49 protein-coding genes (2 of these 49 cut by a window edge) are annotated in these 57,671 nt (G+C 68.0%); 24 read left to right on the top strand and 25 right to left on the bottom strand.

The window, feature by feature from the left end:
• A protein-coding gene (gene manA, locus ACLBWJ_RS14300) for a mannose-6-phosphate isomerase, class I (RefSeq protein WP_447660585.1) crosses the window boundary here: on the bottom strand, positions 1–659 show its 5' portion. 511 nt of this gene lie to the left of the window's left edge; 659 of the gene's 1,170 nt are visible here — the first part of the coding sequence; its start codon is at positions 657–659; the stop codon falls past the left edge of the window.
• 71 nt (positions 660–730) lie between these two features.
• Here manA and ACLBWJ_RS14305 point away from each other — a divergent pair, with 71 nt between their 5' ends.
• From ACLBWJ_RS14305 to ACLBWJ_RS14325, 5 genes are read left to right on the top strand one after another with little or no spacing between them, the layout of a single operon-like run.
• A complete protein-coding gene (locus ACLBWJ_RS14305) occupies positions 731–2,155 on the top strand; it encodes an O-antigen ligase family protein (protein WP_447660586.1) in 1,425 nt (474 codons plus the stop codon).
• A 35-nt stretch (positions 2,156–2,190) separates the two neighbouring features.
• Positions 2,191–3,639: an O-antigen ligase family protein gene (locus tag ACLBWJ_RS14310; protein WP_114588529.1), complete on the top strand. Its 1,449-nt coding sequence runs from the start codon at positions 2,191–2,193 to the stop codon at positions 3,637–3,639.
• A complete protein-coding gene (locus ACLBWJ_RS14315) occupies positions 3,636–4,982 on the top strand; it encodes an O-antigen ligase family protein (RefSeq protein ID WP_447660587.1) in 1,347 nt (448 codons plus the stop codon). The genes ACLBWJ_RS14310 and ACLBWJ_RS14315 overlap by 4 nt, the downstream gene beginning before the upstream one ends.
• 10 nt (positions 4,983–4,992) lie before the next feature.
• A complete protein-coding gene (locus ACLBWJ_RS14320; RefSeq protein ID WP_274178874.1) occupies positions 4,993–5,964 on the top strand; it encodes a glycosyltransferase in 972 nt (323 codons plus the stop codon).
• Between the two features lie 13 nt (positions 5,965–5,977).
• Complete coding sequence (locus tag ACLBWJ_RS14325) at positions 5,978–7,891, top strand: glycosyltransferase (protein WP_447660588.1); 1,914 nt, start codon at positions 5,978–5,980, stop codon at positions 7,889–7,891.
• Between the two features lie 3 nt (positions 7,892–7,894).
• Here ACLBWJ_RS14325 and ACLBWJ_RS14330 read toward each other — a convergent pair whose 3' ends face one another.
• The 7 genes from ACLBWJ_RS14330 to glf form a co-directional block, all read right to left on the bottom strand.
• On the bottom strand, positions 7,895–8,638 hold the full coding sequence (locus ACLBWJ_RS14330; RefSeq protein ID WP_447660589.1) for an ABC transporter ATP-binding protein: 744 nt from the start codon (positions 8,636–8,638) through the stop codon (positions 7,895–7,897).
• The gene (locus tag ACLBWJ_RS14335) at positions 8,638–9,429 is read right to left on the bottom strand and encodes an ABC transporter permease (RefSeq protein ID WP_447660590.1); all 792 of its coding nucleotides are present in this window, start codon (positions 9,427–9,429) and stop codon (positions 8,638–8,640) included. Before ACLBWJ_RS14335 ends, ACLBWJ_RS14330 begins: the two co-directional genes overlap by 1 nt.
• A gap of 31 nt (positions 9,430–9,460) precedes the next feature.
• Positions 9,461–10,507 carry a glycosyltransferase domain-containing protein gene (locus ACLBWJ_RS14340; RefSeq protein WP_447660591.1) on the bottom strand — a complete coding sequence of 349 codons (1,047 nt, stop codon included), beginning with the start codon at positions 10,505–10,507 and terminating at the stop codon, positions 9,461–9,463.
• A gap of 41 nt (positions 10,508–10,548) precedes the next feature.
• The gene (locus tag ACLBWJ_RS14345; protein ID WP_447660592.1) at positions 10,549–11,778 is read right to left on the bottom strand and encodes an ABC transporter ATP-binding protein; all 1,230 of its coding nucleotides are present in this window, start codon (positions 11,776–11,778) and stop codon (positions 10,549–10,551) included.
• Positions 11,778–12,683 (bottom strand): ABC transporter permease, encoded by a 906-nt coding sequence (locus tag ACLBWJ_RS14350; RefSeq protein WP_447660593.1) that lies wholly within the window; start codon positions 12,681–12,683, stop codon positions 11,778–11,780. Before ACLBWJ_RS14350 ends, ACLBWJ_RS14345 begins: the two co-directional genes overlap by 1 nt.
• Before the next feature lie 82 nt (positions 12,684–12,765).
• Positions 12,766–14,793: an acyltransferase family protein gene (locus tag ACLBWJ_RS14355; protein WP_447660594.1), complete on the bottom strand. Its 2,028-nt coding sequence runs from the start codon at positions 14,791–14,793 to the stop codon at positions 12,766–12,768.
• A 17-nt stretch (positions 14,794–14,810) separates the two neighbouring features.
• Complete coding sequence (glf, locus tag ACLBWJ_RS14360; RefSeq protein WP_447660595.1) at positions 14,811–15,947, bottom strand: UDP-galactopyranose mutase; 1,137 nt, start codon at positions 15,945–15,947, stop codon at positions 14,811–14,813.
• A gap of 168 nt (positions 15,948–16,115) precedes the next feature.
• Here glf and ACLBWJ_RS14365 point away from each other — a divergent pair, with 168 nt between their 5' ends.
• The 8 genes from ACLBWJ_RS14365 to ACLBWJ_RS14400 are packed head-to-tail and all read left to right on the top strand — an operon-like array spanning position 16,116 to position 26,824.
• Positions 16,116–18,032, top strand: coding sequence for a DUF6541 family protein (locus tag ACLBWJ_RS14365; protein ID WP_447660596.1), 1,917 nt, complete (start codon positions 16,116–16,118; stop codon positions 18,030–18,032).
• 2 nt (positions 18,033–18,034) lie between these two features.
• The gene (locus ACLBWJ_RS14370; RefSeq protein ID WP_447660597.1) at positions 18,035–19,231 is read left to right on the top strand and encodes a glycosyltransferase family 4 protein; all 1,197 of its coding nucleotides are present in this window, start codon (positions 18,035–18,037) and stop codon (positions 19,229–19,231) included.
• A complete protein-coding gene (locus ACLBWJ_RS14375) occupies positions 19,228–20,427 on the top strand; it encodes a glycosyltransferase family 2 protein (RefSeq protein ID WP_269267845.1) in 1,200 nt (399 codons plus the stop codon). Before ACLBWJ_RS14370 ends, ACLBWJ_RS14375 begins: the two co-directional genes overlap by 4 nt.
• Positions 20,428–20,433: 6 nt before the next feature.
• Positions 20,434–21,567 (top strand): glycosyltransferase family 4 protein, encoded by a 1,134-nt coding sequence (locus ACLBWJ_RS14380; RefSeq protein ID WP_447660598.1) that lies wholly within the window; start codon positions 20,434–20,436, stop codon positions 21,565–21,567.
• Positions 21,560–22,798 carry a lipopolysaccharide biosynthesis protein gene (locus tag ACLBWJ_RS14385; RefSeq protein ID WP_274178887.1) on the top strand — a complete coding sequence of 413 codons (1,239 nt, stop codon included), beginning with the start codon at positions 21,560–21,562 and terminating at the stop codon, positions 22,796–22,798. The genes ACLBWJ_RS14380 and ACLBWJ_RS14385 overlap by 8 nt, the downstream gene beginning before the upstream one ends.
• Complete coding sequence (locus ACLBWJ_RS14390) at positions 22,795–23,694, top strand: glycosyltransferase family 2 protein (RefSeq protein WP_447660599.1); 900 nt, start codon at positions 22,795–22,797, stop codon at positions 23,692–23,694. Before ACLBWJ_RS14385 ends, ACLBWJ_RS14390 begins: the two co-directional genes overlap by 4 nt.
• Before the next feature lie 32 nt (positions 23,695–23,726).
• Complete coding sequence (rfbA, locus tag ACLBWJ_RS14395) at positions 23,727–24,596, top strand: glucose-1-phosphate thymidylyltransferase RfbA (protein WP_447660600.1); 870 nt, start codon at positions 23,727–23,729, stop codon at positions 24,594–24,596.
• Positions 24,593–26,824 (top strand): glycosyltransferase family protein, encoded by a 2,232-nt coding sequence (locus tag ACLBWJ_RS14400; protein ID WP_447660601.1) that lies wholly within the window; start codon positions 24,593–24,595, stop codon positions 26,822–26,824. The genes rfbA and ACLBWJ_RS14400 overlap by 4 nt, the downstream gene beginning before the upstream one ends.
• Here ACLBWJ_RS14400 and ACLBWJ_RS14405 read toward each other — a convergent pair.
• Together ACLBWJ_RS14405 and ACLBWJ_RS14410 are read right to left on the bottom strand one after the other, a co-directional pair.
• Positions 26,821–28,755, bottom strand: coding sequence for a rhamnan synthesis F family protein (locus ACLBWJ_RS14405; protein ID WP_447660602.1), 1,935 nt, complete (start codon positions 28,753–28,755; stop codon positions 26,821–26,823). The two genes, ACLBWJ_RS14400 and ACLBWJ_RS14405, sit on opposite strands and share 4 nt — an antisense overlap.
• On the bottom strand, positions 28,752–30,653 hold the full coding sequence (locus ACLBWJ_RS14410) for a rhamnan synthesis F family protein (RefSeq protein ID WP_447660603.1): 1,902 nt from the start codon (positions 30,651–30,653) through the stop codon (positions 28,752–28,754). The genes ACLBWJ_RS14405 and ACLBWJ_RS14410 overlap by 4 nt, the downstream gene beginning before the upstream one ends.
• Positions 30,654–30,770: 117 nt before the next feature.
• Between ACLBWJ_RS14410 and rfbB the strand changes: the two genes are divergently transcribed.
• From rfbB to ACLBWJ_RS14425, 3 genes are read left to right on the top strand one after another with little or no spacing between them, the layout of a single operon-like run.
• The gene (gene rfbB / locus ACLBWJ_RS14415; RefSeq protein WP_447660604.1) at positions 30,771–31,769 is read left to right on the top strand and encodes a dTDP-glucose 4,6-dehydratase; all 999 of its coding nucleotides are present in this window, start codon (positions 30,771–30,773) and stop codon (positions 31,767–31,769) included.
• Between the two features lie 3 nt (positions 31,770–31,772).
• A complete protein-coding gene (locus ACLBWJ_RS14420; protein WP_447660605.1) occupies positions 31,773–33,191 on the top strand; it encodes a sugar nucleotide-binding protein in 1,419 nt (472 codons plus the stop codon).
• Positions 33,192–33,246: 55 nt separating this feature from the next.
• On the top strand, positions 33,247–33,669 hold the full coding sequence (locus ACLBWJ_RS14425; protein ID WP_447660606.1) for a GtrA family protein: 423 nt from the start codon (positions 33,247–33,249) through the stop codon (positions 33,667–33,669).
• Between the two features lie 13 nt (positions 33,670–33,682).
• Here ACLBWJ_RS14425 and ACLBWJ_RS14430 read toward each other — a convergent pair whose 3' ends face one another.
• Entirely contained in the window at positions 33,683–34,087 is a 405-nt protein-coding gene (locus ACLBWJ_RS14430; RefSeq protein WP_447660607.1) for a DUF2304 domain-containing protein, read from the bottom strand.
• Complete coding sequence (locus ACLBWJ_RS14435; RefSeq protein ID WP_447660608.1) at positions 34,084–34,785, bottom strand: glycosyltransferase family 2 protein; 702 nt, start codon at positions 34,783–34,785, stop codon at positions 34,084–34,086. Before ACLBWJ_RS14435 ends, ACLBWJ_RS14430 begins: the two co-directional genes overlap by 4 nt.
• A gap of 147 nt (positions 34,786–34,932) precedes the next feature.
• Between ACLBWJ_RS14435 and ACLBWJ_RS14440 the strand changes: the two genes are divergently transcribed.
• The 3 genes from ACLBWJ_RS14440 to ACLBWJ_RS14450 all read left to right on the top strand — a co-directional run bounded on the left by ACLBWJ_RS14440 (position 34,933) and on the right by ACLBWJ_RS14450 (position 39,147).
• Positions 34,933–36,480: a DUF2142 domain-containing protein gene (locus ACLBWJ_RS14440; RefSeq protein WP_447660609.1), complete on the top strand. Its 1,548-nt coding sequence runs from the start codon at positions 34,933–34,935 to the stop codon at positions 36,478–36,480.
• Positions 36,481–36,635: 155 nt separating this feature from the next.
• Positions 36,636–37,898 (top strand): hypothetical protein, encoded by a 1,263-nt coding sequence (locus ACLBWJ_RS14445; protein WP_447660610.1) that lies wholly within the window; start codon positions 36,636–36,638, stop codon positions 37,896–37,898.
• A 103-nt stretch (positions 37,899–38,001) separates the two neighbouring features.
• Entirely contained in the window at positions 38,002–39,147 is a 1,146-nt protein-coding gene (locus ACLBWJ_RS14450) for a glycosyltransferase (RefSeq protein WP_447660611.1), read from the top strand.
• A 45-nt stretch (positions 39,148–39,192) separates the two neighbouring features.
• On the opposite strand, the gene ACLBWJ_RS14455 is transcribed toward ACLBWJ_RS14450, so the two are convergent.
• The 9 genes from ACLBWJ_RS14455 to ACLBWJ_RS14495 all read right to left on the bottom strand — a co-directional run bounded on the left by ACLBWJ_RS14455 (position 39,193) and on the right by ACLBWJ_RS14495 (position 48,589).
• Positions 39,193–41,304: a hypothetical protein gene (locus tag ACLBWJ_RS14455; protein ID WP_447660612.1), complete on the bottom strand. Its 2,112-nt coding sequence runs from the start codon at positions 41,302–41,304 to the stop codon at positions 39,193–39,195.
• Positions 41,301–41,705 (bottom strand): hypothetical protein, encoded by a 405-nt coding sequence (locus ACLBWJ_RS14460; protein WP_447660613.1) that lies wholly within the window; start codon positions 41,703–41,705, stop codon positions 41,301–41,303. Before ACLBWJ_RS14460 ends, ACLBWJ_RS14455 begins: the two co-directional genes overlap by 4 nt.
• Positions 41,706–41,902: 197 nt before the next feature.
• Complete coding sequence (locus ACLBWJ_RS14465; RefSeq protein WP_447660614.1) at positions 41,903–42,835, bottom strand: glycosyltransferase family 2 protein; 933 nt, start codon at positions 42,833–42,835, stop codon at positions 41,903–41,905.
• A gap of 37 nt (positions 42,836–42,872) precedes the next feature.
• Entirely contained in the window at positions 42,873–43,958 is a 1,086-nt protein-coding gene (locus ACLBWJ_RS14470) for a glycosyltransferase (RefSeq protein ID WP_447660615.1), read from the bottom strand.
• Positions 43,959–43,961: 3 nt separating this feature from the next.
• Positions 43,962–45,404: an LCP family protein gene (locus ACLBWJ_RS14475; protein ID WP_447660616.1), complete on the bottom strand. Its 1,443-nt coding sequence runs from the start codon at positions 45,402–45,404 to the stop codon at positions 43,962–43,964.
• Positions 45,401–45,868 carry a 5-(carboxyamino)imidazole ribonucleotide mutase gene (purE, locus tag ACLBWJ_RS14480; protein ID WP_323987766.1) on the bottom strand — a complete coding sequence of 156 codons (468 nt, stop codon included), beginning with the start codon at positions 45,866–45,868 and terminating at the stop codon, positions 45,401–45,403. Before purE ends, ACLBWJ_RS14475 begins: the two co-directional genes overlap by 4 nt.
• A 111-nt stretch (positions 45,869–45,979) precedes the next feature.
• Positions 45,980–47,107 carry a 5-(carboxyamino)imidazole ribonucleotide synthase gene (locus ACLBWJ_RS14485; RefSeq protein ID WP_447660617.1) on the bottom strand — a complete coding sequence of 376 codons (1,128 nt, stop codon included), beginning with the start codon at positions 47,105–47,107 and terminating at the stop codon, positions 45,980–45,982.
• A gap of 76 nt (positions 47,108–47,183) precedes the next feature.
• Positions 47,184–47,738, bottom strand: a complete 555-nt coding sequence (locus tag ACLBWJ_RS14490; RefSeq protein ID WP_447660618.1) for a PH domain-containing protein — start codon at positions 47,736–47,738, stop codon at positions 47,184–47,186.
• A 62-nt stretch (positions 47,739–47,800) separates the two neighbouring features.
• Complete coding sequence (locus ACLBWJ_RS14495; protein WP_447660619.1) at positions 47,801–48,589, bottom strand: biotin--[acetyl-CoA-carboxylase] ligase; 789 nt, start codon at positions 48,587–48,589, stop codon at positions 47,801–47,803.
• Positions 48,590–48,718: 129 nt separating this feature from the next.
• Here ACLBWJ_RS14495 and ACLBWJ_RS14500 point away from each other — a divergent pair, with 129 nt between their 5' ends.
• Both ACLBWJ_RS14500 and ACLBWJ_RS14505 read left to right on the top strand, forming a co-directional pair.
• A complete protein-coding gene (locus tag ACLBWJ_RS14500; RefSeq protein ID WP_181574233.1) occupies positions 48,719–50,308 on the top strand; it encodes an acyl-CoA carboxylase subunit beta in 1,590 nt (529 codons plus the stop codon).
• Positions 50,305–50,556 (top strand): acyl-CoA carboxylase subunit epsilon, encoded by a 252-nt coding sequence (locus ACLBWJ_RS14505; protein ID WP_181574234.1) that lies wholly within the window; start codon positions 50,305–50,307, stop codon positions 50,554–50,556. Before ACLBWJ_RS14500 ends, ACLBWJ_RS14505 begins: the two co-directional genes overlap by 4 nt.
• Before the next feature lie 201 nt (positions 50,557–50,757).
• Here the strand turns inward: ACLBWJ_RS14505 and ACLBWJ_RS14510 are convergent, their stop codons facing one another.
• The 4 genes from ACLBWJ_RS14510 to ACLBWJ_RS14525 are packed head-to-tail and all read right to left on the bottom strand — an operon-like array spanning position 50,758 to position 55,017.
• Positions 50,758–51,834 (bottom strand): hypothetical protein, encoded by a 1,077-nt coding sequence (locus ACLBWJ_RS14510; protein WP_112617392.1) that lies wholly within the window; start codon positions 51,832–51,834, stop codon positions 50,758–50,760.
• Positions 51,831–53,069: a sensor histidine kinase gene (locus ACLBWJ_RS14515; RefSeq protein WP_274178905.1), complete on the bottom strand. Its 1,239-nt coding sequence runs from the start codon at positions 53,067–53,069 to the stop codon at positions 51,831–51,833. The genes ACLBWJ_RS14510 and ACLBWJ_RS14515 overlap by 4 nt, the downstream gene beginning before the upstream one ends.
• Entirely contained in the window at positions 53,059–53,715 is a 657-nt protein-coding gene (locus tag ACLBWJ_RS14520; protein ID WP_114588562.1) for a response regulator transcription factor, read from the bottom strand. The genes ACLBWJ_RS14515 and ACLBWJ_RS14520 overlap by 11 nt, the downstream gene beginning before the upstream one ends.
• Positions 53,716–53,724: 9 nt before the next feature.
• Entirely contained in the window at positions 53,725–55,017 is a 1,293-nt protein-coding gene (locus tag ACLBWJ_RS14525) for a class I SAM-dependent RNA methyltransferase (RefSeq protein WP_112617394.1), read from the bottom strand.
• Between the two features lie 44 nt (positions 55,018–55,061).
• Here ACLBWJ_RS14525 and ACLBWJ_RS14530 point away from each other — a divergent pair, with 44 nt between their 5' ends.
• From ACLBWJ_RS14530 to ACLBWJ_RS14540, 3 genes are all read left to right on the top strand, one after another.
• The gene (locus ACLBWJ_RS14530) at positions 55,062–55,718 is read left to right on the top strand and encodes a Maf family protein (protein ID WP_274178907.1); all 657 of its coding nucleotides are present in this window, start codon (positions 55,062–55,064) and stop codon (positions 55,716–55,718) included.
• A gap of 98 nt (positions 55,719–55,816) precedes the next feature.
• Positions 55,817–57,583 (top strand): acetyl/propionyl/methylcrotonyl-CoA carboxylase subunit alpha, encoded by a 1,767-nt coding sequence (locus ACLBWJ_RS14535; RefSeq protein ID WP_447660620.1) that lies wholly within the window; start codon positions 55,817–55,819, stop codon positions 57,581–57,583.
• 16 nt (positions 57,584–57,599) lie between these two features.
• Positions 57,600–57,671, top strand: partial view of a hypothetical protein gene (locus ACLBWJ_RS14540; protein WP_447660621.1) — the beginning only. 381 nt of this gene lie beyond the right edge of the window; the window shows 72 of its 453 coding nt (coding positions 1–72); the start codon lies at positions 57,600–57,602; its stop codon lies beyond the right edge, outside the window.

Below are 57,671 nucleotides of genomic sequence, written 5' to 3' on the forward strand. Positions count from 1 at the left end.
ATCTCGCTGAGCACGGCCGTCTCGGCGGCGAAGTCCGAGTCCGAGCGGCCCGCCCCCACGGATCGATCGAGCGCAGCGGCGAGGTCGGTCACGACATCCGATGCCTCGCCGGAGAGCGCCCATCCGATGACGCGGCGGAGCGCCGCAGACTCGTCCTCGGCGTCGGTCGGCGTGAGCGCAGCGGCCAACGCGACGACGCCCGCACCTTCACCCAGAGCGGCGAGCAGGCGCTGGGTGTCGGCGATCGGCCGCAATCCGACCAGCGCGCGGAACGATTCCGAGAGGGCGACGATGATCTCGGGCTTGTGATTCTCGTCGCGGTAGAGGCGGTCCCCGGCATCGCGCGGGATGCCCGCCGCCTCTTCGCGCGCGAATCCCGCGGCTGCCTGCTCCCGGGAAGGGTGCGCTTGGATCGACAGCGACGTCGCCGCCGCGAGGATCTTCAGCAGGTAGGGAAGCGGCTCGATCCCGGCCTCGGACAGGGCGAGGTCGAGCGGGCGTCTCGTGCCGTCGTCGACGCGCGACGGGCTGCCCGGATGATCACCGAACCAGATCTCCGCTTCGGGCTCCCCCGACGGCTCGCGACCCTGCAGCTCGGCGATGAGCGTCTGGGAGCCCCATGCGTAGTCTCTGGCGATGTTCGAGATCGGAATCAGCACGAGCCCAGCCTAGAGCGCGGGCACTGTCGGATCGGGTGCCGGACGCGCCGCCGCGATAGCCTGTCTGCACCATGGCCGTCTACTCACGCCACCCCGTCTCGGCGCCTCCCGCGGCGCCCGCGCGAGAGACCACCGGGCATCTCCTCCTGCGGGCGTGGTGCGTCTTCGTCATCGCCGCGTCGATGGCCGGCACGAGCTGGCTGATGGCGTTCGGCCCGGCGGTCGCAGGCGTCGTCGTCGTCGCGACCGGACTCGTGTCGACGGTCCTCTGGGTCTCTCTGCGGCCGCGGGTGCAGTGGCGCCGCCTGCCGTGGTTCGCGCTGGCCTACGTCGCGTGGGCCGTGATGTCGATGCTGTGGTCCGCGTGGCTGGGTGCCACCGAGCTCACGCTGCTGCTGCTCGTATCGACGACCGTGCAGGCGATGTTCGTCGGCGCGGTGCTGACCTGGCGCGAGATCCTGCGCGCGGTCGCGGCGGCGCTGAAGTGGATGCTGGCACTGTCCATCCTGTTCGAACTGTGGGTCGCCCTCATCTGGCGCGGTGACATCCTCCCGGGCTTCGTCCGACCGGATGCCGACTACGCCGGCCACCCCATCACCCTCTGGTCACGCGACAACCTCTTCAACGGCGGCCGCCTGCAGGGGATCTTCGGCAACGCCAACCCCCTCGCCTACATCGCCCTCCTGGCGATCATCGTCTTCGTCGTGCGGATCGCATCGGGCGCGCCGCGCAGGTTCCTGCTCGGGCTCTGGACGGCGCTCGCTGTCTTCCTCTTCTGGCGGGCGGCCTCGGCCACCGCGCTCCTGTGCGCCATCGCTGTGGCGGTCGTGCTCGTGACGATCCTGCTGATGCGCACCGCGCGCCGCCCCGGCGAGCGCACGCGTTTCTATGTCATGTACCTCGTCGTCGCCGGCCTCGGCGGCGCCGTCGTGTGGCTCGCGCGCGACACGGTGTTCGATCTGCTCGGCCGCTCGTCCGATCTGACGGGGCGTCAGCGGATCTGGGACGCCGTCGGCGAGCGCATCGCCGAGCGGCCGCTGATCGGGTGGGGCTACTCGACCCCCTGGGTTCCGTCGGACCCGGCGTTCGACGGCTGGATCGTCGACCACGGCGTCAGCGTCATGCAGGCGCACAACATGTGGCTCGACGTCGCGCTCCAGCTCGGCTTCATCGGCGTCGCTCTCATCGCGCTCGCCCTGCTGGCGTTCGTCTGGCGGTCCTGGTTCTTCGCCGTCGATCGGCCCCGGTGGGACCTCGTGGCCGATCGCCCCTATACAGCTCTGACGCTCGTTCCCTCCCTCGTCGCGACCATCCTGCTCGTCCAGGGGCTCGCCGAGTCGGCACCGCTGCTGAACTGGGGATGGTTCCTCATCATCCTGTTCGCGTTCAAGATCAAGCAGGCCCCGCTCGTCGGGCGCGGTCCGGCCGAGCAACGTCTCGACGCGGAGCAGGGCGACCGCCTTCCCGAGCAGCCGGAGGCGCTCCGGGGTACGTGATGGCTCTCAGCCCCTGCGGCTAATCTGAGAGCATCATGGCCAGTCATACGCGCGGGGAATCCGGAACGGATGCGGCGACGACCTCATCGCCGCGGCGCCTCCCGCTCCGGCTCGTGCGAGCCTGGTGCACCCTGATCATCGCCTCGTCGATGGCGGGCACGGCCTGGCTCATGGCGATCGGGGTCGGCGGCTCGGCCGTCGTGGTCGCCGTCACGACCACCGTGTCAGCGGCGATCTGGCTGATTCAGCGACCCCGCCGCCGCTGGCGCCGACTGCCGTGGTTCGCCCTGGCCTACGTCGGGTGGGCGGTGCTCTCGCTGCTGTGGACGGAATGGCCGCGCGCGACCGCCATGACGCTGGCGCTGCTGCTCGCGACCACCGCGCAGGCCATCTTCGTCGCGTCCGTCCTCACGGGACGTCAGATCATCGAGGCGATCGCCGCGGCGGTGAAGTGGATGCTGGCGCTCTCCCTGGCCTTCGAGCTGTGGGTCTCGCTCATCTGGCGCGGGCCGATCCTCCCGGGCTTCGTCCGCCCGGGGCCCGATTTCACGGGCGACCCGATCATGTTCTGGTCTCGCGACAAGCTCTTCACGGATGACCGCATCCAGGGGATCTTCGGCAACGCGAACTCGCTCGCCTACATCGCGCTGCTCGGACTCGTCGTCTTCGGGTTGCAGATCAACACCCGCGCCGGCCGCCGGGGCCCGCTGGTGGTGTGGACGCTGCTGGCGGCCTTCTGCTTCTGGCGCGGCTCGTCGGCCACTGCCGCGATGTGCGCGATCGCCATCGCGATCGTCATCGTGGTCGTCCTGCTCATGCGACGCGCGCGCACAGCGCGCACCCGCCGCATCCTCTACATCGTCTTCACCGTCACGGGCGTCGCCCTCATCACGACCCTGTGGCTCGTCCGCGAAGCTCTGTTCGAGATGCTCGGACGCTCCTCCGACCTCAGCGGTCGGAAGGAGATCTGGGCGACGGTGGGCGAGCGATTCGCCGAGAGCCCGATCATCGGCTGGGGCTACTCGGTGCCGTGGGTGCCCACGGATCCCTTCTTCGACGGCTGGATCGTCGACCGCGGCGTCACGGTGATGCAAGCGCACAGCACCTGGTTCGACGTCGCCATGCAGCTCGGGGTGGTGGGCGTGGTGCTGTTCGCCGTCGCCCTCGGCGCCTTCACCTGGCGCGCATGGTTCCTGGCGCTCGGCCGCATCCCCCGCCCCGGCGCCCAGCGGGAACCGCGGTCGCGCCTCCTGCTGATCCCCGCGCTCGTGGCGACGATCCTTCTCGTCCAGAGCATCACCGAGTCGTCGCCTCTGCTGAACTGGGGATGGTTCCTGCTCGTGATGCTCGCCTTCGCCATCAAGCAGGCCCCCGCCTCCGTTCGCGGCACACCCGTCCGGCGTCGCTCGACACTCGCTGCCGCGTGGCCCCTCGAGGGCGGTGCTCCGATCGAGCGCGGCACGCCCGTCGAAGGCGTGGCGTGACGACTCCGCCCGGACTGTCCGCCTCCTGGGTCGTCCGCACCCTCGACTCCGCGGCGTTCGCGCAGGCGTTCGCACACACGGCGATCGCCGCGGTGTTCGCTCAGCACCTCGTCGACCGCACCGCGGGCCGGGTCACCTGGTTCACCGTGATCGCGGGGTTGTGCGCGGTCGGCGCGGCCGTGCTGCTGGTCCGCCGTCGCGAGTTCACCCTCGTGCGCCTCATCCCGTCGACCCTCGTGCTGTTCCTCGGCTGGGCCCTCGCGAGTGTCACGTGGACGACGGACACCTCCGGGACCGTCAGCGGCTGGCTCGCCCTCGCGGCGATCGCGTTCCTCGCCGTCGTCATCGCGAACACGCGCGACACCCTGCAGACGGTCCGCGCGCTGGCCGACGTCTTCCGGGTGCTGCTGATGCTGTCGCTCCTGCTCGAGCTGCTCTCGGGTGTGTTCTTCGACATGCCGTTCACCTTCCTCGGCATCGAAGGGGACATCGCCGCTCTCGGCCCGGTTCAGGGCATCTTCGGCACCCGCAACTCCCTCGGCTTCATCGCGGTCCTGGCACTGATCACGTTCTACATCGAGTGGCGCACGGTGTCGGTGCGGACCGGTGTCTCGCTGTTCTCGGCCGTGCTGGCCGCGCTCCTCGCCGCCCTCTCCGACTCCCCCACCGTCCTCGTCCTCGCCGTCGCCACGGCCGTCGCGACGGCGGCCCTCGGCCTCGTGCGACGCACCCGACACGCACTCCGACGCACCGTACAGTCCGTGCTCGGTGCCACCGTGATCGTCAGCGCGATGGTCGGCTATCTGCTGCGCGAGCGCATCATCGCGTGGATCGGAGCCGGGACGGACTTCTCGATCCGGGCCGAGCTGTGGGACCAGGTCGCCTCGTTCGTCCGCGTTGAGCCGGTGCGCGGATGGGGCTGGTTCGGGCCATGGTCGCGCACCGACTTCCCTTTCAACGCGATCAACTTCGCGCTCGGGGACCGCCACAACTCGGCGCTGAACGCGTACGTCGACGTCGTGCTCCAGCTCGGGTGGGTCGGTCTCCTCATCTTCATCACCTTCGCCGGACTGGCACTGGGACGCGCGTGGCTCGTCGCGAGCGAACGCCGGTCGATCCTCTACGCCTGGACTCCCCTCATCCTCGTGACGGTCCTCGTCGACGCCCTGTTCGAGAGCTTCCCGCTGCACGGGTACGGCTGGCTGATGCTCGTCCTCTGCGCGCTGCGAGCCGGGCAGTCGAAGTCGTGGCGCGAGAACATCCGCGACGGCGCGCGGCCGGGATCGCCCGCCCCCGCGCTGCCCGACGACACCTCGACGGGAACGCACGGCATCGCACGGTAGGATCGGGCCGGTGAGCGCGCAGGTTTTCGACCCGACATCGGCGACCATCGCCGTCGTCACTTTCAACCGCTCCGCGCTTCTGTCGCGGCTGCTCGAGAGCGTCGTCCGGATGGACCCGAAGCCCGGGCGCGTGGTGATCATCGACAACGCCTCGACAGACGACACGACCGCGGTCGTCGAGTCGTTCCGGGATCGACTGGGCACAGAGCTCGTGTACCGGCGCCTCGAGACGAACACCGGCGGATCCGGCGGATTCAGCGAAGGCGTGCGCGTGGCCTATGAGTTGGGGTCCGAGTGGATCTGGCTCATGGACGACGACGTCGAGGTGCTGCCCGACGGGCTCGCCAAGATGGGACGCTGGGCGCCGCGGTTCCGCAGCATCCAGGGTCGCCGGTACGACTACGACGGCAGCGAGTTCTACTGGCAGTACCGCATCGCCGAACGCATGGGCATCCCCATCCCCTTCGCGCCCGCCGGTTTCGGCGAGTCCGGGTACAAGGAGATGAACTCCGGCTGCTTCGAGGGCATGTTCATCCACCGCGACATCGTCGCCCGCATCGGACTGCCCGACCCGCGCTTCTTCATCTACTGGGACGACCAGCTCTACGGCTGGCTCGCCTCGCGAATCACGACGTCGGTCATCGTCGACGAATTCGTCCTGCGCCGCACGCGTGAGATCCGCCAGTGGGACATGGGCATCCGCCACATGAACGCCTCGAGCGACGCCTACCGGTACTACATCATGCGCAACCGGGCGCACATCAAGCAGTACTACCGGACGAAGGGCGTCTACAACCCGGTGCTGTTCGGCCTCGGGACGACGCTGACTTTCGGCAAGGAGCTCATCCGGCTCTTCCTCGTCGAGCGCACCGTGCGAGGCACCTCGAATCTCTTCCGCGGCCTCCGCGACGGCCGGCGTATCGCCCGTGACCGCACGTGGCAGCCGATGCAGCCGCTGGTTGATCAGCCGGCCCGTCCCTGACGAAAGACAGACCATGCCTCACCTGCTGCAGCGCGCCGTCCTCCCGCTCGAGCACGACCCCGACCTCCTCCCGCTCTACGTCGATCCCGAGACGTGGACCGAGATCGACGAGGAGCCCGTGCGCGTGTCGTCGCGGGCTCAGCTGTCGAACATCCTCGGCCGCTCGGAGGCGCGCATCGTGGGCGGGCGGCGGGTGTCGTTCGGCACCTACTTCAACGCCTTCCCGGCCTCGTACTGGCAGCACTGGACCCCGGTCCGCGACGTGACCCTCACGGTGCGAACCGAGGGCCCGGCCACCGTCCTCGTCTACCGCTCCAACGGCGGCGGCACCCGCCAGCGACTGGAGACTCGCGAGGTCAACGGCCAGGCGACGAGCACGTTCGACCTCAGCCTCAATCAGTACAGCGACGGCGGATGGATCTGGTTCGACATCGCAGCCGACCGCGAGGACGCCCGGTTCCTGGGCGCGGAATGGACGACCGAGCAGGAGCCGGCCCGCTCGGGCAAGGCCTCGCTCGGCATCACGACCTACAACAAGCCCGACTACTGCGTCGCGACCCTCCGCGCCCTCGATGCGGCGCCCGACGTGCTCGAACTGGTCGATCGCATCTTCCTTATCGACCAGGGAACGGACCGCGTCGACGCTCAGCACGACTTCTCCGACGTCGCCGACAGTCTCGGCGACACGCTTCAGATCATCACGCAGCCAAACCTCGGCGGCTCGGGCGGCTTTGCTCGCGCAATGCACGAGACCCTGCAGCGGCCGGACAGCGACTTCGTCCAGCTGCTCGACGACGACGTCCGCATCGAGCCCGAGTCGCTCCGCCGGTCGATCGTTTTCGGCCGGTACGCGACGACGCCGACGATCGTCGGCGCCCACATGTTCGACCTGCTCGATCGCCCGAAGCTCCACGCCTGGGCCGAGGTCGTCGATGACGAGCCGTTCATGTGGCGCACGCTGCAGCAGGAGAAGATGCCGCACGACTTCTCCGTGGCGAACCTGCGCCAGTCACCCGAGCTGCACATGCGGCTCGACGCCGACTACAACGGCTGGTGGATGTGCCTCATCCCGGTCGAGATCATCCGCCAGGTCGGGCTGTCTCTGCCCGCCTTCATCAAGTGGGACGATGCCGAGTACTGCCTGCGAGCCCGCGACGCCGGGTTCCCGACCGTCTCGATGCCCGGGGTCGCGCTCTGGCACGTGTCGTGGGTCGGCAAGGACGACTCGATCGACTGGCAGGCCTACTTCCACGCGCGCAACCGGATCGTCGCGGCACTGCTGCACTCGAACAGCCCGCGGGGCGGGACGCTCCTGCGACACAGCCGCCGGCTCGACCTCAAGCACCTCATGATGATGCAGTACTACCCCGTCGAGCTGCGTCATCGCGCACTGCGCGACATCCTTTCGGGGCCCGAGCACATGGCGGCGGGGATCGCGACGGCCATGCCCGCCGCGCGGGCTCTCCAGAAAGAGTTCCCCGAGACGGTCATCCATCGGGACACCGGCGTCCCGCTCCGCTCGCGCAAGGGCCGCCAGGTCTTCAAGCGTCTGCCCCGCCACACATTCGACAGCCCGACGGGCCTCAAGCTGCGCTGGTTCACGCTGTCCACTCTCGCGTCGCATTGGCTGCACGCCCCTCGCCCTGAGAACGTCGCTCAGCCCGAGGTGGAGTTCGGCAAGGGCGACGCGCAGTGGTGGCGTCTTCCCCGCTATGACAGCGCCCTGGTGAGCGCGGCCGACGGGTCGGGCAAGAACATCTACACCCGCGACCGGGCGGCCTTCCGGCGGATGCTGCGCGAGAGCCTGCGACTGCACGCGCAGCTCGAGCGCGACTGGCCGAAGCTGTCACGGCGCTACCGTCGCGCGATGGAGCAGCTGACGTCCCCCGAGTCGTGGAAGCGCATCTTCGACCCGGCCGAGCGCTGAGCCTCAGGCTCCGCCGTTGTGGTCCTGGTTGTACCGGTCGAGCACGTCGCCGATCGGACCATCGAGGACCAGTGAGCCCTTGTCGAGGTAGAGACCCCGCGTGCAGAAGCGACGCAGGTCCTTCTCGTTGTGGCTGACGAAGAACAGCGTCCGCCCCTCGGCGAGCAGCTCATCGATGCGCTTGTAGCACTTCGCGCGGAACGCACGGTCGCCGACGGCGAGCACCTCGTCGACGAGCAGGATCGGCTCGTCGAGTTGCGACACCACCGAGAACGCGAGGCGGACCTTCATGCCGTTCGACAGGTGCTTGTAGGGCGTGTCGACGAAGTCGGAGATTTCCGCGAAGTCGATGATGTCGTCGAAACGGCGGTTGACCTCGGCCTTCGACATCCCGTGCAGGCCTGCTGTGAGGCGCACGTTCTCGCGCACGGTGAGGTCTCCCACGAATCCGCCCGTGATCTCGATGAGCGGTGCAACGCCGCCGTGCACCTCCACACGACCCTCATCCGGCAGCAGGACGCCGGCGACGAGCTTGAGGAGCGTCGACTTGCCCTGCCCGTTGCGCCCGACGACGCCGATCGACTCGCCCGGTTCAACCAAGAACGAGACGCCCCGGAGGGCCCAGAACTCGCCCGGGCGACTGCGACGGGAGGCACCGCCGAACAGGTCCTTCAGATTGCGTCTGCCGCGTCGATTGCGGCGGAATCGGACGCCGAGGTCGCGTACCTCGATCGCGAGTCCGGACATCACAGCTCCTTCAGCACCGGGCGCTCGAGACGTGAGAAGACGAGAAGACCGAGGCCGAAGACCAGGATGCTGGTGACGGCCCCGACGATCACCGACAGCGTGTCCCACTGGTCGGGGAAGAAGCCGACGCGGTAGAGCGTGAAGATGCCGGCCAGCGGGTTCAATGCGCCTATCTCCTTGAAAACGCCCGGGAGGTCGGCGACGCCGTAGATGATCGGCGACGCGTAGAAGAGGGCACGCAGAACGAGCCGCGTGGTGCGCTCCAGATCGCCCCAGAGGACGCAGAGCGGGGCGACGATGAGCCCGAGCCCGAGCAGCAGGATCACCTGCAGCAGGACGGCCACCGGGAAGAGCAGGAGCGCCACGTTGACCGTGGCACCTCCGAAGATCGCGAACATCGCGAGCACCGGGAGTGAGAAGAGGAACTCGATGCCCTTGCTCAAGACGATGCGTCCCACCCAGATCGAGCGAGGGATGGAAGTCGACCGCACCAGCCGCGCGTCCTTATTGAAGGCGCGCGTGAAATCGGTGACCGCCGAGTTGAACCACACCCAGGGCAGCAGCGCGGTGATGAGGAAGACGATGTACGGGTTCTCACCGACGTCCCGATGGAAGACCTGCGTGAAGACGAACCAGTAGATCCCGCTCATCACGAGCGGGTCGAGCACTGACCACAGGTAGCCGAGCGCACTCGTGGAGTACCGCACCCGCAGGTCGCGCGCCGACAGCAGCCACAGAGAGTGGAGGTAGCGCCGCGGCGATCCGGGGGCGCCGACGACGGCGGGACTCACCCGACGAGTTTACGTGCTGACGGGTCGGGACTCATCGCCGGTACCGAAGTGGCACAAGGCGGCGTAATAGCCGCCCAGGCGTTCCCTGGCGCTCTTCGAGTTCACGCACCCGCTCCGACGCGAGGACCGCCTCTCGCGTCTTATTGTCCAGTCGCAGCTCGATCCGCGCGCGTTCCTGGGTCCCTTGTTCGATCTGCAGCTTGAGGTCCTCGATCTGCAGGTTGAGCTCTTCGATCTGACCCGCCGCACGGTCGAGACCTTCTCCGCCGGCTTCGATCAGACGGGACTCGAGCTCGGCGATACGGCGCACCGCGCGACGCAGGTCCGCAGCGAGCGGTCCGGCAGGAAGCGCAGGCGCCTTGCCCTGCTGCACGCGACGTCCTTCTATGATCGGCCACTGATGGAACCGGGAATCGAAATTGTCGATAGCAACACCGCGATAGTCGATGTCACCGTCGAGGGCGACCATGACCGACAGCTGGTCCCGGCGCGAGTATCGCAGGACGTGGTCGGCCCAGACGCGCATGGCAGCGGCGACTCGCTCGTTGCGCCGACGTATGAGGAGCGCTGTCCAGTGGGGTCGCGCATCGAGAACGTCGGGAAGGGTCCTGGCATAATCCGAAAGCTGCTCGTAAACCCGAGCGCGATCGTCGTAGTTGAGGCGGATCACTTCGTCGAACTCGTCGATGAGGTTGTCGCGATAGCTGTGCGTCGGCAGCGCCATGTCGGCATCGTCTGGGAGCCACGCCGCAACGAGTTCCTCCGGCGTCACCTTTAGACGGACGGACGCGTCGATGTAGAGGCTCACGTCATATTCGAGGTCGTTCCCGGGACCGAGGATCTTGTGCAGACGCGCGCTTCGGACCGGATCGGCCGCGAACGCCGGCTGCACGACACGAATCTCCCACGTGTCGCTCGTCAGGTCGGGATCGTCGGTGAAACAGACGAACCGAGCCTGGCTGTCCGAGGCCACCGGCTGATCGAGGAGTGAGTCGTAGCGGCCGAACAGTGAGGTGAAGACGACGAGGCTCGACGTATGGAACGCTGGCTCCGTCTGCGGAGTGCTAGGTGAGGTCACACGTTCACCGTAGCTGAGCCTTCCTTGTTCCCTCGGGTGACTCAGGATACCGAGATATCAGCCTGAGCAAGCACTGTACCCGTTTGCCTGAACTCCAACGGCACGAAGAATGTCGCGCCCTGCCACATCACGTCGACAGGGGAACCGGCGCCATCAGCAACCTCCGCGTTGACGAAGTACTGTCCGCCAGCGAACGCGGGCGAGCGTAGCCGATACGACACGACGCATTCACCTGGTCCAGTCGGCATGTGCGGTGCTTCGTTGCGCCTCGTGCCCGTTCCGAACACCTGTTGCCCCTGCGGGGTGTCGACGCTCACGCTGGTATGCCAGCGGTCAACGGCGACCGTGTGCTGGAGTCTGACGTTGATCAGGAGGTCATCACCCCGAGGCGCCTCACGCACCGGGCGGCCCTCAGAGTCGGTCACCGTTACCTCGAGGATACGAGACGACGCCGGCGCGTCGCCTTCTGCATTACCCTCGTCGTCCTCGGCCGCGCTCTTGCGCTTGCCTTCCAGCACTTCACGGTGGATCTTCGTGGCCTCAGCTGCGGTACCAGCGAACACGAGCTCGCCGTTGTGGAGGACGACGCCGCGATCGCACACCTCCATGACCTGCGAGGCCGAATGCGACACGAGGATGATGGTGCGGCCCTCGTCCTGGAACTGCCGGATCTTGTCCATGCACTTGCGCTGAAACGCTTCGTCCCCGACCGCAAGCACTTCGTCGACGAGGAGGAGGTCAGGATCGGTATGGATAGCCACCGCGAAAGCCAGACGTACGTACATGCCGGACGAGTAGAACTTCACCTGCGTATCGATGAAATCGCCGATCTCAGCGAATGCGACGATGCTGTCGAACTGCGCATCGGTCTCCGCCCGTGAGAGTCCGAGGATCGATGCGTTGAGATAGACATTGTCCCGCCCGGAGAGATCGGGGTGGAAGCCGGCGCCGAGCTCGAGGAGGGCAGCCATCCGCCCGCGTCGCTGTACCGAACCGGATGAGGGGTCGATGATGCCGCCGATGATCTTCAGCAGCGTGCTCTTTCCGGACCCGTTGGGGCCCATGAGACCGATCGACGTACCGGCGGGGATGGAGAACGACACATTCTTCAGAGAGTCGAACTTCTCGCGGTGCACGCGGCCCTGACGCCCGAAGGTCACCACGCGTTCCTTCAACGAGTTGTCCCGACGGATTACGAAGTGCTTGGAGACGTCATCCACGACGACGATCTCGGGATGACCCGTGCCGGGTTCGATGTCAACGACGTCCATTACAGCTCCTGTGCGAAGTTGCCCTGCAGACGCGCGAACACGCGCTGACACAGCCAGAGAAGGATGAGACCGACAACGAATGCGACGAGCATCCGCAGCGCGAGATGAGGTGGATAGTCCGCCGGGGTCCCGGACACCCAGAACGCCCGGTGGAAGCCGAGGACGGCCAGGGTGAGCGGACTGTTCGTGTAGACCTCGAGCAGCCATCCGGGGAACCGGAACTGCTGGAACACGGAATTGACCATGGTCCACGCGTACACGATCGGAGAGGCCCACATGGCGAGCATGAGCACGACCTGAGTGAGGTACTGCACGTCGCGCAGGTACACGTTCAAGGCCGACAACAGCAGACCGATCGCGAGCCCGTAGACGATGATGAGTGCTACCGCGGGCAGGAAGTACACGATGCCGCCGGAGATCGGCGGCGCACCCAGGATCAGGCAGGCGGCGATCAGAACGAGCAGCTGCACGCAGAACGTGAACATCGCCGAGCCCGCGCTCGCGAGCGGGAAGATCTCGCGCGGCACATACACCTTCTTCACCAGCCCGGAATTGGCGACGATCGATCCGGTCGACCCGGAGAGCATCTCCGAGAAGAACGCGTAGACCGTTAGGCCCGAGAAGATGTAGATCGCGAAGTCGGGGATGCCGCGAGCCGCGCCGAGAAACTGGCCCATGACGACGTAGTAGACCGTGAGCTGGACGATCGGGTTGATGAGAACCCAGAGCAGGCCCAGCACGCTGTCCTTATAACGCGCCTTGATGTCGCGGCGGACGAGGAGACCGAGGAGTTGCCGGTGCGCAACGACCGCGCGTGCCGAGGACCAGAAGCCCGAGCTGGCCGCGATCGGGGCCAGCGGCAGCGAAGATAGTCGCGCGTAGCGTGTATCAGCGGTTTCAGTCACGAGGGTTGTTCCATTCTGTACGCCAGGCACACCGGGAAAGAATACAGCCGCGCTTCTGTGAACCACCCGCGGAGGGACGGACTCACCAGCCCTCCCCCAGCTGGGTCTCCAGCACCGGCGCGAGGGTCCGCGCATAGGAGCTGGAGAGGTGGTTGTCATCTCGATACACGGCGACATTGCCGACGACGGCGGGACAAACGTCATCCGGGCAGATCCACTCCGTCAGGTCGACATGCGTGATGCTCTCGCGCTGCAGGATGCGCGCCGGATTGGCGACCGCCAGCGAGCTACCGCGCGGCATGGAGCACCCCTCCGGGTCGTCAGATTCGATGACGCACCCGAACATGTCGTAACCGAACCGCGGGTTGTCGCGCACCGCGATGATCGGGACATCGGCTGCGTCCATCCGGTCGATGAAGCGCTCGATGCCCGGCCGGAGGCGCTCGTCCTCGTCGCTCGCATCAGCGGCGGTGACGATGGTCATGACCGCCGACGGTTTGATCGCCTCCACGTGGCGGATCGCCGCTTCGCGCCACTGCGGGCAGAACTCGGGATCGAAGCCGGGGTCATCGAGGCCCATGGCGCAGCCACCACGCACGAGAGTGATGACGCCCCAGCCGCGCTGCTCCGCGATCGGCACGAGCGCCGCGGTCATCTGCTGCGCGTGCGAGTCGCCGATCACCGCGATCAGCTCGCTCGCTCGCTGAGTGCCCGGCATCTCGAAGCAGGAGCCGTGCAGGATGTCGTCGGTGATTGCGCGCACCCCGCTGCACTCCAGTTCGAGCTGCACCCATTCGTCCTCGATCGCCGTCGCTAGCGGGATCATCGGCAGCTCCGGGTCAGGTTCGGAGACCTCATCGTCGAAGAGCACGTGCGCCCCGGGGTTCGCGCTCAGCTGCTGCTCCGCGATCCGCTGCTCTCGGTACGCGGTCAAACCCTGCCATGTGCCGACGGGGACCAGGACGACCAAAGCGGCGACCGCGACGACCGCGACGGAGGGCATGACGCCGCGTTCCGAGCGTCGCCACTGTCGTACGGGGTGATCCACCGCGAACGTCAGCAATCGCGCGCCTACCAGGGAAGCCAAGACGATCGCCACGCCACCCAACGCTCCGACCTCCGTGCGCTCGCGCACGACGAGCCACGTGACGAGGATCGGCCAGTGCACGAGGTAGAGGCCGTAAGCGTCGCGACCGGCGAGTCGAAGCGGTCGCGACGCGAGGAATCGGGCGGGGCCGCGCCCCGCGTCACCGGTTCCCGAGATCACGATCATCGCGGCGCAGACGACGGGCCAGAGGGCGAGGTACCCGGGGAACCCACCCTCGACGTCGAGCAGCACGCCGCAGGCGAGGAGTCCACCAATACCAACCCACCCGAGGACGGCGCTCACCGTAGGCCCGGGCCGCAGGTACGGGAGCGCGACGACCAGCAACGATCCCGCAGCGAACTCCCACAGGCGAGCGCCCGTGTCGAAGTACGCCAGCTGCTGAGCGGCATCCGTACGCACGACGGAGTATCCCAACGAGATCACGAAGACCGCGCCGAAGACCACTGCGACGACCGCGTCCGGAGACCGCCGGAAGCGCCGCATGACCAGGAGGCAGAGGGCGAAGAGCACCGCCCAGAGCACGAATGCCTGACCCTGCACGGAGAGCGACCAGAAGTGCTGGAGCGGGCTGGGTGCCTCGCCACGGTTGTAGTAGTCCACCGCGTCTGCGGCCAGGACCCAGTTCTGGACGTAGAGCAGGGACGCCCACGTCTGCTCCCAGAGCGACCGCCACATCGTGGCGGGATAGAGCACGCGTGCCAGCAGAAGGACGAACAGGAGCGTCACGGCAGCAGCGGGAAGGAGCCGCCGGAACGTCCCGACGAGCCTGCGCGCGATGTCCGGTGACGCGCCGGTATGGATGCGGTGCAGGAACGTCCGCGTGAGGAAGAAGGCGGACAGCATCAGGAAGACGTCGACCCCGCCCGAAACGCGCCCGAGCCACACGTGGTAGGTCACGACCAGCACGATGGCGACGGCGCGGAGGCCGTCGATGTCGGCGCGGTATCCCCAGCGATCCGCGTCCGCGGCGGGGCTGGGCGCGTCGCGCAGACGGGTCGTCAACGAACCCCTCGACGACCTCACGCGAGGTGGTTGTTCCACATCGACAGCGCAGAGCCGATGGCCATGTGCATGTCGAGGTACTGGTAGGTGCCCAGGCGTCCGCCGAAGTGCACCTCCTGCTCACCCTTCGCGAGATCGCGGTACGCCAGCAGTCCGGCGCGATCGTCGGCGGTGTTCACGGGGTAGTACGGCTCATCGGCCCGGGTCGCGAAGCGGGAGTACTCCCGCACGACGACGGTCTTGTCGGTCGGATAGCGGTCGGCACGCTCCGGGTGGAAGTGCTTGAACTCGTGGATGCGGGTGTACGGCGCATCGGCGTCGGCGTAGTTCATGACGCTCGTGCCCTGGAAGTCCGGAATGTCGAGGACCTCCTGCTCGAAATCGAGCGTGCGCCACGACAGCTCGCCCTCGGTGTAGTCGAAGTACCGGTCGACGGGACCGGTGTAGACGATCGGCACCTGGCCGACGGTCGCCTTCTTGTTCAGCAGCTGCGACTCGTCGAAGAAGTCGGTGCTCAGCTTCACCTCGATGTTCGGGTGGTCGGCCATGCGCTCGAGCCAGGCTGTGTAGCCGTCGACCGGGAGGCCTTCCCAGGTGTCGTTGAAGTAGCGGTTGTCGTAGGTGTAGCGGACCGGCAGCCGCGAGATGATCTCGGCCGGCAGCTCCTTCGGGTCGGTCTGCCACTGCTTCGCGGTGTAGTCCCGGATGAACGCCTCGTACAGCGGACGGCCGATCAGACCGATGGCGCGCTCCTCGAGGTTGTTCGCCTGCTTCGGGTCGAACTCGCCCGCGAGCTCCTGGATCAGGTCACGGGCCTCACCGGGCGTGTACGCCGCCTGGAAGAACTGGTTGATCGTGCCGAGGTTGATCGGCAGGGGGTACACGACACCCTTGTGGGTCGTGTAGACGCGGTGAACGTAGTTCGTGAACTGCGTGAAGCGGTTGACGTACTCCCACACCGTCGCGTTCGAGGTGTGGAACAGGTGAGCGCCGTACTTGTGCACCTCGATGCCGGTGGTCGGCTCGTTCTCGGTGTAGGCGTTGCCGCCGATGTGGTGGCGGCGGTCGATGACCGTCACCTTGCGACCGGATGCCGCGGCACGCTCGGCGATGGTGAGGCCGAAGAAGCCGGAGCCGACGATGAGGAGGTCCATGGGGCGAACGCTTTCGTTTCGGGGCAAGCGAATGGGCGCCCCCGGGGGCGGGGCGTCATCGATCCTACGCGACGCATTCCGCGGGCCTGAGGAAAGCGTGGGAAAGCCCGTTGAAGGCGTCGGCTACGATGGCATGTCGAATTGTCGCAGTGACGGAGTCGGGATCGAATGGACAGCTGGATCAGCATATTTCCGTCGATCCTCGTCGCCGCGCTCCTCCTGATCGTCCCGGGCGGCATCGTGATGGCGGCCGGCTGGGGCGTGCGCAACCCTTCGCGCTGGCTCCTCGCTCCGGCTGTCTCGGTCACGATTGCCGCCGTCGCCGCGACGGTCGCCCCGCTCGTCGGTCTGCGCTGGGGTCTGATCCCCCTCGCGATCGTCACCGTCGTCGTCGCGGCCATCGGTCTCGTGCTGCGCCGTTTCGCGGGAAGCGACGACGCGCCCTCGTCCCGGGGCACGCTGCTCACCGCAGCCGGCGCACTGGCGGCGGCGGCCGCGGGACTCGGCATCCTGTTCGCACGCGCCTTCGGCGGCCCGGAGAACATCGCCCAGCGGTTCGACAACATCGTGCATCTCAACGCCATCGCCCTCGCCGTGAAGAACGGCAGTGCGTCGCCGTTCCAGATCGGCGCCACCTCGGACATCGGCGGCTACCCCAACGCATGGCATGCCATCACGACGCTCGTGGTCGAGCTCAACGGCGTCACCGTTCCGGAGGGCATCAACGCCGCGAACCTCGGGTTTGTCGCAATCCTGTGGCCCGCCTCGATCATGGCCCTCGTCGGCGCGATGTTCCACCGTCGCCGAGCCGCCTACGTCACCGCCGCGGCCTTGTCGACAGGCTTCGGCGCGTTCCCCGCACTCTTCCTCAACTGGGGCGTCCTGTACCCCAATCTCGTCGGTTACGCCATGGCGCCCGCCGGGCTCGCCGCCGTGGTCCTCGCGCTCGGCGAGCGCAAGACCGCTGGGGTCGTTCGGGCGGTGCTCCTCGTGGCTCTCCTCGCCGGTGGCGTCTTTCTCGGACACCCGAACGCCTTCCTGGCCCTCCTCGCCTTCTCCGCCGCGACGGTCCTGAGCACCCTCCTGGCACGCGCGATCACGGCACGGTCACGGCGCGGGTGGTGGACGCTCGCGGCAAGCACGGTGGGCTTCGCGCTGGTCTGCGTCGCGACGTGGTCGGTCTTCCGCACCTCTGCTGAGCACTCGGGATGGAAGCCCTGGCAGAACCTCGCGCAGGCGTTCGGTGAGGCAGCGCTGGCCTCACCTCGGGGATACACGCCGACCATCGTGATCGCCGTTCTCCTCGTGACCGGAGCGGTCGTGGCGGCGCGACGGCCGATGTCGCTCCCTCTGCTCGCGCCCTTCGCGGTGGCCGTGCTGTTGTTCGCCGTCGCCTCGGGTCTGCGCATCGACCACCCGCTCCGCGAGTTCCTCACCAATCCCTGGTACAACGACTCGAACCGTCTCGCGGCTCTGCTGCCGATGGCCGCCATCCCGGTCGCCGTCCTCGGCGCACTCGGGATCTACGACGCGGGGCGCCGAGCCCTCGCGCGGCTCTCCGCGCCGAGCTGGGCACGCGTCCTCGCCCTCGTCGTCGCGGTGATCGCGGTTTTCTCGGTGGCCGTCGGCCCCAACACCCGCATCGCGCTCTCGCAGGTTCGTGAGGCCTACGCCTACACAGACGACTCCGTCCTTCTCACCTCGGACGAACGAGCTCTGCTCGATCGGGTCCCGGAGGAGACCAGCGAGGACGCGCTCATCATCGGAAGCCCGCGGACGGGCGCGTCGCTCGCGCTCGCACTGTCCGATCGCGAAGTGACCCAGCGGCACATCTTCGGATCTCCCTCCCCCGAACTCGTCTACCTCAACTCGCACCTGCGGAACATCGACACCGACCCGGCCGTCTGCTCAACGATCGACGACCTCGGAATCGACTATGTCCTGGACTTCGGACGTCAGGACGTCATGGACCAGTCGCAGGCCGTGATCTACGACGGCATCCAGGACCTCGCACCGGGTCGTCACCTTGTGCTCGTGGATTCGGAAGGTCCCGAAGCACGCCTGTTCCGCATCGAAGGCTGCTGATCGTGGCGTCGCGTCGTCGTCTCGCGGTCGCCTACGACTGCCTCTTCCCCTTCACCACCGGTGGCGGGGAGCGGCAATACCGCGCCTTCGCGGACGAGCTGGCGACCCTCGGGGACGAGGTCGACTACCTCACGTCGCGGCAGTGGGAAGATGATGCAGAGCTGCCCGAAGCTTTCACCGTTGTTCCTATCACCGGCCGCCTCTCTCTGTATTCCGGCGATGGGGTCCGACGCATCCCTGCGGCACTGCGATTCGCCGCCGGCCTGTTCGTGGCCCTCGTGCGTCGGCGTCGTCGATACAGCGCGGTCATCGTGAGCGGACTGCCGATCTTCAACGTGTTCGCCGCCCGCCTCGCTCTGCTCGGATCGCGCACCCGCCTGGTCGTCGACTACCTCGAGGTCTGGCCGCGGCACCAATGGCTCGAATACTCCGGCACGGTCACCGGCACCATCGCCTGGGTGCTGCAGCGTGCCGCCATTGCGATCACCCCGCTCGCGACCTGCCACTCGCGACTCAGCGCAACACGGCTACGAAACGAAGGAGTGCGATCGGCTCCGATCATCAGCCCAGGACTCATCGACGCCACGGTGGAAGCGGGCCCGGTCACCCCGGCATCCGAGCCGCCGTACGTCCTCTACGTGGGACGCCACATCCCCGACAAGCGGGTCGAAACGCTCCCCGCTGCCGTGGCCGCGGCACGCCGGCAGATTCCCGGCCTGCGCCTCGTCGTGCTCGGGCGCGGACCGAGCGGCGACGCCGTGCGCGCCGCAGTAGCGGAGTCCGGTGGCGAGGAGTGGACCGAGTTCCCTGGATTCGTCGACGAGGAGCGACTCGCCCAGCTGATGCACGGGGCCCTCTGCGTCATCAATCCGTCTCGCCGCGAGGGCTACGGCCTCGTGGTGGTCGAGGCGAACGCGCACGGCACGCCCGTCGTCCTCGTCGCCGACCCCGGCAATGCCGCCACCGAGCTGGTCGAGACGGGAATCAACGGCACCGTCGCCGAATCGGCGTCGGCTGACGACCTGGCGGCCGCGATCAGCGCCGTCGCCGACGGCGGCGACGCTCTTCGTCGCACCGCGCGCGCCTGGTACGACTCCGCCATCGAGACCCGCACAATCCGCCGTACCGTCGAGGGAATCCTCGAAGCCCTCGAACCACCGCGGCGCATCGCCCGGAACACGAAAGAAGACACTCTGTGACTGCTGCATCCCCGTCCACCGAGGTCGAACTGACGATTCTCATGCCGTGCCTCAACGAGGCCGAGACGCTCGAAGTCTGCATCCGCAAGGCGCAGGGTTTCCTCGCCCGCACCGGAATCTCAGGTGAAGTCCTCATCTCCGACAACGGCAGCACGGACGGCTCGCAGGAGATCGCGCTCCGCCTGGGCGCACGCGTAGCCGCGGCCAGCCGCCGCGGCTACGGCGCTGCACTGATCAACGGCATCGACAACGCCCGCGGCCGCTACATCATCATGGGCGACGCCGATGACAGCTACGACTTCGAGAACCTCGAGCCCTTCGTCGAGCGCCTGCGAGCGGGCGCCGACCTCGTGATGGGGAATCGATTCGCCGGCGGCATCGCCCCCGGTGCCATGCCGCCGCTGCACAAGTACCTGGGCAACCCGGTGCTGTCGACCATCGGTCAGCTCTTCTTCCGCCCCAACGTCCGCGACTTCCACTGCGGTCTTCGCGGATTCAACCGCGATCGGATCCGCGCGCTCGACCTGCAGACCACCGGTATGGAATTCGCCTCCGAGATGGTGGTGAAGTCCTCTCTCGCGAAGTACCGGATCGAGGAAGTCCCCACCACGCTGAAGAAGGACGGTCGGTCGCGCCCACCGCACCTGCGCAGCTGGCACGACGGCTGGCGCCACCTGCGTTTCCTCCTCCTGTTCGCACCGCGCTGGCTCTTCGTCTACCCGGGCCTCGTGGCGTTCTTCCTCGGTGCCATCGCGGTCGCGGTGCTCGCCTTCGGCGGCGTGGAGATCGGCGGGATCGGCTTCGACGTCACGACGATGGTCTACGCGAGCGCGCTGTGCGTCACGGGCTTCCAAGCCCTTCTATTCTTCTGGTTGACGAAGCTGTACGCGACGCAGGAGGGCTTCCTGCCGACCAGCGAACGGTATCGGCGCATCGTCGCGAAATGGTCCGCCGAGCGCGGCCTCCTCGCGGGCGTCGCGCTGTTCCTCCTCGGCATCGTCATCGGGATCGTGCAGGTCAGCGTGTGGGGAAGCGCGGACTTCGGTCAGCAGGATGCCGCGCAGGCGGTCCGGATCGCCGTGCCTAGCGCGCTCACCATCATCCTCGGGTTCCAGACCATCATGATGAGCTTCTTCTCCGGCGTGCTCACCACCCCGCGCCGAGAGCAGAAACCCGAAGCCGTCATCGAAAGCTGATCGCGGATGCGTATCCTCGTCGACCTTCTGGGGTACACCGGCGGCCGAGGCGGCACTGAGACGTACGTCCGGGAGCTTCTCCCGCGGCTCGCCGGCGTCATGCCCGACGTCGAGTTCGTGGCCCTGACCGGCCGATCCGGGGCGGCGGCAGTCGCACGCTTCTTCCCCGGGCGGGTTGATACGATCCGGTGGGTCGGCGCGGACCGGGCCACGTGGGCTCTCGGTGAGATCCTCGCCGTCGGTCGACGGGCTCGCCGCGCCCGCGCCGAGCTTGTCTGGTCGCCCGCGAACTTCGGACCGCTTTCGCGCGGCGCCGTCCCGCGCGTCGTCTCGATCCACGACGTGATCTATCACGAGGTGCCCGGAACAGGAATCGCGCGCCTCCCCCGATCCATCACCGCGTGGCTGATGGATCGGGCAGCAAAAACCGCGGACCGTGTCCTGACCGTCTCGGATGCGGCAGCCGCCGCCATCTCGCATCACCTCGGGCTCGCCGCCGACCGGATCACCGTCGTCCACAACGGGACCGCGCCCTCACGGCGCATCGCCGACCCCGAGCCGGCGTTGCGTTTCCTCGGTCTCGACACCGAACGTCCGCTCCTCCTCAGTGCAGGCAACCGTATGCCGCACAAGAACTTTGCGGGGCTGCTCGCCGCCATAGCGACGATCGAGCCGGGCCTACGCCCCCGAACGGTCGTGGTCGGCGGCGGCGATCACGACCCCCTCGCTGAAACCGTCGCCGCGCTCGGTCTCGAGTCCGACGTCGTGCTCCCAGGCTGGGTGAGCGACGAGCAGCTCGGAGCGCTTTACGCTGCGGCGACGGTCTATGCCTGTCCATCACTAACCGAGGGTTTCGGTCTGCCCGTCGTGGATGCTCTCGGCGCTGGCTGCCTGGTCGTCGCCAACGATGTGCCCGTCCTGCGGGAAGTCGGGGGCGAGCACGCGTTCTACGCCGACGCTCGGAGCCCGCAGCAGTTCGGCCGAGAGATCTCGCGCGTGCTCGAGCTCGAGGCCGGGGAGCGAGAGGAACGCCGCACCGCCGGACGCGCTTGGGCGGAGCGCTTCACCTGGGATGCGTCGGCGCTCGGCGTGGCCGACGTGCTGCGCGCTACCGCCGGAGCGAGGCACCCGCGTGGCTGAGATCAGCTCGCTGCGGGCGCGCCTCTTCGGCTTCACGCTCATTCCGGCGATCGCCGCTGTGTCACCCCTCGTCGTACTGCCGGCGGTGTCTCGCTCCGCAGGCGACGACGGCTGGGCCAGCGCCATCGCCGGCGAATCGGTGGGCACGTTCGCGGCGATCGCCGTCGCCTACGGCTGGACCACCGTCGGCCCCGCGCTCATCGCCGGCACCATTGACTCGGTCAGACGGGGACGCCTGTATCGGGACGCCGTGGTGGTGCGACTGGCCATGTCCCTGGTGGCGCTGCCGCTGCTCGTCATCCTGTGTGCCGCGGTGGCGGCGCCGGGTCACGCTCTGCTCGCGTCGCTCATGGGGCTGCAAGGCGCCTTGATCGGGCTGTCCTTCACGTGGTTCGCGGTCGGCGTCGGCGACCCACGCTCGATCCTGTTCTACGACGCGATCCCGCGCCTGCTGGTCGCCGTAGCGGCGATGCTCGCGATCGTCAACGGCGTGCCGGTCGAGGTGTACCCGATCGTCGGTATCCTCGTCACGCTGATCGGTACAACGGCGTACACCCTGCGACTCCTCCGGCGGTACCCGTCGCCTTGGCCGCCGTTGCGCGAGATACCGGGACTGTTCCGCCTGGGAGCGCCCGTCGCCCTGAACGACGGGGCGCTCGGCGCATATTCCTCGGTGCCGATGCCGCTCGTCAACACGATCTCGTCGGGGTCGTCCGCCGCCGGATTCGCGTCAGCCGACAAGCTCGCCAAACTCGGGCAGTTCCTTCCTCTGACGCTCGCCAACGCCCTGCAGTCCTGGACAGCGGAGGTATCCGGCTTCGAGCGAGGCAAACGACTGCGCGTCGCGCTGCTGATGCACGGCGGCTTCGGGGCTCTCGGCGCCATCGTGCTGGGCTTGGCCGGACCTCCCGTTACCGCCCTGATCTTCGGCGGACGCGCCGGCGCCGCGATGGGCGTCTGTTTCGCGTTGGGGATCGGGTTCGCCATGTACTCGCTCCGCACCTCCATGACGCGCCACGTCCTTTTTCCAGCCGGAGCTCAGAAGAGCGTCATGTGGGCGACGGTCACTGCAACGATCGTGGGCGTGCCGGCCATGCTCGTCGGCGCGTGGCTCGTGGGCCCCCTCGGGGTGGCGGTCGGGTTCGCCGTGACGGAGTCCCTGTCGACCGCGCTCCTGGCGCGACGGACGCGTCGTTGCTTCATCGCTCTGGTCGAAGGCGGCGAGGAATGAAAGATCCTCGGCTCCTCCTCGTAGTCTCCACGCTCGGCCGGATCGAATCGCTCGAGCGGCTACTCGAGAGCGTCGCCGGGCAGCTGGCGACAGGCGATCGGCTGGTCATCGTGGCGCAGCGTCGAGTCGATGATGTCGCCGCCCTCGCGTCGCGCTGGCGGGCGCGATCATCGGGCGACATGCGTGTCGTGACTTCGCCGCTCGGGGCATCCTTGGGTCGCAATACCGGCGTCTGGGAGGGCGCGGACGACATCGATGATGCCTTGGTCATGTTCCCGAACGACACCACGACGTTTCCGGCTGGGAGCGTCATCGCGATTCGTCGGGCGCTCGCGAGCTCCACCGCGGGGGCCGTTCATGTCAAAACTCCCTCGGGCGCACGATTCGATCTGCCGCCCGTGGGCACGCCGCTGGACAACCGCAACGTCTGGTCCGTCATCGAGATGGGGCTCGTGATCCGGCTGCCCGTCTTCCGCGATCTGCGCGGCTTCGACGAGAGCATCGGCACCGGTGCTGCGACGCCCTGGCAGGCAGGCGAAGTAACGGACCTGTTGATGCGGCTGCGAGCTCGACGCCCGGACATCGACACCACATTCGGCTGGGTGCACGACGACGAGGCCGAGGTCGGGGGCATCGACGAGACCGCCGGATTGACACGGGCCGAGAGCCGCCGCAAGCTGCGTGCCTATGGGCGCGGTGTCGGGTATGTGTACCGCTGCCACCCGTTTCCGGCGTGGCAGCGATGGGCATTCGTTCTGGCCGGCCTCGCGATCGGTGTGCGCCGCGCCAATGACTACCGGATCGCAGACGGATGGACGGCATTCGCCGGCCGATGGGAGGGCGTTCGCGGCCGCGTCCGACGCGGGGCGGCGGACCGCCGGGCCGTCTCACGCTGACCCGGCGACGGCGTCTGGCAGGATTGAGCATCATGAAGGGCATCATTCTCGCCGGCGGTTCGGGCACGCGTCTGCACCCGATCACGCTGGGCGTCTCGAAGCAGTTGATCCCGGTATACGACAAGCCGATGGTCTACTACCCCCTGTCGACGCTGATGCTCGCGGGTATCCGCGACATCCTGATCATCACGACCCCGCACGATGCGCCGTTCTTCGAACGGCTGCTGGGCGACGGGTCGCAGTTCGGGATCTCGCTCACGTTCGCGCAGCAGCCGTCCCCTGACGGACTGGCGCAGGCGTTCACCATCGGAGCGGACTTCATCGGCGACGACAAGGTCGCCCTCGTGCTGGGCGACAACCTCCTCTACGGTCCCGGCCTGGGCTCGCAGCTCAAGCGATACTCGGATGTCGACGGCGGAGCCGTGTTCGCGTACTGGGTAGGCGAGCCTTCCGCCTACGGCGTCGTCGAGTTCGACGGCGAGGGCCGCGCTGTGTCGCTGGAGGAGAAGCCCCGCGAGCCGAAGAGCAACTTCGCGGTTCCGGGCTTGTACTTCTACGACAACGACGTGATCGACATCGCCCGCGATCTCCAGCCCTCCCCTCGCGGCGAGTACGAGATCACCGACATCAACAGCGCCTACCTCGAACGGGGCAAGCTGCAGGTCGAGGTCCTCCCCCGCGGAACCGCCTGGCTCGACACCGGAACCTTCGACCAGATGACCGACGCTGCCGATTACGTGCGCACGATGGAGCGGCGGACGGGGCTGCGCATCGGCGTTCCCGAGGAGGTGGCCTGGCGTCAGGGGTTCCTCACCGACGACGAACTGCGCAACCGCGCGGCGAAGCTGGTGAAGTCCGGATACGGAACGTACCTGCTCGAGGTCCTCGAGCGCGGTCGGTGACCCCCCGCCCCGCGTCGCCTGGCACCATCGTCCGGACGACCATCCGGCGCGCGGCCGCGGTCGCCCGCGCGCGCGTGCGAGACGTCCGGGGCTCGTGGTGGGGTGGGCCCATCATCCGTCGCATCGACCGGGTCTGGTGGGCGCGGACCATCAACCGTGCCGACATCGTCGACCCGGTCGCCGTCTCCGCTCAGCGGCCCGGCCTCAGCCCGCGCGCCGCCGTGCGGCATTACGTCCGCCGGGGCTTCCGCGACGGTTTCGTCCTGAACCCGCTGTTCTCGGAACAGATGGTGTCGATGCAGCTCTCCGACGCGGGCCGGGTTCCGGCGCTCTACGCGTACCTGATCAACGACCGCCGCCGCATCCGCACCAGCCTGCTGTGGGATGCCCCCGGCTACGCTCTCGCCCACCCTGAGTCCTCGGACGACCCTGCCGGCCCGCTCGGTCACGCCTGGCGCAGCCTGCAGGCGGGATCGGCCCTCGACTTCGGCTTCCCCGGCGACACGACGACGACGCACGCGGACCAGATCTCGGCCCTCGTGAACCGAGCTCTCTCCCGGTCGGAACGAGCCTCGTGGCTCAGCGACCTCGCTGAACTGACGTCCGTCGACGTCGTTCTTCTGTGGCGCCTGTCCGACCTCGAACGCGACTTCAGCCTCACGATCGAGACGGCCGCAGAGGCGAGTGAACGACTCGGCGCCCGTCTTGTCCTCGCCGTGGACGGCGAACGGCCCGACGCCTGGTTGCCCGCCGCGGCGGGTTCCGCCGGCACGACGGGGACACTCGTCATCTCCGATGCGCCCCGAACTTCCGTCGTCGCAACCGCCGCTCGTCAGCTCACTCCCGGCTCGCGCCTGATCGTCCGCGGACCGGGTGACGAGATCACGACCGAAAGCGTCGTGGCCCTCTCCGAAGCGGATACCGGGATCACGTCACCGCTTGTCCTGGACGTGGACGGCGTCGTGATCAACGGCGGTCTGGTGCGTCGCGGCTCGCGTCTGCATCCGCTCCTGCAGGGCCACCCGGCCGAGGATGCGCGCGGGCTCGGACCGCGCGTGCGTGTCGATGGTGTCGCCTCGACGACGTTCGCGATGACCGTCGGCGACTCGGCAACGCCGGAGACGGCTCAGGTCCGCACGGACGCGTGGGTCATCTCCCCCGTGCGCCATCTGCCGGCTCATACGCGGGTCGAGGCGGCCCAGGGCATGACCGATGGCCTCGACCACCTCGTCGCCCGCATCGACCTTGCGACCGTCAACCCTGACGATGCACAACTCGGGCGGCGTGCGCCGGCGGCTCGATCCGCGGCGCCCCGGCTGCGATGGGCGCTGAAAACCGCCGCGCCGGCCGGGCTCGGTGCGGAGTGGTGGGGTGACACGCACTTCGCCCGCGGGCTCGCCGACGCGCTCCGCCGCCGGGGCCAGGACGTCGTCATCGACTCCATCGGAGCCCGCAATCGGCCGTCCCATCATCTCGACGACGTCGAAGTGGTCCTGCGCGGACCAGAGCGCATCGAGCCACATCGGTCGGCGATCTCGCTGCTGTGGATCATCAGCCACCCCGACCAGCTGACACGCGACGAGACCGCGGCGTTCGACCATGTCTTCGCCGCGTCCGAGAAGTGGATCCGCTCGACAGCGGGCGCCCTCGGGCCGATCGAGCCGCTGTTGCAGTGCACGGACGTGCACCGCTTCCACCCTACGGGCGCAGAGCGCACTGATCGGATCGTGTTCGTCGGGACGGCCCGCGGCATCCCTCGGCCTTCCGTCATCGAGCCGATCCGCGCCGGCCACGAGGTCGATGTCTACGGCCCTGACTGGACCGGCTGGATCCCGGCGTCGTCTGTCGTCGCGTCGGGCGTGCCGAACGCTGACCTGCCCGCGCTTTACGAGGGCGCGCGACTCGTCCTCAACGACCACTGGCCGGCCATGCAGGCATCCGGGTTCATCTCGAACCGGCTTTTCGACGTCGTCGCCGCTGGCGGACGTGCGATCAGCGACGACGTCGAGGGAATCGACGACCTGTTCGGCGGCATGGTGCGCACCTACCGCACTGTTCCCGAGCTCCTCGGCCTGCTCCGGCAGGAACCGGAGAGTCTCTTCCCGTCCGGGGAGAAAGCCGACCGGATCTCGACCCAGATACGCCAGCAGCACTCGTTCGACGCTCGAGCTTCGACGCTGCTCGAGACGGCCCTGCGCGCGCGCACAGCAGCGACACCCGGACGCTAGCGACGTCGCAGCGGCCGCAGCACCCGCCTGACCCGTCGTCGCCACACCACCGACCGGTCGTATGCCGCCAGGAGGCGATCCTCCTGCTGGGGCCGGTGCAGCCTGGCATACATCTTCAGGAAGTCGCGGAAGGTTCCCCACTCGAACTCGCCGGCGCGGCGCAAGAACTCGATCTGCTCCATCGTCGAAGCGGGCGGCAACGTCACCGAGATCTGGTCGAAGTTGTAGTCCAGCGCGGTGTAGCTGACGGCCATGTAGTCGGGACACGCCACCGTACGCGTGTGGTAACCGGCCTCGCCCGCGACGTACGCGGGGACACGCTCGAGGATGTGCGCCAGCCCGCCGTCGACGTATGCCTCAGCGCCACCGAACTGGTCGTAGTCCCACGGCTGCTCGACGAGGCGACGCAGCGCTTCAGGGCGGGCGAAGAACATCGACCCGTAAGGCGCGAGCGGCGTCCCCTCGTCAACGGGCACACGCACACCCATCTTCGCCATCAGTTCGAGGAATCCGGGCTTGTTCGCCCACCACCCGTGTCCGAGCGTCGGGTGCCCGATGTGCACGACCGGTGGGAAGGCCATGCCCAGACCCGCTTCGCGTTGGAAGAGCGCGACGAGATTGGCGGTGTAGCCGCTCGAGAACAGCAAGTTCTCGAACTGCTGGAGCTTGAAGTGACGTCCGACGTTGTCGGAGTCCTGGGGTGTCTTCTTCGAGTGCACCTTCACGACGAGGTCGTATCCCCCGTCGAGCAGCTCGTCGCGGCAGCCGATCAGGAACGCGGCCTGATCGCGGCCATTGTTCGAGGGGAGCACCCGCACCTCGACCGAGCCCCGCGCGGCACGCCGAGACAGATGATCGCGGATGCTGCGGGCGCGGTCCTCCTCCGGGGTCGTGATGACCAGGTCGTACGCACCCGGAAGGGTGTCGATTTGATCCATGATCTCGTCGGTCATCTCGGGGTAGTAGATGTGGGCGACTGCGAGTGTCCGCAGCGGGCGGGTAGCGTCGTAGGTCCCGTCGTCCTCCTCCGCGAGAACCTCGAGCATGGCGGCATCCGCGTTCAGTGTCTGGGGTTCGACGTTGCGCGCGAGATCCTGGTAGATCAGCTCCATCGGATAGCCCCGGCGCTCTGCGGCTTCGAGCGTCCACCGGCCGATCACCGAAAGGCGATCCATGAACGGCGGCCACTGGAAGAACGGGCGCCGTTTCAGCGTCGGACAGCCCGCCTCGATGAGCTGCTGCGCGTAGAGGACGGCGTTGTTCTCGATCTTGTCGGTCAGGCTCGGGAAGGCGACTTCGGCGACGAACCCGAAGTCTACGAAACGCTCGGTGAAGACTGCCTCGTGCTTCGCGACGGCATCTGAGTAGCTGTCGAGCGACGGCAGATCGCGCCAGTACCGGTTCCATTCCTCCGAGAGGAACATGTCGCGCCGAACCGCCATCCAATAGGACTGGAGGTGATAGGCGAGATAAGAGTCTCCGGTGAATGGGTTCGGCTCGACACGCGGGTGGTCGGTCATGCCCCAGAAATGCAGGGGCCGCTTCTCCATGCGTTCGAACAGCGGCCCGAAGTCGCCGATCGGTCCGAACCACGTGTCGTTCGCAAGGACGACCTCGTCCCACTCCTGGAGGCCATCAGCCAGATGTTCGAGACCCTCCTTGTAACCGGTGATGTCGAAGCCGCGGTTCTCGCGCACGAGAATTTCATCGGCGACCGGCTCGAGCACCTCGCGGCCGGCGTCGGTGAGAAGACCGTTGACGACGACGAGGATGTGGTCACAATGAGCGCGCAGCTGGCCCAATGCATATGGGATGTAGGCCTCGACGTCGCCCCGACGGTCGTAGACCACGTAAATCAGGGCGCGCTTGCCCCCTTCGGGGAACTCCGCAGCGGCGCGAGCCGGGAAGTTCACGAGCTCCGCAGTTTTCATTCCGAATCCTCCCCGCGTCGCAGGCCCCGCGACAGCACGCGCCGCGCGCGCGCAACCACGCCGTAGCCGCGCCGCGCGAAGTAGTAGATCGGCAGCAGACGCCGCGCCATGCCGAAGTGATTGAGCCGCAGGTACATGCGGAACAGGCCGACCGGCCTGCCGAACCCCATCGCGCCCGCTCCATGTAGGAACCGGATCTGATCGATCGGGTAGCCGCGAACCGACATCGACACCTGATCGGTCTTGAACTGGAGCGCAGTGTGGCTGATGCTCGCGTGCTCGGGCGTCAGCACAGTGCGTGCGTGGAACCCATCTTCAGCCGCGGCCAGCACGACGGTGCGCTCCTGGACGTGCGCGAGTTCGCGATCGCGCCGACCCCGACGGTAGTCGGCGTGCCGCCACCGCGGTTCGACCATTCTCCGGAGGGCATCGGGACGCGCGATCCACATGCCGCCGTAGGGTGCGAGCGGCGAGACCGCATCGACGGGCACGCGGATGCCGAGCTTGTCCAGCACCCGCGTGGTCGGTCCTTCGAGACCCGCCCAGCCGCGGCCCATCGTGCCGAACCCGATGTGGACCATCGGCGGGAAGACGAGCCCGAGTCCGGGTTCTCGAACGAACATCTGCAGGAGGTTGCGGGCGTACCCGCTGCTGCCCAGCAGATTATCGAGCTGATATCGACGCGAGTAGCGGCGCAGGTTCAGGGTCTTGCGAGGAGATGGCCGATTGTGGAGCTTCATCACGATGTCGTGGCCCCCGTTGAGCAGCACGTCGCGACAGCCGACGAAGAAGTCGCTCATGTCGCGCCCCGGGCCGGGCGGCACCACGCGCACTTCCAGCGAACCGAAACCGAGATCGTTCAGCTCTTCCAGGCGGGCCTGCACCTGCGCGGCAGTCATGCCGTCGCCCGTGGTGACCAGGAGGTCGTAGCCGGCGGGAACGTTCCGGATCGCCTGCAACACCTCGTCGAGCCCGACGAACTCGCTGACGTGGAGGATGACGATGATGGCGAGAGAGTCCACCGAGCTCGTGTCGGGGCGCGCCTGCAGCGGGAGGACGTCGAGCATGCCGGCGTTCGTATTGAGCGCTTTCGGGGGAACCGACCGCGCGAGGCTCTGCCGGATCAGCCCCGTGGGAAAACCATTCTCATCCAGACGCGCCAGCATCTCGCGCCCGATCACCGCGTGCTGGTCGAGATACGGAGGAAAGAGCCGGAACTGCGCCTTTCCCACGACGGGGCACCCGGCACTCAACAGTGCACGAGCGCTGAAGACGAGCGGGTCGCCACTGCGGAAGTCCGATGCGGGGAAAGCGAACTCCACCGTCAGCCCCGCCTCGCGCAGTGCACGAGGGAGCGCGTACTCGGCGTCGTGCGGACGTTCTGCGTGAGAGACCCAGAACTCTTCGAGGGCCATGCTGCTCAGGGCCTCCTCGCGCAGAACCGTCCACACCCAGGGCGCAGTCAGCAGCGGAAAGCCCTCGCCGGGGAAGGATTCGGGCTGGTGACCGTGAGCGTTTTCGACCAGCTGCCAGGCCGCGCAGGGAACCTCGGCCATGCGGTCGATCACCGCGGAGAAATCCGAAACCGGTCCGAACCACGAGTCACCGCTCAAGATCACCTCGTGCGCGGGCCCCGCCTCATCCCGGCGCTGCCGGATCGCGTCGCGGTAGTCGGTCGGCTGGAACACCGATTGCGCCGGTTCGGCGATCGAGTCGCAGACCGCGCGCAGGCGCTGACGCTCGACGACCTCGAGCGCGTCCGGGACGATGACGACGATGTCGTCCATCAAAGGACGGAGCGCCTCAAGGGCGTGGATGACGTGGTCGTCCACCACCGCGCGCGGGCCCTCGACGGCATACACCAATCGGCGTCGTACACGCTCTGCCGGTTCATCCATGTCGGCGGACGGCTCCCTTCACGCCGCGGTCTGCGGCCGATGAATTCTACCGAGCGAGCGTGAGAGCTTTAGGCGCGTTCCCTCAGCCGTCAGGTGCAGGCAGGTAGCCTGGGGAGCGTGTCCACCCTTCTTGTGACCGGCGGCGCCGGGTTCATCGGTTCGAATTTCGTTCACCACGTCATCGGCAACACCGACCACTCGGTGATCGTGCTCGACAAGCTCACCTACGCCGGCAATGCCGCATCGCTTGCGGGCCTGCCCGAGGACCGGGTGCGCCTGGTGCAGGGCGACATCGCCGACGCCGCGCTCGTGGACGAGCTGTTCGGCCAGGTCGACGCCGTCGTGCATTACGCGGCCGAGTCGCACAACGACAACTCCCTCCACGACCCCCGCCCGTTCCTCGACACGAACATCGTCGGCACCTACACCCTGCTCGAGGCCGCGCGGAAGCACGACAAGCGGTTCCACCACATCTCCACCGACGAGGTGTACGGCGACCTCGAGCTCGACGACCCGGCGCGGTTCACCGAGAACACCCCCTACAACCCGTCGTCGCCTTATTCGTCGACCAAGGCCGGTTCCGACCTGCTCGTGCGCGCCTGGGTCCGCTCATTCGGGGTGAAGGCGACGATCAGCAACTGCTCGAACAACTACGGGCCGTACCAGCACGTGGAGAAGTTCATTCCCCGCCAGATCACCAACGTGCTGCGCGGCATCCGTCCCAAGCTCTACGGCAAGGGAGAGAACGTCCGCGACTGGATCCACGCCGACGACCATTCCTCCGCCGTGCTGACAATCCTCGACAAGGGCGTCATCGGCGAGACGTACCTCATCGGTGCCGACGGCGAGAAAGACAACAAGACCGTCGTCGAACTCATCCTCGCTCTCACCGGTAAGCCGACCGACGCGTACGACCACGTCACCGACCGCCCCGGGCACGACCTGCGCTACGCGATCGACTCCACGAAGCTCCGCACCGAGCTCGGCTGGACGCCCCGCTACCAGGACTTCGAGGCCGGCTTGAAGGCCACCATCGATTGGTACCGCGACAACGAGGACTGGTGGGCGCCCGCGAAGGACGGCGTCGAAGCCTTCTACGCCTCGAAGGGGCAGTGACCCGTGGCCATCGAGTTCGGTAAAGCGCTCACCGTCACCGAGACCCCCATCCCGGGGCTCGTCGTCCTCGACCTCCCGGTGCACGGCGATTCACGCGGCTGGTTCAAGGAGAACTGGCAGCGCGAGAAGATGACCGCGTCGGGCATCGATCTGCCCGATTTCGGCCCGGTGCAGAACAACATCTCGTTCAACGACGCGGTCGGCACGACCCGCGGCATCCACGCCGAACCCTGGGACAAGTACGTCTCCGTCGCCACGGGCCGCATCTTCGGCGCCTGGGTCGACCTTCGCGAGGGGCCGACCTTCGGCGCCGTCTACACGACCGAACTCGATCCCTCGCGCGCGATCTTCGTCCCGCGCGGCGTCGGCAACTCGTATCAGACCCTCGAGGCCGACACCGCATACACCTACCTCGTGAACGACCACTGGTCGCCCGACGCGACCTACACGTTCCTGAACCTCGCCGACGAGACCGCCGCGATCGAGTGGCCGATCCCCCTCGACCAGGTCGAGATCAGCGAGAAGGACAAGAACCACCCGCGTCTTTCCGAGGTGGTCCCGATGCCGCCGAAGCGCATCCTGGTGACGGGGGCGAACGGGCAGCTCGGCCGCGCGCTCCGCGCCGAGTTCGGCGACCATCCGTGGATGGAGTATGCGGGCCGGGACGAGTTCGACCTGACCTCGCCGGATCTCGCCTCTGCGCGTCGCTGGCGCGACTACAGCACCATCATCAACGCGGCCGCGTACACCAAGGTCGACCTCGCCGAGACGCCCGAAGGGCGCGTCGACGCGTGGGCGGCCAACGTCACCGCGGTCGCCGCGCTCGCCCGCATCGCGACGGCGAACGGCATCACGCTCGTGCATGTCTCGAGCGACTACGTGTTCGACGGGACCAAGGACGGCGCGTACACCGAGAACGATCCCGTGTCGCCACTCGGCGTGTACGGGCAGACGAAGGCGGCCGGGGATGCCGTCGTGTCCGTCGTCCCCCGCCACTACATCGTCCGCACGAGCTGGGTGATCGGCGACGGCAACAACTTCGTGCGCACAATGGCGTCGCTTGCCGAACGAGGCATCGACCCGAAAGTCGTCGACGACCAGATCGGGCGCCTGACATTCACCGACGACATTGCGCGCGGTATCCGGCACCTTCTCGAGAGCACGGCCGTATACGGCACGTACAACCTCAGCTCGTCGGGCACCGCATCGACCTGGTTCGATGTAGCGCAGGACGTCTTCGCACAAACTGGTCACGATGCTGGCCGCGTTAGCGGGGTCAGCACGGAGAGTTACTTCGCGGGGGCAGCGCATCCCGTATCAGCGAGGCCGTGTAACAGCGAACTGGATTTGTCTGCACTGGAGGCGAGCGGGTTCTCACCAACTGCAGGCGCCGACGCCCTCCGCGCGTACCTGACATCGTGACGCTGCGCTGCGCAACCGCAGGTCGGGCGCCTCGCACTCTCGCGAGGAACCGATCGTGCGGCTGAGCGCACTCGTCCCCGCACCCGTGAAGCGGATGTGGAAAAACAGCGCAGTCAGGTACCTCGTCGTGGGTGGCGTTGCCTTCATCTTCGACTTCGGACTGCTGTTCGTCCTGCATGACCTGGTCCACATCGACCTGGTGATCGCTACGCCCATCGCCTTCTTCACGAGCTTCGCGCTGACATTCGTGATGCAACGGGCAATCACGTTCCAGACCGGCGCGGGATGGGGATCGAGTGCTGCCAAATACACAGCACTCGTGATCTTCAACGCCTTCGCCACCACCGCGATCGTCACGGGCATCGATGCTCTCGGGTGGCCGTGGGCCCTAGGAAAGGCGATTGCCGTCGCGTCGACGACGGTATGGAACTACTTCGGTTACCGCTACTGGATCTTTCCGCCGGAGCGCAGCCGGTAGCGTCGACGCACCGTCACTCGGCGCGCCCGTCCCGCGGCGGATCAACGTGAATGCGGGACCTCTCGCCCCGGGAATCGAACCGTGCCCTCAACTCGTCGAGGTCAGTTCGAAGGATCGCAGACTCCTCTGCGAGGCGACGGATCTCGTCTTCGGCCCGAGACAGCTCCCACGAGAGGTGGAGGGCGACTCCGACGAGCAGCACGATGGAGAGGGCGAAGATGAGGTTAGCCGGCACCTCGACACCCAGCACCTCGGTCAGCTGCAAGAGCAACCCAGGGAACACCGAGATGACGAGGAGAGCGAGCCCGATGATTAGCCAGAGGGTTGCATACTTCTCGCGCAGCTGGCGTTTCAAAAGCAGTCCGATGATGATCGCGAGGACAACGATCGCGAATGCTATTCCTGCGGCGATGATCATGACGCTGCTGCTTCCACGGGTTTAGCGGGCCCACGCATCAACGCGAGGCTGAGAGCGAAGACCGATCGCGTCAGGTACACCGTGGCTCCGAACGGATTCTGGCTGGGCCGTCCGAAGGCCCGCGGCCGCATCGCAACCGGCACCTGCGTGACCGTCAAACCTGCGTGCAGCGCATTCACCAGCGAGTCGACTGTGTCGCCGAGGTACTCCGCCGGGTAGTAGCGGACGTATTGATCGATCGCGACCGCATTGGCGGCACGGAAACCACTCGTCACGTCCGTGAGAGTCGTCTTTGCCACCCGGGACAGGACTCCGGCGAGCAGCTTCATTGCCCACCGCCGCGGTCCCTTCGCAGAGTAGTCTCCGACGTCAGCGAATCTCGCCCCGATCGAGATGTCGGCCTCGTTGAGGCCGGCGAGCACGGCGGCGATGTCGCGGGGGTTGTGCTGGCCGTCGGCATCCACCTGGATCGCTCTCTGGAAGCCATGTCGCTGCGCGTAGGTGAACCCCGCGCGCATCGCTCCTCCTACGCCCATGTTGAACGGGAGCGTGAGTACCCGCGCACCTGCGCCCGCTGCTACGGCGCCCGTCCCGTCCGTTGACCCATCGTCGACCACCAGAACGTCAAACTGCTCAGGTTGCTCTCGTATCTCTGCCACCGTCGCGGCGATGTTCGCGCACTCGTTCCATGCGGGCACGATGACGAGAGTCTCGGGTTGTGGGGCAGAGGGCACGCTCGATCCTAACAAGCGCCGCGACTCAGCTTGGAAGGGTTCACCTGTAGTCTGTGGTCCGCCCTGGCGCGTTTCCGAGGCCAGTTGCAGAGAGTGATCGAACAGCAGCCCATGAGCATACGTTCCACCTTCGTCGACCTCGTACATCGCCACCGAACGGCCGAGGTTGTTCTTCTCGCACTCGCCGTGCTGATGGTCCTCGGGACGGGGGCGGTGTTCCTGCCGATCGCCTCGGGAGCCGACGAGGCCGCTCACTACATCTACGCGTCGGCAGCGGTTCGCGGCCAAGCAGGCCTCCTTGAGCCGATGGTGCCAGAGCGCATCGCCAACACTCACAGGTTCGCCGCGTGCATTGCTTTCCACCCGGAAATCACCGCGTCCTGCCAGGGGCCCCTGCGTCTCGACTCAAACTCCGACATTCGTTCGCAGACCAATGCCGGTCTTTACAACCCGGTGTTCTACCTCTGGGTGGGCTTGGGATCCCTCATCATTCCGACGGAATACGGCATGTACCTCTCGCGAATGCTTGCAGCTACCGTGACGTCCACGTTCCTCGCCTGGGGGTTGTCGCTGCTGCGGCGCGGCGCAACGACCGGGTGGCCGCTCGTCGGCGCAGCGCTCGTGCTGACTCCGATGACCTTGTACGTGGGGATGGTCGTGAATCCGAGCGCTTGGGAGATCGCCACGATCTTCTGCGTCGCCGTGGCGGCTTATCAGCTATTCGCTACACGTAGCCAAGCCCGAAGGTGGACGGAGCAGCATACACTGCTACTCCTGTCAGGGTCGCTTCTTATAGTCACGCGTGGTCTATCACCCCTTTTCCTCCTTCTTGCGGCTACGGCTGTCGTGACGGCGGTGGGGTGGGAGGAGGCGTTCCGGCACCTTCGCGATCGCAGCACACAGATTGTGCTGATCGCCCTGATCGCCACCGCGGTATGGAGCGTTGTTTGGGTAGCCGGACATGGCACCTACTACGTGGGAGTCGAGCGTCCCGATACACTTGCCGAGGGAATCGAGGGCATCTCAGTCTTTTATGCGTCCTACTACGAGCAGTTGAATCAGATGTACGGCGACCTCGGGTGGTTGGACCTACCGAGCCCTCACATTCTTTCCCTGGTGTGGCTGATGTTCATCGGGGCGTACGTGGTCGTCGCGTTCGCAGTGGCGCGGCGGCGCGGGAAGGTTGCCCTCCTCATCGCCTTCGCCTCAGCGACAGTCGTCCCCGGTGTACTGGCAGGACTGCAGTGGTCGGGAATCGGCTGGCAGGGACGGTACTCACTGCCGCTTGTCGCCACCCTGCTGATCGTTACGGGTGTTGTCGCGGACCGCGGGCTACGCGGACGAGGTGACCAGATCGGCCCTCGGCTAGTTCACACCCTGCGTCTACTCGCCGTGGGCGTGTTCGCCGTCGGCACCGTCGTGATGACCGTTCAGACCGCCCATCGGTACAGTGTCGGCGCCTCCGAACCGTGGCTCGCAACACCATCCTGGCTCCCACCGATTCCCGGGTGGATGCTCATCGTCGTTCTGGGCGTCGGTCTCGTCGCGATTACGACATTTCTCCTCAGCGCCTCCCCGGGAGCTGTGCCCGCTGACCAAGTCGAGGAGGCTTCGGCCGCGCCCCGCGGATCGAACCGGACTGGGGCAGACCGACCGTGAGCTCACCACTGTCCGAGCCCGCAGACGAAGAGAGCGCCGGTATCGGGACCGCTGGCGAACCCGCGCAAAATTCCCGCCAGAGCACGAGGAGCGGCAGGAACACCCGACACCTTCGAGCGCATCGTTTGCATGCGCGACCATATCGATGGACAGGGTTGCTTTCTCCCCTCGTCATTGTCGTCGTAGGGTTTCTTCTCGCCTGGTTCCGGCTGACCGGCACAGAACGCGGCGCACTGTGGGCCGAGGACGCGGCGATCTTTTCCGCCCGCGCCCTCGACCCCTCTCTGCTCACCGCGGGAATTTTCACCCCGTACGCCGGATACACCCACGCGCTGCCGCAGATCATCGCCAGTGCGATCTGGACAGTCATACCGGCCGAGCATGTCGCTATAGCGACCTCGGCCGCATCGTGCCTTGTGGCGGCGTCAGTCGGTGCTCTCGTTTTCCGACTCACCGACCATTGGCGCATCCATCCTGCGTCACGAGTCGCGTTGGCCAGCATCAGCGTGCTCTCGCCCGGGCTGGCTTACGAGGCGCTCGGCAATCTCGCCAACCTACATTGGCTGCTCCTTTTCTTGAGCCCCTTCCTCTTTTTGGCAGCACCGCGGAGCTGGTGGGGAAGCGCCGCACTCGCCGTCGTGGCACTCTTTGTCGTGGCGACGGAGATTCAGGCCGCTGTGTTCGCACCGCTGCTGCTGTGGCGCTTGCGAGCTCCCAAGAGGTGGCCCTTGTATGCGGGCGCCGCGATCGGCGCTCTCATCCAGGCATGGGCGTTTCTCAATTTCGACAAAACACGAGGCGACGGAGGTCGCCCCTCGCCCGCCGCGCTGGTTGACGGCTACTTTTTACAAGCGCCACTCTCTGCCTTCACTGGGAGCGGCAAGGGTTCTTCCGCGCTCGTCGCCTATTCCGGCTGGGACGTCGCATACGTCGCGCTGGTGCCCTTTCTGGCGGCCGCTGTCGTGTACGGATGGCGACGACGCTCTCGCGCATTGCTCGTGACGGCACTCCTCGGCGCCTCGGTGGTCATCTGGGGCGCGGGGTTCTGGTTGAACTTCTACGAACAGTTCGACTTCGCGAAGATGGGGTCCGAGACGCTGGCTGGCGGCGTGCCGCTCTTGCGCTACTCCATCGTCCCGATCATGTTGCTGTGGGCGGTCGTCGCGCTCGCGGTGGGAGGGCGCGCGGATGGTCGTCTCGGCGGAGCGGGTATCGCGACCCTCGTGATAATGGCTTCAGTTTTCGCCGCTAGCTACCATGTCGATGACGGCGCCGCCAGAGGCAACGGGCCGACGTGGGGTCCTGAGGTCGAGAATGCGGCCCGGATATGCAGCAGCGACGCCGGCATTGTGACCGTGACCGTCCCCGCCGCGCCGGATGGTTGGTTCGTCGACCTTCCGTGTGACGACCTCCGCTGATGTCAAACCTGAGCCTCAGCATGCACACGGCGCACATCGAATATCATCAATCGAGCACCATCGGCCCGCATGCATCCGCGGGACGGGGCGTCGAGAGGACCAGATGACCACGCCAGCCACTATCGTCGTGCCGACCTACAATGAGTCGGCAAACGTCGCCGACCTGGTCCGCCGCATCGAAGCCGCGTCAGACGGACAGATCGCCGAGATCATCTTCGTCGACGACTCGACCGATGACACCCCGGCGGTCATCCGTGATGTGGCGCGCCACGCGGCCATTGCGGTGCGCGTTATCCACCGCGAGCACGCCGACGGCGGCCTGGGAGGCGCCGTGCTCGTCGGGCTCCATTCCGCAACCACGGACGTCTGCGTGGTGATGGACGGCGACCTGCAGCACCCACCCGAGGACGTTCCTCGACTCATCCGGGAGTTCGAGCTGAACGGCTCTGACATCGTCGTGGCCTCACGCTACAGCGGCGACGGCACTGCGCATGGGCTCGCCGGAATCGTGCGAACGGGCGTGTCGAGGCTGTCGACGCTCGTTACCAAATCCATGTTCCCCGTCCGCCTGAGGTATTGCTCCGACCCAATGACGGGCTTCTTCTTGGTGAACCGCAGCGCGGTCGACCTGGGCGGCCTCCAGCCTCGCGGGTTTAAAATTTTGCTCGAGATACTGGCACGTGAGACCCTCAAGGTGAGCGAAATCCCGTTCGACTTCGCAGAACGCAATGCTGGCGATTCTAAAGCGTCCTTCATGCAGGGACTGCATTTCATTGCCCAACTCGCGGCCTTGAGGTTCGGGAAGATGTCCCTCTTCGCCCTCATCGGCGCTTTCGGGGCGGCCCTGAACATCGGGATCGTGTGGGGTCTCACTCAGCTCGGCGTCAACTACATTGTCGCTGCCATCATCGCTGCCGAAGTCACGATCGTGGGTAATTTCATACTGCAGGAACGATTCGTCTTCGGTGAAATGCGCGCAAACGCATCAAACCTCGGTTCTCGCTTCGCCAAGTCGTTCGCCTTCAACAACGCAGAAGCCGCCGTCCGTATCCCCGTTATGGCCGTGCTCGTTGAAACATGGCACATCTCTAGCGTGGTGGCTACCGCATTCACCCTCGCTGTCGCGTTCTTTGCTCGCTTCCTCTTCCACTCCCTCGTCGTGTACGCGCCGCGCACGGGCGTCTCGTCGACAAGCGCGAAGCCGCACGTCGCTCTCGAGAGGCAGATGACCGGACCGACGGAGCTTTGACGATACGGCCGCTGTCCATGGTCGGCCCCGTAGCCGCGTCCTCAACTACGGAATAGCTCGACAGCCGAGCAAGGTATTCGACCGCCCCGTGTCGTCGACGGCATAAACGCAGACGCTTCGGCTACCCGTGCGCAACGGCATCGACACGTCGTAGCCTCGACGCACTCCGTACGCAGGGTACGAAGCAGCCACATCCGGACGGTCGCGATTCGTCTCAGATATTGCGCCAACACCGTCGAGATAGGCGTGAATAGCCGTCGGGCCTGCAGTATCGGGGTCGATTGCCCACCCCGCGACTCGAAGCGACCTGCCGTCGGGCGAGACGGATACCACGTCGAGACTGCCGATCGGACTACGGCCGAGCGCTTGTGGCGCAAGAGCGCTCTCCACGGTCTTGCATCCGAGGAGACGGTTGGGTCCCGCAGTATTGATCGCGTACGCGCACACGTCGAGCCTGTTTGCTGTCAGCGGCGCAGACGCACTGAAGCCGTGGCCGGCGCCATAGAGCGGGAACGCAGCTCCGATATCGGACCGACGTCGATCCGCTTGGGTCGCAACTCCGTTCGCGCCGAAGTAGATGTGCACAGGAATGGCCGTCGCCGTGTCGGGATCGATGGCCCATCCGGCTGCCGTGACCGTCTGGCCCGACACCGAGACAACGTCGAGAGCACCGATCGGCTCGCGGCCTTGATCGGGGCCACCCGGCACTCTGACCGTCGAGCACGTCACCGTCCGGTTGTCGCCGACTCCGACGTTGATGGCATAGATGCACACGGAATGGTCACCGGGGGTCAGCGCGATCGTCTCCGAGAATCCGTGTCGTGTTCCGTAGGCCGGATAATGTGGCGCGAGGTCAGCGCGGTTCCGGTTTGCGCTCGAGATACGCCCCACACCATCCACGTAGACGTGAAGACTCACGGGCTCTGTGGTGTCCGGATCGATAGCCCATCCTGCGATGGTCATCGAGCTGACGGTGAGCTGGGTCGAGTCGATCGTCACGATAGGAGACCCGGCCATAGCGGTCATGCTTCGACACCCCAGCAGCGTATTTGCCCCAGGACCGACATTGATTGCCCAGGCGCATACCTGCAGCTCCCCCTCGGCCGACGCGGGGAAGGTGCGGTCGAAGCCGCGGGCAGCGCCCAGGCCGGGAAAAGCAGCACCGACGTCGGGGCGCGAACGATCCGCTCGCACGGCGTAACCGGCCCCGCCGATGTAAACGTGCACATCGATCGAGTCCGCAGTGTCAGGATCCGCCGCCCAGCCGGCAACACGGAACTGACCCGGCGAGACCTCAACCACGTCCAGGCTTCCTACCGGACGGTGAGCGAGATCAGATTCAGTCGACCCGAACCAGTCGGTGTAGAGCCGCCAGAAGTTGCGGTTTCCGTACGAGGAGCAGGTGTCGCCCTCGCCGTACATGTTGTTGAGCGCGGCCTGATTGGGCACGTAGGGCGTGTAGATGTAGAGACCGGCCGTCGCCTGGTTCTCGATGTAGACGCGCTGGGTACCGCAGTTGTTGTACGGGTGGTACAGGATGTTGTTCCAGCGGCCGGCCTGGTAGCCGAAGTCCCGCGGGAAAGCCTTGTAGATCTTGTACTGCCGGGCCGCGTAGTACACCTGGTAGAAGAAGCCCAGCGTCGCGGAATCGCACGGAGCCGTGTCGGGGCAGCCCTGCCCGGTAGCCGCCGCGTAATCTCTGGCGGAGGGCGCGGTCGACGTCACAAGCGACTGCTCCTTCTGCAGGAGCACCAGGATGACCTTCTGGCTGATGCCGCACGAGCGGGCGACGCGATCGATGATCGTCGATGCGCTCTCGTTACCACGCCCCTCGTACCCGTTGCAGTAGCGATCGGCCGGACGGGTGTCGGTGTTCTGGCGGTAGTCCTTGAGACACGTGTAACCCGACGAACAGGACCGCACCTGGCGCTCCATGAACGCCTGGATCTCAGGCGAACCCATCGCGTTCGAGTCGTAGAACGCGGCGTCGCTGATGATGTTGCCCGGGTTGAAGTCCGCGCCGGATGCGGCCGCGGCTGCCGGTGCCGGAGCGATCGACGACGACAGTGCCACCGGTGCTGCGACGAGCAGGGCGACGGCGCACACCCATGCCGCGAGAACCGCGACGGACGAGCGGATGCTGCGGCGCGCGCTCACTGGCTCGACTCGACGCTCGAGTCGGCGGAACGCGCCCGCGTCGACGAGGACTCGTACTGAACATCGAACCGCGTCGCCGCGGAGTCGGACGCGACGTCGGCCGACATGAGGCCGCAGTACGTGACGCCGTTACCGGCTGTGCTGGTGATCGAAGCCACATCGACGCCGTCGACGCGGAGCGTGCAGGTTCCGTCATCCTCGCTGACGCCTGGGACCATCGCCGTCACCTCGAGGGCCGCGCCCCGCTGCTCGGCGGTGATGATGAGGACCTCACCGTTGTAGGGGGTGTCCACCTCGACCGTTTCGGTCGGCCTGGGCACGTCGGGGGTCGCGGCGTCATCCGGAGTCGGGGTCGGCTCGGGCGTCGGGCTCTCGAGCGTTGCAGTCGGCGTCGGTGTCATTGCGCCACCAACGGGCGTGGCGCAGGCACTCAAAGCCAGCATCCCGACCACGAGGCCTCCGAAGAGGCGGACGCTCGTGGCGGTCGCCAATGACGTTGTTCTGCGCGCGCGGGGAGAAGTCACGCATTCATTCTGCGGCCATCGCCTGATTCAGACGGCATCCACGCCGTTTCGTCATCCGTCCGTTACGGCGGCACTCAGCGCGACATCCGGCGGCGCAGGCGACGTAGCCGCGACCAGATCGGCTGGTGCGCATCGATCTCGGTGCGGATGACAGCCCGCTGCTCCCGCAGTTCGCGCCGCAGCGACTCGACCTCGCTCCGCACCTCAGCGACGATGCGCCGCTCCATGGCGCCCAAGTAGAGCGGCAGCCCCGCGCCGTTGTCGGCCACCCACGCGCGGAGCTCGCGATCGCGAACGACCATGTCGTCGCGGTCGTGCAGATGTTCCAGCGCGAACATGCTGTTTCCCTCGGCACCCGACGCGCTCGGACGTTGCGTCCAGAAGGCGAGCGGCGCTCCCCCGATGAAGCCGAGCGTCCCGACGGCGAGGACGCGGAGATAGAACTCCCAGTCCTCGACGGCTTCGAGCGACTCGTCGTAGAGACCGACCTGCTCGTGCAACGCGCGACGGTAGAGCAGCGAGATCGGAACCGCCCGGTTGACCTCGAGCAGGTCGATGAATCGCAACGCCGTCAGGTCCGCCCAGAACGGAACGCGCCCCGTCTCGACCCAGCGTCCGGCGCGCTTCTCCTCGTACACGATGGCCGTCGCGACCCCGACCCCCGAGTCGTCCGGATGGTCGTCGAGGAAGGCGACTGTGCGCGCGAGGAACTCCGGCGCCCAGAAGTCGTCATCGTCGTGGATGACGACGAACTCGGTGTCGAGAGCGTCGACGCCCGTATTCGCTGCGGCACATCGACCGCCCGGGGCGCGGGAGTCGAGCACCGTCACCGTATCGGCGACGGCCGACGCCCCGACCACGGCGTCGACGGCAGACCGATCACTGCCGTCGTTGACCACGATGATCCGCCGGTCGCCGAGGGTCTGGGCGGCGACATCGGCGAGCGCCCGGGCGAGGAACTCGGGCCGATCGGCCGTGCGGATGACGACTCCTACGCGTGCGGGCATATGTCCACCATAGGAGGAAGGAACCGACGACAACGGCTCACAGCTCGGCGTGGAGGGCCCACACCCGCTCGGCGTGATCGCGCCACGAGAACGCGCGGCCACGATCGGCGGCGCGCACGGCCCACCGGTGCAGTTCGTCCGGCGACGAGAGCACCTCCCCCGCCGCATCCCGCAGTTCGTCGAACGGCGCTATGCGCGCACCGTCGAGCAGCACCTCGCGATGCACGGGCGAGTCGCAGGCCACGACGGGCACCCCGAGCACCATCGCCTCCACGGCCCGCCAGGGGAACCCCGATCCGTCCGAGAGCGCGATCAGCAGGACGGCCGCGTCGAGCACGGCAGCGCGGTCGGCAGCATCCAGCCGGCCGGGCACGATGACCCGGCCGCGGTCGATCCCGGACTCGGCGATGGCGCTCGCGACGTCGGCCGGCTCGTCGAACACGACGATGCTGGAGGTCTGCTCCCCGGCGATGGAGGCCAGCACGGCCCGCAGCTGTTCTTCCGTGCCGCCCGCGACGACCGCCGCCCGGTCGGGCACGCCGAGCTCGCGCCGCCGCCCGACGGCGTCGGTCGGAACGCGGAAGTCGGCGGGCGCGGCCCCGGGGATGACGCGGATCCGGCCGCTGAGCTTGGGGGCGATCTCCGCGAGGCGATGCGCAGTGGCATGCGCCGGAACGATGACGGCGTCCGCGTGCTTCTCGGCGCGCTTGAGCAGCGCGCGGTGCGCAAGCACCGTCGCGCGGGGGAACAGTGCGGGCGTGTCCCAGACCGCGAGGTCCCACAGCGTGACGACGGTCTGCTCGTTGTCATGAGCCCGATCATGCTTGACGAGCGGCGCGAGCAGGGTCGGCGCATGCAGCAGCCCTCCCGCGACGCCTCCCGGGATTCCCATCGGCCAGGAGGCCAGCAGACCGGTCCGCGGGAACGGGGCTCGGACGGTCTGGGCCAGGCCGCCGACCCCAGCAGCCGCCTCCGCGGCGTCCGAGGGGACGACCGCAGCGACCTCGCATCGCGCCGGCGCCGTCGCGACCAGCGCGCGCGCCACTTCGAGGGACGCCTCGGCGGAATCGGCGTCGACGACATCGACCAGCTGGTCGAGCACGACCCGCAGAACCGTGGTCATCGCTCAGCCCTCCGGCGCGGGGGTCGGGGTCTGCGGGTGGAGCGCGTCCTGCACCATCTGCCGGACGAGGGCCCAATCGGGATCCGCTTCCTCGACGCCGTTCTCGGGCGTGAGCTCGATCGTGGTCACCGGCTGCTCCTTGGCCTTCATCGCGATGTCGGCGAGGAACGGCAGCAGATCGGCCGGGATGTCGGTCTGCACGAGCACCTGCCCTGCGTCGGCGATCTCGGTGAAGCGGTCGAGCACGTTCTGCGGTGTCATCTGCGCGAGGATCGCCTGCTGCAGCTCGCGCTGGCGACGCATCCGGTCGAAGTCGCTCGTCGTGTAGCGCGACCGGGCATACCACTGGGCGGTGTCACCGTCCATGTGCTGCTGACCCGCCTCGATCCATCCCTCGGCCCAGTCCTCGGCCGGCTGCCCCTCGTACTGGGGCCCGCCGCCCTTGGGTAGGCGCTCGACGACGTTGATGTCGACACCGCCGAGCGCGTCGACGAGGTCGGCGAAGCCCTTCATGTCGATGAAGACGTAGTAGGGAATCGTGATTCCGAGGATGCCTTCGACGGCGTCCTTCGTCGCCTCCACCCCCGGCGACGATCCGTCGTCATGTGCGTCCGGATAGAGGGCGTTGCCGTCGCGACAGATCTCCACCTCGGTCTGCAGCTGGTTGATGCCGCTGCTCCACCCGCAGTTCGGGTCGACGCGTCCCTCGTGGACGTCGGGATACAGATCCTTCATCGGCCCCGGAGCGAACGGGAAGTGCCCCATGTCGCGCGGGACACCGGTGATCGTGGTCGCCCCGGTCTCCGCGTTCACGGACACGACGGAGATCGAGTCGAAGCGCATGGAGTCGCGGCCTTCACCGCTGTCGGCACCGAGCAGGAGGACGTTGTAGTAGCCGTCCGACGGCGGAACGCTCGGCCCACTCGCACCGAACACGGTGCTGAGCGTCTCGCGAACGGAGTTCACGCGGTCGAACGTCCACGCGGCGGCCGACGTCGACGCGACGGCGAGCAGAATGGCCAGGAGCGGGACGCCGATGCGGGCCACCGTGCCCGCGCGCACGAGCTTCACCAAACGCAACGTGTCGACCGTCAGCACGATCCACAGCACCGCGTAGAACGCGATCACCACCTGGACGATCAGCAGGACGAACCAGTTGGTGGCGAGCGAGAGCAGCAGCGGGCGCCACAGCAGACCGGTCAGCACGGTCAGGAGTGCGATGACCCACATCGTGATCGTTGCGGCGAGACCGAAACGCCCCAGTCGGCGATTCCCGGCGAGCACCTGGGCAGAGCCGGGCAGGAGGAAGTTGAGCACGACGAGCCACCACCCGCGACGACCCATGACCTCGGGCGAGGTAGTGTCGGGATGCCGCAGCGGCCGCTCCTCGATAAGGCTTCCGCGTCGCGGCCGTGCAGGGTTGCGCGGCGGAGCGGTGACGGTCACAGAGATTCCTTGAGTCGGAGGTTCTTCTCCTCGACCTGCTGCTCGAGGCTGCGGGCGTACTCCTCCAGCCGATCGGCGAGCTCGGCGTTGCCCGCGCCGATGATGCGCGCAGCGAGGAGGCCGGCGTTCTTCGCGCCGTTGATCGACACGGTGGCCACGGGGATGCCGCCGGGCATCTGGACGATGCTCAGCAGCGAGTCGAGTCCGTCGAGGGTCGCGAGCTGCACCGGCACGCCGACGACCGGCAGCGGCGTCAGCGACGCGAGCATGCCCGGGAGGTGCGCCGCTCCCCCCGCGCCGGCGACGATGACGCGCAGCCCTCGCCCGCGTGCCTCACGACCGTAGCGGAGCAGCTTGTCGGGGGTGCGGTGGGCCGAGACGACTTCGACCTCGTGCGCGACACCGAGGTCGGTGAGCGCCTGCGATGCGTCGCTCATGACGCGCCAATCGGAGTCCGAACCCATGACGACTCCGACGAGCGGAGCGTCCGACGAATGCAGCGGCGAGGATGTCACCGACCCAGGTTAGGCGGGCCACCTGTGGAATCCCCGGAGCGGCGCGGTACCCCCGAGGGCTCAGTCGTCGAAGTTCGCCGCCACCACGCGGGCGTCGCCGACGACGGCGTCGAGGTCGTCGCCCGACAGGTTGACGTGTCCGACCTTGCGCCCGGGCCGCGGGGCCTTGCCGTAGGTGTGGACCTTCGCACCCGGGTGGGCTTCGAGAGCGGCGGGGATGCGCGCGGCGAGCGAGTCGGAGACGGGACCGCCCAGGATGTTGATCATGACCGACCACGGCGCTCGCGGAGCCGTGTCGCCGAGGGGCAGATCGAGCACTGCGCGGAGATGCTGCTCGAACTGTCCGGTCACGGCGCCGTCCTGACTCCAGTGGCCGCTGTTGTGCGGGCGCATCGCGAGCTCGTTCACGAGGAGCCGGTCATCGGCCGTCTCGAAGAGCTCCACCGCGAGCATGCCGGTGACACCCAGCCCTTCCGCGATCGCGACCCCGATGTTCTCGGCGACCTCGATGAGGCGCTGACCCGCCCGCGGAGCCGGGGCGATGACCTCCGCGCACACCCCGTCGCGCTGCACGGTCTCGACCACGGGGTACGAACGCCACGCCCCGGAGGGCCGCCGCGCCACCTGCTGCGCGAGTTCGCGCGTGAACTCGACGAGCTCCTCGACGAGCAGCTGTCCCCCCGGCTCGAGGGCGTCGAGCCAGTCAGCGGCGTCGTCCGCGGAACGGACGACACGAACGCCTTTGCCGTCGTATCCACCGCGCGGCGTCTTCACGACCGCGCGCCCGCCGTTGTCGTCGAGGAAGGCTTGCAGGCCGGCGGCATCGGAGATCGCGGCCCACTCGGGCTGCGGCATCCCGAGCTCGGCGAGCCTCGCGCGCATGCGCAGCTTGTCCTGTGCATAGAAGAGCGCGTCGGGACCGGGGTGCACGGCGACGCCGTCATCGACGAGCGCCCGGAGCACCTCCTGCGGAACGTGCTCGTGATCGAAGGTGATGACATCGACGTCGCGAGCGAAGGCCCGGACCGTTTCGAGGTCGCGGTAGTCGCCCGTCGCGGTCGCCGCGATGGCTGCAGACATGCCCGGCTCCTCGGCCAGGACGCGCACATCGAGTCCCAGCTCGACGGCCGGCGCGATCATCATGCGGGCCAGCTGCCCTCCGCCGACGATTCCTACTCGCAACGACATGGCGCCTCCTCCGGGTTCGCATCCATCATCCCGCACACGGAGACGGGGTCGCACGCGTGAGCGGGCGCGATCATGCTCAGGCGTCGGAGCCGATGATCGGCATGCTGTGCGAGTCGCGATGCGCCAGAATCTGGCTCACCTCGACCTGGTCTGCCAGCACCTCGTGGACGAGGGCGACGGCCGGGATGCTCCGCAGCCGCATGGCGGGGTCGACGCCGTTCGAGAGCGTCAGCGTTCCCGTCCCGTTCAGGCGCTGGATCGGGCCGCGCGACTCGTCGATGCCGTAACCACGGATATGGCTGAGCTCCGACCGGCGACGGACGATGAGTCCCGAGGTCTCGATGACCCGACGGGTCGTGATCGTGTACGAATGCGCGAGCCAGCGCAGGTACGGCAGCACGACGAGGAGCACGACCACCAGCCCCGCGGCCGACCACAGCATCACGTCGGTGAAGGGGTCGGGCACGTTCCCGGTGAAGTACCCCGTGACACCCGCGATGACGATGAGCAGCAGCGCCGGCAAGAGGAGCGGCCCGGCGTGCGGGCGCAACCGCGCGACACGAAGCTCGGGGGCCGCGGCACCGAGCGCTGGCGCGACGGGGCGACCGAACGAGGCTGCTGGCTGTGTCACAGCACCATCATGGCCCGCGGGTGCGACAACGCCTCGGCGGCACGCCCGGATGCCGCGAGGCCTCAGCCGACTCCGCGGACATGCACGACGTCGCCGGCTCCGACGACGCTCTCGACAGCGCCCGTCCGCACGACCAGGCGCCCGTCCTCATCGAGGCGCTCCGCCGTCCCCGTCAGCGTCTCGCCGCCGGGCAGCGAGACGACGACGTCCTCGCCGATCGTGACGCACGCCGCGGCGACCCGCTCCCGGAGGGCGTCGTCGGCGCCGCTCACCGCGAGGTGGGCGATGTGGTCACGCAGGCCCCTGAGGTAGTCCGCGAGCAGTCGGTCCTCGTCGACCTCCACCCCCAGCACCGCGAGGGAGGTCGCCGTGGCGACCGGCAGGTCGACCTCGGCCATCGTGGTGTTGACCCCGGCACCCAGGATCACGTCGCCGGCCTCGCCCGGCAGGACCTCGGCGAGGATGCCGCTGATCTTCCGCCCGTCGACGAGGACGTCGTTGGGCCATTTCACACCGACCTGCCGGTCGTGCAGCTGCGCGGAGACGGCGTCGCTCATCGCGAGACCGGCGACCAGGGGGATCCAGCCGCGCGAGTGCACCGGCACAGCGCCCACGCGCAGGAGCACCGAGATCGCGAGCGCGGTGCCCGCGGGAGCCGTCCAGCTGCGATCGAGCCGGCCGCGACCGGCGCGCTGGTCGGTCGTCAGGAGCACCGAGAGGTGCGGGTGGGCATCGGGGTCGGCCTCGACGTCGCGACGCAGGTGGGCGTTGGTCGAATCGGTGTGCTCGACGACGTGCACGCGGGGCGAGACCGCGGCCGCGCGGGGATAGCCGTTCTCGGGGATCGTCATGGCGTCACCCTACGATGCCGGATCGCGGCTCGGCGAGGGGTTGCGCCCGAGGGTTTCCACAGGCGATCGCCGTCGTCGTTGTGGGTGTGCTCCAACGGCTGCGGGGCCGCGCTGGATAGGGTGGAACGCGTGACCGACCAGCCCGACCTGTCCACGACCGCCGGCAAGATCGCCGACCTCCGCGCCCGCTACCAGACGGCCGTCGTCGACGCCGAGACCGCGGCACGCGAGAAGCAGCACAAGAAGGGCAAGCTCACCGCCCGCGAGCGCATCGAGATGCTCGTGGACCCGGGGTCGTTCGTGGAGCTCGACGAGTACGTGCGCCATCGCACCACCGCGTTCGGCATGGACCGATCCCGCCCCTACGGCGACTCCGTCGTCTCGGGCGTCGGCACGATCCACGGCCGCACCGTCGCGGTCTACTCGCAGGACTTCACGACGTTCGGCGGCTCGCTCGGCGAGTCCGCTGGCGAGAAGATCATCAAGGTCATGGAGCTCGCGCTGCGCGGCGGGATGCCGATCATCGGCATCCTCGACTCGGGTGGCGCCCGAATCCAGGAGGGCGTCGTGGCGCTCGGCAAGTACGGCGAGATCTTCCGCCTGAACACCGCGGCGTCGGGAGTGATCCCCCAGATCTCGCTGATCATGGGGCCCGCCGCGGGCGGCGCGGTCTACTCCCCCGCCCTCACGGACTTCGTCATCATGGTCGACAAGACGAGCCAGATGTTCGTCACCGGCCCCGATGTCATCAAGACCGTCACCGGCGAGGACGTCGGCATGGAGGAGCTCGGCGGCGCCCACACCCACAACACGCGTTCGGGTGTCGCGCACTACCTGGCCCAGGACGAGGACGACGCGATCGACTACGCCCGGTCGCTCCTGAGCTTCCTGCCCGACAACAACATGTCGGACGCCCCGGTGTACGAGACCGGCTTCGAGTGGGAGACCACTGACGACGACCGTGCCCTGAACGTCGTCATCCCCGATTCACCCAACCAGCCCTACGACATCCACCAGGTCATCTCGGGGATCGTCGACGAGGGCGACTTCCTCGAGGTGCAGCCGCTGTTCGCACCGAACATCGTCGTCGGCTTCGGCCGGGTCGAGGGACGGACGGTCGGCATCATCGCCAACCAGCCCTCGCAGATGGCGGGCACTCTGAACATCGATGCCGGCGAGAAGGCGAGCCGGTTCGTTCGTTTCTGCGACGCCTTCTCGGTGCCGATCGTCACCCTCGTCGACGTTCCGGGCTATCTTCCCGGCACGGATCAGGAATGGACCGGCGTCATCCGCCGCGGGGCCAAGCTGCTCTATGCCTACGCCGAGGCGACGGTTCCGCTCGTGACGGTCATCCTCCGGAAGGCCTACGGCGGCGCCTACATCGTGATGGGCTCCAAGCAGCTGGGCGCCGACGTGAACGTCGCCTGGCCGACGGCGGAGATCGCTGTGATGGGCGGCCAGGGCGCGGTCAACATCCTCTACCGCGGTGAGATCAAGCGCGCCGAAGAGGCAGGCGAGGATGTCGCCGCGGTGCGGTCGCGCCTGGCCTCCGAGTACACCTACAACGTGGCCTCCCCCTTCCTGGCCGCCGAGCGGGGCGAGCTCGATGGCATCATCGAGCCGGCGCAGACGCGCGTCTACATCGCGAAGTCGCTGCGCGCGCTCCGGGGGAAGCGGGCCGAGCTGCCCGCGAAGAAGCACGGGAACATCCCGCTGTGAGCGGTCGAGAGGATTCCCGGGACGAGGCGGGCCACGACGAGCGACCCCTGCGCATCGAGGTGCGGCGCGGCGATCCGACCCCGGAGGAGCTGGCCGCCGTCATCGCCGTCGTGAGCGAGTCGTACGCCCAGGAAGCCGCGGAGGCGATCGCCCCCGAGCCGGCCCCCGAGTCCGCCTGGCGGCGCTCGGCACGCGCGCTGCGGACGCCGCTGCGGCGCGGCTTCGGCTGGGGGCGTTTCACCGGTTGACGGGCGAAACTGATTTTGTCCCCCGAAATACCTACAGACGGATCTGGCACGCTGCCGCAGACTGAATGTGCTGGAACGCTGCTGCGTTCGGTCACCCGAGCTTCTAGCCGGTGACTGCTGCGAGTCGGTTTTCGGGTAACCACTCGCATGGCGAGGGGCGGGCGGCTTCGCCGCCCCTCGCCCCCAGCACCTTCCGTTCGGTCAGAGACGCGGGCGGGGCCGCGCGATCTCGCGCCAGAGATCGACCGTCTCATCGGCGTCGTCGTCATGACGCGAGCGACCGACGACCGTGACCGCCGTGTCGGGATGCGTCGAGGTGCGGATGTAGAGCCGCTCCGACCGTGCCCCATCGAGCACGTCGGCGAGCTCGGCGCGGATGGCGGCGAGTTCGCGCTCATCGAGGCCGTCGAGGCCGCCCTCGTCGAGGAAAGTGACGTGGGATCCGGCTCGCCGGACGTCTTCGAGCACGCGGCGCACCGCGTCGTCGAGCAGCCGCGGACCGCGCAGCTCATCGCGCAGACGCCCTTCCGCGAGCCGCGCCTGCAGACGCTCGTCGTCGTCGAGGTCGCCGCCCGCGTTGATGGTGCGCGAGAGCACCGGCCCCGCAACGGCGAGCGCGCGCTGCACGCGGACCCGGCGCTCGCGACGGCGGCCCTCCTGTGTGGCGAGCCATTCGGACGCCTCGCGTTGAAGCGCCGTGAGCTGCGCGGTCTCGACGGCCGCGCGGTCGATCAGCAGGACGATGATCTGCGCTCCGCCCACCCAGATCGCCGAACCGACGGCTCCCAGCGAGAGCGTCGGCTCCGGGCCGATCCACACGACCGACTGCAGGAACAGCACGACGATGCCCGACCAGGCCACGATCGAGCGCCGGCGAACGACGAGGACAGCCATCAAGGCACCGAGCCCGCCGAGGCTCCAGGTCGCGAACGGCTGCAGCCGCCCCTCTTCGCCCGCGGCCCACCAGGTGGCTGACGGGATCACGACGGTGACCGCGAGGGCGAGGAGCGCGATCCACAGGGGCAGCGGCGCCGGACGGCTCATGCCCGCCGTCACGGCGCTCATCGCCGGAACCTCCGCGGCCGGCTTCGCCGCCGCATCCATCGGCCGCGTGGGCCAGAAGATGCACAGGCCCGTGACGGCGAGGTAGACGACGAGATTCAGGATCAGCACGACGGGGACATCGACGGGGCGCGTCCAGAACATGCCGCCGACCGCCAAGTACGCCGTGAAGGCGACCCCGAGTGCCGACAGCACCCAGCGGACCGAGCGGTTCATGAGCTCTCCTGCCAGCTGATGGACACGGTCGTCCCTGATGCGTCGGAGTCGACCGTGGCGGCCCCGGCCACAGCGGCCACCCGCGCGATGATCGAGGCACGGATCCCGAGGCGATCCTCGGCGACGCGCGTCGCCTCGAAACCGGGTCCGTCGTCGGCGACGGTGATCGCAAGCCCAGCCCTGTCGGCGTGGAACGACACGCGCAGATTCGCAGCGCCGGCATGCTCGACCGAGTTCGTCACCGCCTGCGCCGCCGCGAGGTGCAGCGCTCGGGCGACACGGCCCGGCACAGACCGGGCATCGGGTTCGATCCGCTGAGAGACCCCGGCGTCCGGAGACAGTCGGTGGACCGTCGCTTCGAGCTCGGCACCGACGACGCCTGCCGGGATGGGGGCGTCGGGGCCCTCGCCCACCTCCTGGTCGACGTTCGCCAGTCGCGTGAGCGCTTCGCGGGCCATGGCGACCGCGAGAGTCCGCTCCCGGTCGGTCTCGGCGCGTTCGGCCGCGATCAGTGCTGCCAGCACGCTGTCGTGCATGAGTGCCGCGACGGCGACCCGCTCCTTCTCGACCGCGTCTGCTGCGGCCGCCTGCGCGAAGGAGCGGACCGCGCCCTCCCGTCCGCTGTCGATGCTCGCCGCGAGGGACCGGAGGATCCAGCCGACGACGATCAGGACGCTCGCGAGGATGATCGCGAACGCCGAGTCGAGCGCGACGTCGAGCACGGTGGCGGGCGTGAGAGGCAGAAGTGTGAGCCGCATCGCGCCGTACAGCAACGGCAGAAGGAACGCCCAGACGATCTGTCCGGCGAGCGGCATGCAGAAGACGGCCGCGACGGTCCCCACGTTGATGAGGAACCACAACCAGGGCTGCTCGTCGACGGTGGTCGACCGGTCGGCCGCCAGCGGCCACAGGACGGTCGCGATCGGGAAGACGCCGGCGAAGATCGCGGCGAACACGCGGACGGCCCGCGAGGTGATCAACGCGACGCACATCATCAGCAGCGTGCCCAGGACCACGATCAGCAGGATCGTGTGCCAGGCGGAATGTCCGGCGGGGGTGCTGAGCGCTCCCACGAGCGCCTGGATTCCGATGACGGCGCTTCCGGTGCCGACGACGATGCCCAGGATGCGGTCGATGCGCGACTGGGTGAAGCGCTGAGTCTGGGCCAGGGCCTCGCGGAACTCCGCGGGACGACGCGGGCGGGTAGTGCCGGTGCCCGGGGTCTCAGCGGGCATCGGAGGCTTCGCCGACGAGACCGTCTTCCATCGCACGGCGGAGGAGGTCGACCTTGGTGGGTGCGGGACGGCCGACCTCGACGTACTTCACGCGCACCCGGGTGATGTTCTCTTTCGCGGTGGAGTAGGCGATCCCGAGCCGCTCGGCCACCGCTTTCAGGGGCAGTCCGGCGGCGTACAGGCGGAGCACGTCGCGCTCGCGTGCGGAGAGCTGGGCATCGGCGAACGCCCGGTCGCCGTCGACCGCGCTGGCCCACTCGACGTTGTCCAGGTGTTCGCCCCGCGCCACCGTCCGAACCGCCGCGACGACGTCGTCGGTGCGCGCCGACTTGCTGATGACGCCCAACGCGCCCGCAGAGAGGGCTTCACGCACCGCCGCCGGCCGGTCGGCGACGCTGTGGATGATGACCTGCGATCCGTCCCATACGAGCTGAGCGACGTTCTCCGCCACGGTGGCGCCGTCGCCGAGCATGAGGTCGAGCACAACGACATCCGCCGGTGACTCCCCCGTGTCCTTCCGCCATCGCAGATACTCGGCGACGGTGCTGCCGGTGAAGACGACCTCCCCGACTCCCGCTCGGGAGCAGGCGGCGGCGAGCCCGAGCCGGACCGACTCGTGATCGTCGATGAGTGCCACCCGTGTCATGGGCTCAGCCTAGGACAGGGGGCCCTCGTCGGTGAGTACCGCAACCGCCTCCATGTGGTGCGAATGGGGGAACAGGTCCAGGCCCTGCAACGACACCGGCGCGTAGCCGCCCGCGCGCAGCATGCCGAGATCGCGCGCGAGGGCGACCGGATCGCACGCGACGTAGACGAGGGTCGCAGGCCGAAGCCGCAGCAGCGAATCGACGACGTCTCGTCCCGCTCCCGACCGCGGCGGGTCGAGAACCGTCACCCCGGCGCGCAGCCGGGCGCGTTCGGCAGCCGATGCGGTCTCCTCGACCTGCGCCAGCCAGCGGTCGACCCGGCCGGTCTCGGCGCGGGCACCCACCCACTCGGCCAGGTTCTCCCCGGCGTGGTCGGTGGCGCGGGTGTCGGACTCGACGCTCGTGATGCGGGTGGCCGTGCCTCCCAGTTCGGCGACGGCGGCCGCGAGGAGACCGACCCCGCCGTACAGGTCGAGGTGCCATGCGTCGGGATCGACGGTGCGGCCGGCGGATCGCAGGCCGCTGTGGACCGCGTCGCGCAGCGCGACCGGCGCGAGCCGGTGGACCTGCCAGAACCCTCCGGCGTCGACGCGGAACTCCCGGTCGCCGACCCTCTCGATCACGGTTTCGCGCAGCGCCGGGTCGGCCGCCGGACGCGGACCGCCCCGACCTCGACGGCGGGGCGTCTCCGGGCGGGCCAGGGCTCGCACGCGCCCGTCGGAGGGCTGCACGAGGTCGAGGCGCCCGGGAGCGGCCGACCGGCCGCGGGCTACCGATTCGGCGATCGCCGGGGTGGCGAGCGGCAGGTCGTCGACCTCGACGACGCGGTGCGAGCGCGCGGCGAAGGGCCCGATGCGTCCATCCCCGTCGACGTGGAGGCTCACGCGCGTGCGCCATCCCGTGCCGTCCGGCGTCTCGTCGGCGCCGGCTGCCGCGACGACGACGTCGCTGTCGACACCGCCGAAGCGCTTCAGAGCGTCGCGGAGGACGCGCTGCTTGAGCTCGCGCTGGTGTTCGAGGTCGATGTGCCCGAAGTCGGCCCCGCCCGGGCGGTTCTCCGGCGCGGTGCCGATGTCGGCGGGCGACCAGACGTGCGGTCGCCGATGCCGCGAAGCCTCGAGCACTTCGAGCGCCTCGGCACGCCAGAACGACGACTTCGCGGTGTCGGTCAGCCGCGCGCGCACCCTCTCACCGGGGATCGCGTCGGGGACGAAGACGACGCGGCCTTCGTGTCGTGCGACGAAGACGCCGCCGTGGGCGACGTCGGTGACGTCGAGATCGAGGAGGTCGCCGGACTGCATCCCTCGATGCTCGCACACGCGCGCCCGCAGGTAGCGTGAACGGCATGCGCGTGTGCCTCGCCTCGACCTCCCCCGCCCGCCTCATGCTGCTGCGTCAGGCGGGCATCGAACCCGCGACCCGTGCCCCCGAGGTCGACGAGGAGGCCGTCGTCGCCGCCCTCGAGGCCGAGGAGGGTCGCGTGCTGCCGCCGGACGAGCACGTCCTGCTGCTGGCGCGACGCAAGGCGGCCGACGTGGTGGCGACGCTCGCGCGACTCGAACCCGACTTCGACGGCATCGTCATCGGGGGCGACTCGATGTTCGCCTTCGACGGCGATGTCCTCGGCAAGCCGCTCCGGCCCGACGTGGCGACCGCGAGGTGGGAGAGGATGCGCGGGGGCACAGGCATCCTCCACTCGGGGCACTCGGTGTTCCGCGTGCGCCCGGGGACCGTTGCGCAGGAGGCGTACGCCGTCGCGGATGCCGCGGTGACCTTCGCCGACGACATCACCGCCGACGAGATCGCGGCGTACGTCGGCACCGGCGAACCTCTGCAGGTGGCGGGAGCCTTCACTGTCGACAGCCTCGGCGGCCCCTTCATCACGCGGGTCGACGGCGATCCCTCCACGGTCGTCGGGATGTCCTTGTCGACGTTGCGCCGCCTCGTCCGTGAGCTCGGCGTGGCCTGGCCCGACCTCTGGACCACGCGGCTGACATCATGAACGGCGGGCCCGCTTCGTAGGCATCCACTCACGTTCGGCTGGTCACTTTGTGCGAGTGATCCAAAAGACGGGGCCGCGTGCTCGCTAGGCTGGCATTCATGCCTGAGATCGCCAAGGTCCTGATCGCGAACCGCGGCGAGATCGCCGTCCGTATCGTGCGCGCCGCCCGTGACAGCGGGAAGGCGTCCGTCGCCGTCTACGCCGACCAGGACCGCGACGCGCTCCACGCCCGCCTCGCCGACGAGGCGTACGCCCTCGAGGGGTCCACGAGCGCCGAGACCTACCTCTCCATCGAGAAGATCCTCTCCGTCGCGCGACGTTCCGGCGCCGACGCCGTGCACCCCGGCTACGGCTTCCTCGCGGAGAACGCCGAGTTCGCCCGCGCCGTCATCGGCGCGGGACTCACCTGGATCGGCCCCTCCCCCGAGGCCATCGAGGCTCTCGGCGACAAGGTCACCGCGCGGCACGTCGCCGAGAAGGTCGGCGCTCCGCTCGCGCCCGGTACCCCCGGGCCCGTCGACGGTGCCGACGAGGTCATCGCCTTCGCGAACGAGTACGGCCTGCCGATCGCCATCAAAGCCGCCTACGGCGGCGGCGGGCGTGGTCTGAAGGTCGCGCGCGAGCTCGACGAGGTCGCCGAGCTGTTCGAGTCGGCCACTCGTGAGGCGATCGCCGCGTTCGGCCGCGGCGAGTGCTTCGTCGAGAAGTACCTCGACAAGCCGCGCCATGTCGAGACGCAGTGCCTCGCCGACGCAGCCGGCAACGTGGTCGTCGTCTCCACGCGCGACTGCTCGCTGCAACGACGCCACCAGAAGCTCGTCGAAGAAGCGCCCGCGCCCTTCCTCACGGACGAGCAGAACGACATCCTCTACTCCGCCTCGAAGGCCATCCTGCGCGAGGTCGGCTATGTCGGGGCGGGAACCTGCGAGTTCCTCATCGGCGCCGACGGCACGATCTCGTTCCTCGAGGTCAACACGCGCCTCCAGGTCGAGCACCCCGTGTCCGAAGAGGTGACCGGGATCGACCTCGTCCGCGAGCAGTTCCGCATCGCCGAGGGCGGCACGCTGGACTACGACGATCCTGCACCGGTCGGACACTCGATCGAGTTCCGCATCAACGGCGAAGACCCGGGACGCAACTTCCTCCCGCAGCCCGGCCGCATCCACGTCTTCAAGACGTTCGGCGGTCCCGGCATCCGTCTCGATTCCGGTGTCACGGCCGGCGACTCGGTCTCTGGCGCGTTCGACTCGATGCTCGGAAAGATCATCGTCACGGGTCGCACCCGCGAGGAGGCACTCGAGCGCTCGCGCCGCGCGCTCGACGAGTTCGAGGTCGCCGGTATGCCCACCGTCCTGCCGTTCCACCGCCGCGTCGTGCGCGAGCCCGCCTTCACGGCGGAGAACGGCACATTCGGCGTGTTCACGCGGTGGATCGAGACCGAGTTCGTCAACGACATCCCGGCGTGGGACGGCGAGCTCGAGGCTCCCGCCGAGCCCAGCGGCCGCCACACGGTCGTCGTGGAGGTCGCCGGCAAGCGCCTCGAAGTGAGCCTCCCCGACCGGGTCGCCTCCCCTCCGGTCGCGGTGGGCCGCCCCGCCCAGGTGCCGCCCTCGCGGCGCTCGCACGCGGCCAACGCCAGCGCCGCGGCATCCGGCGACACCGTGAAGTCACCGATGCAGGCGACGATCGTCAAGGTCGCGGTCGAAGCCGGCCAGCAGGTCGTCAAGGGCGACCTCGTCGTGGTACTCGAGGCGATGAAGATGGAGCAGCCCATCCAGGCCCACAAGGACGGCGTCGTCGGCTCCATCGACGCGACGCCGGGCACCACCGTGGGCGCAGGTCACCCCCTGCTCACCATCTCCTGACCCCTAGGGTGGGGGCATGCGCCGCCCTGCACGTGTCATTCCCATCGTCTGCCTGCTGGGGCTCGCTCTCGGGCTGAGCGCCTGCGCT

It is taken from the genome of Microbacterium sp. M4A5_1d, from assembly GCF_053345465.1.

Excerpts from the sequence above, each read along its gene's own strand:
- ACLBWJ_RS14525 (WP_112617394.1), bottom strand. The coding sequence starts at position 55,017 with ATGCAGTCCGGCGACCTCCTCGATCTCGACGTCACCGACGTCGCCCAC.
- ACLBWJ_RS14330 (WP_447660589.1), bottom strand. The coding sequence starts at position 8,638 with ATGTCCGGACTCGCGATCGAGGTACGCGACCTCGGCGTCCGATTCCGC.
- ACLBWJ_RS14405 (WP_447660602.1), bottom strand. The coding sequence starts at position 28,755 with ATGAAAACTGCGGAGCTCGTGAACTTCCCGGCTCGCGCCGCTGCGGAG.
- ACLBWJ_RS14390 (WP_447660599.1), top strand. The coding sequence starts at position 22,795 with ATGAAAGATCCTCGGCTCCTCCTCGTAGTCTCCACGCTCGGCCGGATC.
- ACLBWJ_RS14325 (WP_447660588.1), top strand. The coding sequence starts at position 5,978 with ATGCCTCACCTGCTGCAGCGCGCCGTCCTCCCGCTCGAGCACGACCCC.
- ACLBWJ_RS14345 (WP_447660592.1), bottom strand. The coding sequence starts at position 11,778 with ATGGACGTCGTTGACATCGAACCCGGCACGGGTCATCCCGAGATCGTC.
- ACLBWJ_RS14485 (WP_447660617.1), bottom strand. The coding sequence starts at position 47,107 with ATGTCGTTGCGAGTAGGAATCGTCGGCGGAGGGCAGCTGGCCCGCATG.
- ACLBWJ_RS14410 (WP_447660603.1), bottom strand. The coding sequence starts at position 30,653 with ATGGATGAACCGGCAGAGCGTGTACGACGCCGATTGGTGTATGCCGTC.
- ACLBWJ_RS14535 (WP_447660620.1), top strand. The coding sequence starts at position 55,817 with ATGCCTGAGATCGCCAAGGTCCTGATCGCGAACCGCGGCGAGATCGCC.
- ACLBWJ_RS14515 (WP_274178905.1), bottom strand. The coding sequence starts at position 53,069 with ATGCCCGCTGAGACCCCGGGCACCGGCACTACCCGCCCGCGTCGTCCC.
- purE (WP_323987766.1), bottom strand. The coding sequence starts at position 45,868 with ATGGGTTCGGACTCCGATTGGCGCGTCATGAGCGACGCATCGCAGGCG.
- ACLBWJ_RS14310 (WP_114588529.1), top strand. The coding sequence starts at position 2,191 with ATGGCCAGTCATACGCGCGGGGAATCCGGAACGGATGCGGCGACGACC.
- ACLBWJ_RS14440 (WP_447660609.1), top strand. The coding sequence starts at position 34,933 with ATGAGCATACGTTCCACCTTCGTCGACCTCGTACATCGCCACCGAACG.
- ACLBWJ_RS14520 (WP_114588562.1), bottom strand. The coding sequence starts at position 53,715 with ATGACACGGGTGGCACTCATCGACGATCACGAGTCGGTCCGGCTCGGG.
- ACLBWJ_RS14465 (WP_447660614.1), bottom strand. The coding sequence starts at position 42,835 with ATGCCCGCACGCGTAGGAGTCGTCATCCGCACGGCCGATCGGCCCGAG.
- ACLBWJ_RS14495 (WP_447660619.1), bottom strand. The coding sequence starts at position 48,589 with ATGACGATCCCCGAGAACGGCTATCCCCGCGCGGCCGCGGTCTCGCCC.
- ACLBWJ_RS14365 (WP_447660596.1), top strand. The coding sequence starts at position 16,116 with ATGGACAGCTGGATCAGCATATTTCCGTCGATCCTCGTCGCCGCGCTC.
- ACLBWJ_RS14530 (WP_274178907.1), top strand. The coding sequence starts at position 55,062 with ATGCGCGTGTGCCTCGCCTCGACCTCCCCCGCCCGCCTCATGCTGCTG.
- rfbA (WP_447660600.1), top strand. The coding sequence starts at position 23,727 with ATGAAGGGCATCATTCTCGCCGGCGGTTCGGGCACGCGTCTGCACCCG.
- ACLBWJ_RS14380 (WP_447660598.1), top strand. The coding sequence starts at position 20,434 with ATGCGTATCCTCGTCGACCTTCTGGGGTACACCGGCGGCCGAGGCGGC.
- ACLBWJ_RS14470 (WP_447660615.1), bottom strand. The coding sequence starts at position 43,958 with ATGACCACGGTTCTGCGGGTCGTGCTCGACCAGCTGGTCGATGTCGTC.
- ACLBWJ_RS14460 (WP_447660613.1), bottom strand. The coding sequence starts at position 41,705 with ATGACACCGACGCCGACTGCAACGCTCGAGAGCCCGACGCCCGAGCCG.
- ACLBWJ_RS14510 (WP_112617392.1), bottom strand. The coding sequence starts at position 51,834 with ATGAACCGCTCGGTCCGCTGGGTGCTGTCGGCACTCGGGGTCGCCTTC.
- glf (WP_447660595.1), bottom strand. The coding sequence starts at position 15,947 with ATGGACCTCCTCATCGTCGGCTCCGGCTTCTTCGGCCTCACCATCGCC.
- ACLBWJ_RS14430 (WP_447660607.1), bottom strand. The coding sequence starts at position 34,087 with ATGATCATCGCCGCAGGAATAGCATTCGCGATCGTTGTCCTCGCGATC.
- ACLBWJ_RS14305 (WP_447660586.1), top strand. The coding sequence starts at position 731 with ATGGCCGTCTACTCACGCCACCCCGTCTCGGCGCCTCCCGCGGCGCCC.
- ACLBWJ_RS14450 (WP_447660611.1), top strand. The coding sequence starts at position 38,002 with ATGACCACGCCAGCCACTATCGTCGTGCCGACCTACAATGAGTCGGCA.